Genomic DNA, 56,380 nt, shown 5'->3' with positions numbered 1-56,380 from the left:
CCGTCCTTTTTTCATTAATGAGTACAGCGAGGCTGGTACAGAATATAACAATACGATCGAGGAATGGGTTGAGTCCGCGCAGCACCGACACGGTAAACCGCATCTTGTCAGAGGCAGCGGAGCTGTTCATGACCAAGGGGTATGAGGCGACTTCCATGCGCGACATCGCGCTGAAGTGCGGCATCTCCAAGTCGCTGCTTTATCACCATTTCACCGACAAATACCAGATCTTCACGCGGGCGACCTCGACGACCAGCGCCGGTCTGAACGAAACCGTCACGCAAGCGATCGCCGACATTTCCTGCCCCAAGGAAAAGCTGCGCGTCTTCATGCTGGCGACGGCGGGCTACTTCGAGAACAACCGGCTTTCCTGGATTTCCGCCTCGCAGGAGTTCTGGAATTCGAACGAGCCCAAGATGTCGATGCAGGTAAAGCTGCGCCGCGACGCCTTCGAAAAAATGCTGCGCGCCATCCTCGACGAGGGCGTGCAGAAAGGCGTTTTCCAGATCGAGGATACGCGGCTCGCCGGGCGTCTGATCCTGTCATCGCTCAACTGGATGCATCGCTGGTATAAGCCTGGCGGCAAGCGTACGGCTCCGCAGATTGCGGAAGCCTATTTCGATATGATTGCCGGCGGCATTGTGCGGTCAGGCAACGACCGGGAAGACGACAAGTCCGGTCAGTTTGCGGTCAGTACCGACCGAATCGTGCGCTTTGCCGAACGATAATCGGCCAGCTTTACACCGCCTGTTGCGGTGCACAATAAATAACTCGTGGTCGTGCTGCAACTGCGTAGAGCCGAGTTTCCCTCATAATATCAAAGCGATGACGAATAGCTGAAGAACATTACTGCAGAAATTGCAGGAAAGTTTTTCATCGGAATCGTTTCTCGCGAACTTGTTGCACACCCTCCCTCTTTGGTACTCAGCTGCCTGACCGACCGGTCAGTCAGTCGGCGTGTTCAAAGGGGAGCCAAGATGTCCGAACAGTATGTTCGCCTGGAAGTGTCCAACTATGTAGCGCTGGTCACGATGGACCGCCGCCCGGTCAATGCCCTGAGCCGCGAGATGCGCCGCCAGATCATTGCCACCTTCGACGAAATTTCGCAGCGTGAAGATATCCGCTGCGCAGTGCTGACCGGCATCGACAAGGTTTTCTGCGCGGGCGCCGACCTCAAGGACCGCCCTGACGCCAGCAAGCCGGGCGATTTCCTCGAGCACAACCGTGTGACGCGAGAGACGACCAACTCCATCCGTGAGTGCGCCAAGCCCGTGATCGCCGCCATCAACGGCGTTGCGCTGGGTGCGGGCTTCGGTCTCGCTGCCGCCTGTGACATCCTCTACGCATCGGAAGACGCTTCGGTCGGCATGCCCGAGATCAATGTCGGTCTCGCTGGAGGCGCATCGATGCTGAAGACGCTGTTCGGCCGCTCCACACTCCGCCGCATGTTCTTCACCGGCCAGCGCCTTTCGGCCCACGATCTGCTGCGCCGTGCCGTCATCGAGGATGTTCTTCCCGCTGACCAGCTGCTGCCTGTCACGATGGAACTGGCCGCGGAAATCGCTTCCAAGGCGCCGCTCGCCATCAGCTATGCCAAGCGTGCTGCCAACATGGTCGACGTCATGCCCCAGCGCGAGGCCTACCGCCACGAGCAGGAATTCACCATGGCGCTCGCCAAAACCGAAGATGCTAAGGAAGCCCGCATGGCTTTCCTCGAAAAGCGCAAGCCTGTTTTCAAAGGCCGTTGATACATGACTGACATGACTGTTCTGCCCGGCGCGGGCATGGACGCCTTCTTCAAGGCGGACGGAATTGCAATCATCGGTGCCTCGGACGATTCATCGAAGATCGGTGGCCGTCCGGTCTATCTGCTGCAGAAGTATGGCTACAAGGGAGCGATCTACCCGATCAACCCGCGCGGCGGCGAGATCCAGGGTCTGACGGCCTACAAGTCCGTGCTGGACCTGCCGAAGGCGCCCGATCTCGCGCTGATCGTTGTTCCGGCTGAAGCTGCCGTTGCTGCGCTGAAGGAATGCGCCGAGAAAGGCGTGAAGGCCGCCGCTGTTCTCTCCGCTGGCTTCACCGAAGCCGGCCCGGAAGGAGCCGCGCTGCAGGACCAGATGGTCGAGATCGCGCGGGCAGGCAACATCCGAATGCTCGGGCCGAACTGCCTTGGTTCCTTCTCCGTTGCCGAGGCTGTGATCGGTTCCTTTTCGATCGTGCTCGAAGATAACATGCCGCTCGCAGGCAACGTCTCCATCATATCGCAGTCTGGTAACATCGGCTCCTATGTGGTGCAGAACGTCTCCCGCCGCGGCCTTGGCGTTGCGCGCTTCATGGCGACTGGCAACGAGGCTGACGTTGACGTTGCCGACGGCATCGCCGCTTACGCGGATGATGCCGAGACAGGCCTGATCCTGACGATCATGGAAACCTGCCGCAACGGCGAGCGCCTGACCTACGCGCTGGAAAAGGCCCGCAAGGCTGGCAAGCCCGTCGTCGTTCTCAAGATCGGCTCCACCGAGTCCGGCCAGAAGGCAGCTGCTTCCCACACCGGCGCGCTCGCTGGCTCTGACGCCGTGATTGACGCCGTGCTGCGCCGCTACGGTGCGCTGCGCGTCCATTCCGTCGAAGAGATGCTGGACGTTGGCCATGCCGCTTCAATGCTGCTGCCGAACCGCCTGCCCAAGGGCAAGCGCGTAACGGTTGTCGCGGCCTCCGGCGGCTTCGGCATCATGATGGCCGATGCCTCCACGCAGGCTGGCCTGACGCTGCCGGACCTTTCCGAAAACACCAAGCGCCGCATCCAGGAAGCCGTCCCGATCGCCGGCACCAACAACCCGGTCGATGCTTCTGCACAGATGTCGTCCCGCCCGGACATTCTGACCAAGATGCTTTCCGCGCTGATGGAAGAGGAGAACACCGACGCGGTGGAACTCTTCCTGTCGCTCTCGCTCTACAACAAGCGCCTGCGTGGCGTGTACATGGAAGGCCTGCGCGAAGTTCGCAAAGCCTATCCGGACCGTCTGCTGGTCGTGACCTCCGCCGGTCCCGCCGACGCGGTTGCCGAGATCAACGCCATGGGCATCCCAGTCTTCCCGTCGATCGACGCGGCAGCGAAGGGTCTGGCGGGTCTCGCGCGGCTTGGTGAGCTGCAGACGCTTGCCGAGCCAACCCGCTTCGACGGCAAGGTGGAAAAGCTCGATGCGAGCGCATTCCGCAACGAATACGCAAGCAAGAAGGCGCTTGCCGCCTCTGGCGTTTCGATCCTGCCGGAGCAGATCGTTACCTCCGCCGATGAGGCCGCCCGCTATGCCGCCGAGTTCGGCTTTCCGGTCGTGCTGAAGATCGTGTCTGAAGACATCCAGCACAAGACGGAAGCCGGCGGCGTGGTGCTCAACCTCACCAACGAGGCCGATGTCCGCGCAGCCTATGAGCGTATCCTCGTCAACGCCCGCGCCTACAAGGCCGATGCCCGCATCGACGGCGTTCTGGTCACCCCGATGGCGAAGGGCGGCACAGAGCTCATCATGGGCATTTCGCGTGACAGCGTCTTTGGTCCGGTCGTCATGGTCGGCATGGGCGGCATCTACGCCGAGGTGCTGAAGGATACGGCAATCCAGCAGGCTCCGGTCACGGAAGAGGAAGCTCTCCAGATGATCCGCGGCCTCAAGATGTTCCCCGTCATGGACGGCGCGCGCGGCCAGGCCAGGGCTGACGTGAAGGCGGCTGCAGCAACGCTTGCCGCGCTTTCGCGCTTCGCCTGCCGTCACGCTGACGACGTAGCTGAAATCGACATGAACCCGGTTCTTGTCCGGCCGGAAGGTGAAGGTGTCGTCGCTCTCGACGCGCTCATCATCCCGGTCGGCCAGGCCTCCGTTTCCCACTGAGGGACCTATCGAATGACCTACAATATCGAAGTCGCCCATCCGGACCCGGCGACGAGCAGAAGCGCCTACCGCGCTCATGCCCGCGAGTGGCTCCGGGCCAACCTGCCGTCGTCCATGCGCGCTGACAGCGTCGACTACAAGACGCCGTCGCTGAACGAATGCCGCGACTGGGAAGAGGCCATGTACCGTGCCGGTCTCGCCGGCATGACCTGGCCTAAGGAATATGGCGGCTACGGTCTGACGCTGCGCGAGCACCTTGCCGTCAACAAGGAAATCGGCGCGCTGATGATGCCGGAATCCGTTGGCTCGGTCGGCAAGGAGCTTGCCGGTCCGATCATCATGGCCGTCGGCACCGAGGAGCAGAAGCAGGAGTTCCTGCCAAAGATCCTCGCAATGAAGAACTACTGGTGCCAGGGTTTTTCCGAGCCTGAGGCTGGTTCCGATCTCGTACGTCTGCGCACCCGCGCCGTCGAGGAAAACGGCAACTGGCGCATCAACGGCCAGAAGATCTGGACCTCCGGCGCGATGAAGGCTGACTACTGTCTGTTGCTGACCCGCACGGGAACGGTTGCCGACAAGCACAAGGGCCTCCTGATGTTCGCCGTGCCGATGAACACGCACGGCATCCGCGTCGTTCCGATCAAGTCGATCGATGGCAAGGAGTCCTTCGCCGAAGTGTTCTTCGACGATGTCGTCGTTCCGGACAGCGCCCGTCTCGGGAAGCCGGACGAGGGGTGGTCAGCGGCGATCCGCGTTCTTTCCATCGAACGCGCAACCAACCGCATGTACCGTCCGTGGCGTTTCGAGGCCGAACTCAAGATGCTCGTCGCCGCCTTCAAGTCCGATCCGGAACTGGCGAAGCTCCTCGAGGATGGCTACTATCAGCGCCGCATCGGCCAGATCGCAACCGAGATCGACGGCCTCAAGGGGCTGATCGAACAGGCGGTTGACCAGATGGCTGGCGGGGCGCCGATCGGCGCGCGCGGCTCGCTCAACAAGCTTTTCTGGTCCGAGACGCACCAGGCCTTCGCCACCTTCGCTTACGAGATGGTTTCGCAGATCAAGCCCACGGCAAGCGCCGAAGCCCTGCGGGCCAAGAAGCACTTCACGACCGCCTATCTCTTCGCCCGCGCGGAGTCGATCTACGCCGGCGTATCGGAAGTCCAGCTCGACATCATTGCCCAGCGCATCCTCAACCTGCCGAAGGATCTTTGATCATGAGTGACGATAGCTTGCGTCCAGAGGATTTTGCTGAGGCCGCCGGTGCCGCGATCACCGATGCCGAAGGCAAGAGCTTTGCTGAAAAGACCGCTGTTCTGGCCGAGAACGGCCTGTTCGGTGTGATTGTTGCGGAAGAGCAGGGCGGCCTTGGCCTTGACCTCTCTTTCGGCATTCCAATCGTTGCCGTCGCTGGCAAGCTGCAGCTGCGCTACCCGCTGGTGGAGCAGATGCTGGTGGCGAGCGCACTCGCCGGTGAAGACATCGGCGCTGCAATCGTCGGCGGCGAAAAGACTGCCGCGATCGCCTGGCAGGGTTCGCTCGAAGAAGGCTACGCAACGCACGCGACCTTCGTCGCTGACGCGGATTATGTGCTGGTTGCCTCCGGCGAGGGTGCGGCCCTTCTCGACCGCGCTTCGGGTGAGGTGCAGGAAGACCCGTCGCTCGACCCGGACTATCCGCAGTACACGCTGAAGCTTGAGGGTGCAGCAACCGTCGCAACGCTCTCGGCGGAAGCTTTCGCAAAGCTGAAGTTCAAGGCGAAGGTACTCTACGGTGCGTTTGCCGCCGGAGCAGGTGAGGGCGCCATGGACCGTGCGGCATCGCACATGGCCGGGCGCGTCCAGTTCGGCCGTCCGCTGTCCGCCAAGCAGGCGGTGCGCCACACCATGGCCCGCATGAAGCTCTTGACCGAAACCTCCTATGCTGGTCTTCAGCGCGCGATTGCGCAGGATGAGTTCGGTGCGGCTCGCGATGTGGATACCGCCTTTGCAGGCGCGATCGGCAATTCCTGCTTCATCATCGAGAAGGCGATCCACCTTCACGGTGGCATGGGCTTCACCTGGGAACTGCCGCTTCATTGCTCGCTGCGCGACGTTCGCAAGATCGACGCTGCCTTCAACACCGGCGGCGTGGTCAAGTCTATCGGCAAGGCGTTCATCGCCGCTGCCTGAACATAAGGATTGCTGAACATGACCAAAGATCTCGAAGGCCGCGTAGCGCTGATCACCGGTGCCGGTAACGGCATCGGCAAGGAAACTGCCCGTCAGATGGCGGCGCGTGGTGCTATCGTTGGTGTCAACGACCTCAAGGAAGAGTTCGTTGATGCTGTCGTAGCGCAGATCAAGGAAGAGGGCGGCGAGGCGTTCCCGGTAACGGCGAACGTTTCGACCCGCGAAGGTATCCAGGGAGCGGTGAAGACCGCTTTCGAATATCGCGGCCGTCTCGACATCCTCGTCAACAATGCCGCCTGGGTGCGTTATCAGGCGGTGCCGGACATCGCGCCGGAGACGATGGACCGCATGCTGGACGTAGGCTTCAAGGGCGTCATCTGGGGCATTCAGGCTGCAGCTGAAGTGATGGACCCGGAGCGCGGTGGTGCGATCGTCAACGTGGCTTCCACGGCAGCGGTTCGCTCGACCAAGCTCGCAGTCGTCTATTCCGGCATCAAGTCGGGTATCCTCGGCATCACGCGTGCGGCTGCCGCAGAGCTTGGTGCACAGAACATCCGCGTCAATGCCGTCTGCCCGTCCGCCGTTCCGACGGAAGGCACGATGCGCAACCGCAATGCCGAGCGCGATCAGAAGCGCATCGACGCGACGCCGCTTGGCCGTCTCGGCCATGTGTCGGATATCGCGAAGGCGATCTGCTACCTGGCTTCTGATGGCGCAAGCTTCGTCACCGCCCAACATCTGCTGGTGGATGGCGGCGTCACTGTAACGAACATCTGAGTTCGGGACGGGCCCCATGCAGACGGTTCTCCTGACCGGAGCAGCATCAGGCATTGGCCGCGAGGCGGCGCTGCATTTTGCAGCGTCGGGCTGGCGCGTGCTTGCTGTTGATCGGGATCGCGAGGGACTGGACCGTCTGCTTGGAGAGTTGCAGGGAAGCAACCACCTAGCGCTGCAGCTTGATCTCACCTCAGCCGAAGAGATCGCATCGCTTGGCGAACTCGACTGCACGATCGACGCTGTCGTCAACAATGCCGGCATGTCGGACACGTCCGGCACGCCGCTGGTGGAAAAGACCGAGGCAGAGCTGCAGCGTCTCTACGCGTTGAATACGCAAGCGCCTGCGCTGATCTTCAGGGCGTTGCGTGAAAAGCTCGTTCCGGGAGCCCGCATCGTGAACGTATCCTCCGGTGCAGGCATCAAGGCGATCCCGCTCCGCGGAGCTTACAGCCCAAGCAAGGCTGCTGTGATCGCGCAGTCGCAGGCGCTGGCCAAGACCTGCCCGGAATTCACCGTAACCTGCCTTTGCCCGGGCTTCGTCCGCACAGATCTGGTGGAAAGCCTGATTGCAGCGGGAAGGCTCGATCCCGCACAGGCTGTGTCAAAGATCCCGCTTGGCCGCATGGCCTCGACCGCCGAGATGGCGCGGGCCGTCACCTTCCTTGCGGGGGAGGGCGCACGTCCTTTCACCGGCCAGACCTTTGTCTACGACGGCGGGTCCTCCATCTATGGCGGCTCTGCGCGCGTCGCGCCGACCGAGCGTCAGCTCGTGAGCCACGACGTCGCAACCCGGTACACGCTCGTAGATGGGCCGGAAGATTTCCTGTCGGATGTGCCAGCCGGCACCTATCCTGCCGTGATCGATTTCTCGCCGCTTAAAGCTGCGGAGGGGAAATTGGCTCAGGCGGTTCATACGGCGGCTGTTCGCTTCGCAGCAGAACATCAGGCAGACGCCGCGCTGACGCTTGTTCTGCCGCCGCGCTCCTCAGTCACGGAGTGGGAGCAGGCGGGTGACGAAGCCGCCGCAGAAATGCTGGTGCGCACTCTGGCCTGCGAGCTGGCTTCCTCGGCCCGTCGTGTCAATGCCGTGCGCCTGAACGGTCCGGCTTCCGCTGCTGGCGAGTTCATCTCCTTCATTGCCGGCGTTGAGGCTCAGTTCCTGACCGGCCAGATCCTGGAACTGGGGGCAGGGGCATGACCGAACAGCTCACTCCCGAACAGCGCGAGATCAAGGAATTCTTCATCGCGGAGCGCGGCTACTGGCGGCCGTGGACCGAGACGATCCTGCGCATCAACCCGCAGTTCCTTAAGCGCTATGCCTCCTATGCGGGTTATCCCGCTCGCACCGGTCCGCTGTCCAAGCGCATGATCGAGCTGATCTACATCGCGCTCGATGCATCCGCGACCCATCTGTTCGAGAATGGCGTTAACACGCACCTGCTGCTGGCGCATGAAGCGGGCGCAACGCCCGCCGACGTGCTGGATGTGCTGCATCTTGTGTCCGCGCAGGGCCTTGAAAGCGTCTATTCCGCCGTGGAAATTCTGGCGGAAGAGGCGGGTATCGCCCTTGCGCCCAAGGTTCCCGCCAATCTTCGGGCCCGTGCGGACCGCATCTTCCCGGCGGATTCGAGGTTTGTCGCCGTGCTGGCGCAGCTTGATCCCGGCTATCTCGAAGTTCTCGTCGATTTCCTCGAATACGGCGATCCCGTTGATGGCCTGTCGCCCTCCGAGCGGCTGCTCGTGGAGATTGCGCTCAATTCGTGCTTCACTGGCTACAACGCCAAGGCTTTACGCAGGCTGATCCGCGTCGCGCTCGACGCCGGGATCGCCCATGCCGAAATACTCCAGGCCATCCAGCTTGGAGCACATCTGTCCGTACACGGAACCGCACTCGGCGCAACTTTGCTCGACCAGTTCCTGTCGTCACAGACGCAGACAAGCAGCCAAACTGCGAAACATAAAGCCGGTTAAAAAGCCGGGAGGAAACGACAATGTCTGGTTACGTAAAAGAGAGACTGCCCAATCTACTGAGTGCGTTACTCTCGATCGCGCTGGGTCTATTTGCCCTCTACGAGTCGAGAATCTACGACGTTGGTGAACTGCGGGATATGGGCCCGGGATATTTCCCGATCGCCTGTGCCATTGCGCTGATCGGGCTCGGCGTTTTGCTGTTCATTGTTGCGCTACGCTCGGGCCCCAGCGAGTTCGGATCGGAGCGGCCTTCGCTTATCTCGCTTCTGCTGATTGGCGCATCGCTGCTGTCGTTTGCCTTGCTGATCGAAGACTATGGGCTGTTCCCGGCAATTGCCGTGGCAGTGTTCATCTCGACCTTTGCGTCTGAAAACCGCAACATCCTTCGTTCCATCCTGCTTGCGCTGCTGACGGCCGCCGGTTGTGTCGTCATTTTCGTCTATGTGCTCGCATTGCCAATCAAGGTGTTCGCACTATGAGTTCGCTCTTTGAAAACGTAATGCTGGGCTTCAGCATTGCCCTGTCGTTCCAGGGCATTCTGTACTGCGCGGCCGGTGTTCTTCTGGGAACCTTCGTCGGCGTTCTGCCGGGCCTGGGCTCCATGGCAACGCTCGCGATGCTGATGCCAATCACCTATCACGTGGATCCCACCTACGCGATCATCCTGCTCGCAGGCATCTACTATGGCGCAGCCTACGGCGGTTCGACGGCTTCGATCCTGCTCAACCTCCCGGGCACGGTGACGGCGGTGGTGACCACCTTCGACGGTTACCCGATGGCACAGCAGGGCAAGGCAGGTCTGGCGCTGTTCATCACCGCGATCGGCTCGTTCGTCGGCTCCATGATTGGTGCAGTAATTCTTGCTGTTTTCTCCGTACCACTGGCGAAGGTCGCCATGAGTTTCGGGCCGCAGGAATATACGATGCTGATGATCTTCGGCCTCGTTGCGGCTTCGATGCTTTCGACCGGCCAGCCGCTGAAGTCGCTCATCATGGTGTTCGCGGGCATCCTGCTCGGTCTCGTCGGGATCGACATCAACTCGGGCGCAGACCGCTTCACCTTCGGCATCCCGGGTCTCTTTGAAGGCCTGTCGCTGGTAGCGATCGCACTCGGCCTCTACGGCCTGCCGGAGATCATCACCACGGCGCGTGGCGGTCCGGAAGGCAAGGTGACGAACGACAGGATCCGCCTGCGCGACATGTTCCCGACCAAGGAAGAGTGGAAGGAATCGGCGATGCCGATCCTGCGCGGCACCGGCATCGGCGCGTTCTTCGGCGCGCTGCCCGGTACGGGCGGCACCATCGCCACCTTCGTCTCCTATTCGGTCGAGAAGCGTCTCAGCAAGACGCCGGAGAAGTTCGGCAACGGCGCGATCGCCGGCGTTGCCTCGCCGGAAAGCGCCAACAACGCCGCAGTTCAGACCGCCTTCATCCCCACCATGTCGCTCGGCATTCCGGGTGACGCGGTGATGGCGATGATGCTGGGCGTCATGATGGTCCACGGCGTTATCCCCGGACCGGCGGTGATAACCGAGCATCCGGACCTGTTCTGGGGCCTGGTCGCATCCTTCGTCGTCGGCAACATCCTGCTGGTGATCCTGAACGTGCCGCTCGTCGGCCTCTGGATCCGCCTGCTGCGCGTGCCCTACCACCTGCTTTACCCGGTGATGGTGGCCTTCGTCTGCGTCGGCATCTACTCGGTCTCCAACTCGGTTCTCGACATCTACGTCCTGATGCTCTTCGGCCTTGCCGGCGTCGTCATCCGTCTGCTCAAGCTCGACGGCGCATCACTGCTGCTCGGCTTCGTGCTCGGGCCGATGATCGAGGAAGAGTTCCGCCGTTCGATGGCGATCACCGGAGGCGATTTCTCGAGTTTCATCGACCGTCCGATCGCCGCGATCTTTGGCGCGGCGACGCTTGCCCTGTTTGTCTTCTTCGCCATCCGTTCGGCTATGCGGATGCTGACCCCGGGTATGCGGGTTCTTAAGCGCGGATGATGCGGGAGAAGGAGCGAAGCTGTAAAAACAGATCACTGCTCCAAATCCTGCAGGCTTTGTCGATAACGCGTTAAATTCAACCTCGCTATGGGTGGTCACCCACCGCGATAGCGAGGTTCTTTATTGCAATGAGGTAGGTCAAAACGGCTTGAAAAACATAATGATGAAAGTGAGCACCTTTCACACGAAGTAGTTGTTCTGTTGCTCGATATTCATTCAAATCTGATTGCAGAGGGTGGAGAATCAGACCGGAAGAACCCCCGCTGAGAAGTCTCCTCGATGGTACTTTTCCTGCACAGTTTGAATTGCGCGGTGAATGTTCGCTGGAGGCGGCCTCACCGGTGCGCACTAGGAGGTGGAGAATGAAAAAGATCGGCGTGGCTCTTGCGATGAGCCTTTCAATGATCTTGCCGAGTTTGGCCGACACGTATCCCAGCCGCCCGATCTCATGGATCGTGCCGTTTGCTGCAGGAGGTATCACGGATCTGACAGCCCGCAAGATCACTGAAGCTCTGAACGAGAAACTCGGACAGAGCGTTATCGTCGAGAACAAGCCTGGGGCAGGGGGGCTCGTCGGCACCAAGGAAGCATCGCTCGCACCGGCCGACGGCTATACGCTGGTCTATGCATCCTCCGGTCCGCTGGGAATCACCCCGGCGTTGAACCCTTCCAAGGTACCGTATGACCCGCTGGAAGCTTTCGACTATGTGGCCGGTATCGCGGCTGCGTCGCAGATTGTTGTGGCGTCGACCAACATGCCCTTCAACACGATCGAAGAGCTGGTTGCCTATGCCAAGGAAAACCCGGGCAAGATCAACTTCGGATCGCCGGGCAACGGCACGGCACAGCATCTGGCAGGCGAGCTGCTGCAGAAGGCAGCCGGCATCGAGATGACGCATGTGCCTTACAAGGCGGGGACGACCCAGATGGTCGATCTTGCGTCGGGCGTCATCGACGTTTCGTTCGAGTATGCCTCCATCGTTGCCCCCTATGTCGAGGAAGGCAAGATGAAGGTGATCGGAACGACGGGGACAGAACGTTCGCCGCGCTTCCCGGATGCAAAGACCGTTGTCGAGGCAGGCTATCCTGACGCCGTCAATATTGGTTGGGGGTTGTTTGGCGTTCCCGCGGGCACTCCGGATGAAGTGAAGCAGAAACTGGCGGCTGCGCTGGCGGAAGTCTGGGAAGATGAGCGAGTCATCAAGATGTATGAAGCAAATGCTCAGACCTTCATGAAGGATGTGACGCCTGAGAACGGCAAGGATTTCGTTGCCAAGGAAATCGAGAAGTTCAGGAGCCTGGGTGTCACCGTCCAGTAATGCTTTGATCTACGTGCTGCTCGAGGGGTGGAAGCCCCTCGAGCAGATTTTTTCTGAAAGGCATTCGCACCGAAGAATTTCGAGACGACAGGCTTTGCTTTAGATTGTAAAATCAGATCAGACCTGCCTCCTCATCCATCAAAAACGAAAACATGTGAACCGTGATGTTCAGCATTGATGCTGGAGTTTCTGCGGAGACGCTCTTGCGTCATTTGATTAAAATCAAAAAACACAAGTTAAATCAATGAACTGCTTTGTGGAAAACTTGTTTCCCAATGGCATTTTTCAGCTTGTTCTGTAGCTGCATTCCATTGCATATGAGGCATGCAGAAAAGGGGATACTGCGAGTCAGAGGTCCCGTAGAAAAGAATCTTCCCTGGTACTTTTCCTGCAGGTCGTTGTGTGTAGCGCACGAAGGTTTTCGCTCGATGCAGCCGGTTCTTTGACCATGGCGAGCGACCCGGCGCACTTTGGAGGTGCAGAATGAAAAAAATAGGCATGGCGATTGCGCTCAGCCTTTCGATGGTTCTTCCGGCGATGGCGGATACCTATCCGAGCCGCCCGATCACCTGGATCGTGCCATTTGCTGCAGGTGGCATTACGGACCTGACCTCGCGCAAGATCGCTGAGGTTCTGACGGAAAAGCTCGGTCAGAGCGTGATCGTTGAAAACAAGCCGGGTGCGGGCGGTTTCGTCGGCACCAAGGAAGCCTCGCTGGCGCCAGCTGACGGCTACACGGTTGTCTACGGTTCGTCCGGTCCGCTGAGCATCTCGCCGGCTCTTGATCCTTCCAAGGTGACCTACGATCCGGTCAAGGATTTCGATTGGGTCCACGGCATCACGGCTTCGCCGCAGATCATCGTTGCTTCGACCAACATGCCCTTCAACACAATCGAAGAGCTGGTCGACTATGCCAAGGAAAACCCGGGCAAGATCAACTTCGGTTCGCCCGGCAACGGCACCGCGCAGCACCTGGGTGGCGAGCTGCTCAAGAAGGCTGCCGGCATCGACATGGTTCACGTGCCCTACAAGGCCGGCGCAACGCAGATGGTTGACCTTGCTTCTGGCGTGATTGACCTGTCGTTCGAATACGCTTCGGTCGTCGCTCCCTACGTCGAAGAAGGCAAGATGAAGGTCATCGGCACGACCGGTACGGCCCGTTCGCCGAAGTTCCCGGATGCCAAGACCGTCGTCGAGGCCGGTTTCCCGGATGCCGTGAACGTTGGCTGGACCATAGTTGGTGTTCCTGCCGGAACGCCTGCCGAGATCAAGCAGAAGCTCAACGAGGTTCTGGGCGAGGCCATGGCTGACGAGCGTATCGTCAAGATGCTCGAGGCCAATGCCCAGGGCCGCCTGGAAAACGTCGATGCGACCAACGGCAACGAATACGTCGCCAAGGAAATCGAGAAGTACAGGGCTCTCGGCGTATCCGCCCAGTAAGTCTCAATGATCCAAGGGGGGCGAAAGCCCCCCGCTTTTCGCTTAAGGGGGTGCACATGTTGCATCGGGAGACCGTTGTCGGCGTCGGCTTGATGCTCGTCGCTGGGTTCTTTCTGTTCTATGGCTCGCAACTCTCCTTCGGGACGGGTGCGCGCATGGGACCGGGCTTCATGCCCGTCATCGCCGCCGCCATCCTTGGTGTGCTTGGCGCCGTCATTCTCATCCAGAACCTGATCGCGCGTCAGGGCGACAAGCTCCCGCATGTGAACTGGTGGGCGCTCGCCATGGTCGTCCTCGGCATTGCAGCCTTCGCGGCCTTGCTGAAGCCGCTCGGCCTGGTGCTCGCTTCGACCGTGCTGATCATCATTGCGGACCTTGCTTCCGATGGACGCAACTGGCTGCGCACGATCGCGAGCGGTCTGTTCCTCGGGTTCGTTTCTGCGCTGATTTTCGTGAAGGGCATAGGCTTGCAGATGCCGCTCTGGCCCTGGTTCATGGCGGGGTTCTGACATGGAATTGCTTGACCATATCGCACTCGGCCTGAGCGTCGCGCTGACCTTCGAAAACCTGGCCTATGCCTTCGTCGGCTGCCTGCTTGGCACGCTGATCGGCGTCCTGCCTGGCCTGGGACCGCTGGCAACCATCTCCATGTTGCTGCCGCTCACCTATTCGCTGCAGCCCGAAGCCGCCCTCATCATGCTGGCCGGCATCTATTACGGCGCCCAGTACGGCGGCTCGACCACGGCGATCATCGTCAACCTGCCAGGTGAATCCTCGGCCGTGGTGACGGCACTCGATGGATACCAGCTGGCCCGTCAGGGCAAGGCTGGTCTCGCGCTGGCCACAGCTGCACTCTCCTCCTTCTTTGCCGGCACGGTAGCGGCCATCTTCATCGCCTTCCTGGCGAAGCCGCTGGCACAGGTTGCCTTCCAGTTCGGCCCGGCTGAATATTTCGCCATGATGGTGGTCGGCCTGATCCTGGCGACGGTTCTGTCCAACGCCCGCATGATCGAGAGTATCGCCATGGTGGTGTTCGGCATTCTCCTGAGCTGCATCGGCACGGACATCACGTCGGGTGACGAGCGCTTCACCTTCGGCGCCACCAAACTCTTCGACGGTCTCGATTTCGTCGTCATGGCCATGGCCGTGTTCGGCTTCGCAGAGATCATCAAGAACCTGTCGGAAGAAGACCAGGGCAAAAACCTTGGCACAGCCCGCATCACGCGTCTGATGCCGCGCTGGGCAGAGATCAAGGCCATGTTCGGACCGGCCGCGCGCGGCACGGCGATCGGCTCGATTCTCGGCGTTCTGCCGGGCGGCGGCGCTGCCATCGGTTCTTTCGCCTCCTATGCTGTCGAGAAGAAGGTGGCAAAGGATCCGGAGTTGTTCGGACGAGGGCACCTCGCCGGCGTTGCCGGGCCGGAAGCCGCGAACAATGCCGCGTCGCAGACCTCATTCATTCCGCTGCTGACGCTCGGCATGCCGTCCAACGCCGTGATGGCATTGATGGTGGGCGCAATGATGATCCACGACATAACGCCCGGACCGCGGGTGATGGAGACCAATCCGTCGCTGTTCTGGGGGCTGATCGCCTCCATGTGGGTCGGCAACCTGATGCTGGTGATCCTGAACCTGCCGCTGGTGGGCATCTGGGTCCGGCTCCTGAGCGTGCCTTACAAGCTGCTCTACCCGGCCATCATGCTGCTCTGCTGCATCGGCGCCTTCTCGCTCAAGAACGATGTCTTCGAGATCTATCTCTGCGCGATCATGTGTCTTGCGGGCTACATCGTCGTGGCTCTCGGACTGCCGGCCGCACCGCTGCTCCTGGGCTTCATCCTCGGACCGATGCTGGAGGAAAACCTGCGCCGGGCGCTGCTGATTTCGCGCGGCGACTTCAGTGTCCTGTTCTCGTCGTGGATCTCGCTAGGCTTCTATGCGGTCGCGATCGTTTCCATCATCGCGATGACGGCGCCAAGCATCCGAACCAAGCGCGAAGTTCTGGAAGAGTAGTTTCAGGGCAGGGGACAGCTTCTCGCGGCGCGGGCTTCCCGCGCCGTTTTTCTTTGGGGCTGCAGGATGGCTTCAGCAGGATTTCTGCATATCTTGCAGCGCAGTTGCGTAGCAAATGAAGTGCACATTTGCAGCCGCTTTCGCCAGAATGCGCGTCTGCGTTGTAGAACGATGATTGGATGTTGAGATGAGCTGGTTGCAACTCGAGGGTCAGGTCTGCGTCGTCACCGGAGCGGCCGGTGGTCTTGGCCGTGCGATCGTTCGCGGTTTTCTGGAAGCTGGCGCAAAGGTCGGCATGCTGGACCGCAACCCTGCCGATGCCGAATCCTTTGCCGCTGAATTCGGCGTGTCGGAAGACCGGCTCTCGGTGCAGGCCTGCGACATCGGTGACGCGGATGCCGTCGAGGCGGCCTTCGCGAAGATCCATGAAAAGCTTGGCGCAGTCTCCGTGCTGGTAAACAACGCCGCCATGTCGACCCCGAAGCCGCTGCTCGAGCTCGACGCTGCCCATTGGGATGCGCAGATGCGGGTCAACCTCACCGGCGCGATCTTCTGCGCACAGGCCTTCCATCGCCACTCGGAAGAGGGGGCTTCGAACCGGTCCATCGTGAACATCGCCTCGATCGGCGGCACCAACGCGCAGGCCAACAGCGCTGCTTACTCCACCAGCAAGGCGGCCATGCGGATGCTGTCGCAGCAGATGGCGCTCGAATGGGGACCGCTTGGTGTTCGCGTCAACACCGTGAGCCCGGGCCTCTTCATCACACCCATCTCGGCCAAATTCTACGAGAAGCCGGAAGACAAGGCCCGCCGCGAGCAGGTTGTCCCGCTGAAGCGCATCGGCGATCCGGAGGAACTCGCCAACACTGTGCTCTTTCTCGCAAGTCCTCGTGCGTCCTACGTCCACGGCGCGGAACTCATCGTCGACGGTGGCTTCACCAAGACGCTGATGTCACACATCCCGCGTCCTTACGCAAAGGGATGACCAGCCCAAGAGCGGTTCCAGGAAAAGTGGAAACCGGTTTTCCGTCTGGAACCGCAAGAAAACAAACAGTTAGAGCAATTCAGAGTTTCTGTGAAAGTCTGAACTGGTTTAAATCAAGATCAGCTTGTGTTGCTCTGGCATTCCACCAACGCCTACGGTAGCCCAAGTTCCCTTTGTTGCTCTGGGCCTATTCTTGCCTCCCTGGCTGAATGGTATCGAACAAAATCCGGGTCGTGCTTCGTTCTGTCACGAACGTATTTGACAACCTTATTGAAATCTTCGCGCCTTTTAGCATCAAGACTTCCTATCTCGTCAGCCGAAAAGCTTATATATTTTGAATCGTTGAAGATATTCACATCCGCTAGACATTGAACCTCTATGTAGTTGAAGTTGTCTGCACCGCAGCGATCCCTAGCTTCTTGTGCGGAAACCTTCTGCGCTTCTGTCAGTGGATGGTCAGTAGCCTGCTCGATAATCGCGTCCAATCGGCAGTAGCGGGGGGTCTGTGCGTCGTCTTTGTCAGGGTCGGGCCCCGACCGAAAATCCTTTTCGGTCAGCTGGCAGAAAAGCCGAACCATGTTCTCGAAAGTAGACAAATCAAAATAACTTGCAATATCTGGACGCCTGTCGAGGAAATCTTCTGCGAGCATTTCGACCTCGGTAGCTCGATCGTTATGGAGCGCTAAAGAATCATAAGGTGTGATGGAGCATAGTTCCTTGACGTGATCTTTCAGTACCGCGTAGCTCGATCCATAGTTGAAACTGGCGCCACCTTCATTAAGTTCAAGCCAGTCCAGAGAGAAATATTTTGGATGAATAATATCTCCACCCTTCGCTTCATTGTTGATCATTGGTTCAAGATCGGATGAGCGAAAGTAATCACCCTCCACAATCAGGCGAATTTCTCTCTCGTCTGCATCTGAACTGAGCGCCGACAGGATGTCGAAATCCCTGTTAACGTCAGCTTCGTAAGTGTCTTTGTCATGGATTGTGAGCATTTGCCCCTGGGACGAGATGAAGGCCTGAAAGTTTAATAGGTCCAGGTCGAAATTCCAGGTTAAACGGCTGTTGCGCAGGAACTCTGCGGCATCGTTTATGAGCTGGTCTGCTTTCTGCATGCGTTCCGCATCGCTGATGTACCCCTCTTGCCCAAAATCAACGCGCTTACCGAAATAACGGTTTGCTATCGCTTCGACTGCGAATTGATGATCGAGGTCATAGACCTCCTCCATATGCTTCTTTATGGCCGCCAGGTGGACGCTTTCTGCAATCCGAGCAGACTTTGCTGAAGATGGCCCGGCGGCGCTTTCGTCGGCACCTTCCAAGGAACCGGGATCTTCGTGCAACCTTTTCCCCGAGGGAATAGCAACCGACGCGGGCTTATCATGCTCGGTAAGACGCTGCAGACCAACATAAGATGGCAATGATGAACAAATTGGATTAAGCATTATGTACTGTTATATAATCGTAACATAGAACAAAAATCTAGGAATGGGTGATAAATATCAACTATAGACTAACAAATTGTTCACCGAGTAAGCGGTCCATATAAAAAAGGCCGGGATCGTCTCCGGCCTTAAGTGTTTGTCAGGTTGGATTCTGCTGTGATCGGGAGGAAAACAGATCCACTCTTTTTGTGCAGGAGCGCCGCAGGGCGCTCTCGCTACATCAGAGCGCGAAGTTGCGCGCCTTGATGATCCCGCCCCACTGCTGCTCGTCCTTGGCAAGCTGGTCGGCGAACACCTGCGGTGCGCCACCAATCTTGTACTGGCCGAGGCGGTCAAGGAACTCGTCCGTCTTGGGATCGGCGAGAACCTGGTCGATTGCAGCATTGATTTCGGTGACCAGCTCGTCCGGCATGCCGGTCGGCGCGAGAATGCCGGTCCAGAAGCTCGCGGTGAGGGCAGGGTGGCCGAGTTCCTTGAAGGTCGGAACGTCAGGCAGCTGCGTCGTGCGCTCGTCACGGGCGACGGCAAGCATGCGCATTTCACCGGCGCGGATCTGGCCGAGAACGCCCAGCGGCGACGAAACCGAGAAGTCAACCTGGCCGGCGATGATGTCGCGCACTTCTTCAGCGGTGGTCTTGTAGGCCACCTCGGCAACATCGAAGCCGAGTTCCTGGTTGACGAGCGCGCCGAAGAGCTGGCTGAGGCTGCCCGGGCCGAAGGTGCCGAAGCGCTGTGCCTTGCCGCTGGCCTTGGCATTGTCAACGAAGGTCTTGAGGTCCTGCGCCGGGTTCTTGGCGGAAACCGTGATGGCCAGCGGGCCGTCTGCAACCAGCGAGACCGGCTTGAACTGTTCGCGAGTGAAGGGCAGGCGGCTGCGCAGCAGCAGGTTGAGCGAGAAGGGGCCTGTGCCTGCAACGAAGAGGGAGGTCTCAGGCTGACGCGACGAAGCGACGAACTGTGCCGCTACGATGCCGTTGCCGCCCGGACGGTTCTCCACCAGGAACGTCCGTCCCATGGCCTTGGTCAGGCCATCGGCAAGGAAGCGGCTGATGCCGTCCACCGGGCCGCCGGCGCCATAAGGCACGTAAAGGCTGATTGGTGCATCCGAAGCACGAACCGAGAAGCTCGTCAAAAATGGTGCAGCTGCGGCTGCGCCAAGAAATGCGCGGCGGGTAATACTCATCGGCTGTTACTCTCCCTAAAACTTGCTGGCGCGCTTCATCGCATACTTTGGGTAGCAAGTTTAATAGCTCGGCATGGGGGACAGATCTGCAAGCTGCGCAAGAATTTGGGCTATTTTATAGCCGCATTATTGTGCACTGCATTCTGAAATTCTTTTGCGCATGCGAAGGCTGAATGGTCAAGTGGAAAGTTCGTCGCGGCGATCTGTACTGGGACCAACCGTCGTTATAAGTGGGTGCTGCCAAGAGCGATTTTCTCGCTGAATGTCTGGAGTCGTTATGAAGTTGTTTTATGCACCCGGCGCCTGTTCGCTGGGTATCCATCTTTTGCTCGAAGAAATCGGCAAGCCTTATGAACTCGCACGCGTCGATCTCGCATCGGGCGCTCAGTACGAGGCCGAGTACCTGCGCGTCAACCCGAAGTCGAAGGTACCGGCGCTGCTGCGCGACGATGGTTCGGTCCTGACCGAGTATCCGGCAATTGCGACGTGGCTCGCAAAGTCAAATCCCGAGAAGAACCTCATTCCGGCAGACCTCGATGGCGAGGTTCGGATGATGGAACTGGTGGAATACATCGTCGGCACGCTGCACGCACAGGGCTTTGGCCGCATCTTCCGGCCGGCCAAGTTCTGCGAGAACGAAGCAGAACACGCGGCCATCCGTGAAGCTGGCAAGGCGATCATCAACAAGGGCCTGGCTCAGATCGCAGAAGGTCTGGGAGACCGTCCGTTCCTGATCGGCGACGGTCTCACCATCGCCGACAGCGCGCTGTTCTATTTCTTGTTCTGGATCATCGACCGGGCGGGTATGGAAGTTCCGGCAAACCTCAAGGCTTACTACGAAGCGCTCAAGGCTCGGCCGACGGCCCGCAAGGTTTTCGCCGACGAAGGCATCAACGTCGCATAAGGCTCACAAGCACAGCGATGCTTCACCAGGAAGGAAGGCGCGCTCCGCCTTCCTTTTTTTGTCCCTTGCCGGCCCCTCTTCAATTCATAAGTTCCATAATGTGGAATATGCGATCGGTGGAATAGCGCCCTTATGGTGCCTGATCGCACTTGATTAGCCAATCCCCCCGAGATAGCATCAAATCTCCTGGGGAGGAATTGGCTGTAATGTTCCATGATATGGAATTAGTGCGAGGAGTTGTCCGAACTGAGGTGGCGCTCGATCGCGCGTTCAATCAGCTCCAGGCGCATTCTGCGCGCATCGCCTTCAAGACGCGAGCGAACGGTCGCGACCGATATTCCCAACCGCGGAGCTGTGCCGACGCGCGGCAGCAGGACGCCCAATCCATAGACCTCCGGCGTCACCGGGCTTGGCGAGAAGCAGAAACCGTCCCGGCGCGTATCCTCGATCATGCGGCGCAGCCGGTCGGGAAAGTCATCGCCATAGCGCCGGTAGCGCATGATGTTGTCGCGGATGATGAATTCGATATCGTCGTCCGGCAGATCGGCCATGGCAGCCACACTGCCCGCTCCGATGCCGAGCGGCAGGCGCTGCCCTGCCTGGAGCGTTCCCATTCGGATCGCATAGGAGGCTTCCTTGCGGCAGGCGCAGTAGCAGTCGTGGCCGCTTTGGGCGAGCAGGTAGATCGTGTCGCCGCAGCCCGCGTGAACCTCGTCGACGAAGGGCATGTAGGGCTCGAAGACGTTGCCGTAATGCGGCGTGCGCTCGGAAAGTTCAGAGAGAAACGTGCCGACGAAATAGCGCCGGGTTTCCGCGTCCTGCGCCAGCATGCCGAGCTCCACAAGCCGCTTCAGAATACGCCGCACCGTGGGTGCCGGAAGATTGCAGTCGGCCGCAATGTCGGACAGCCGCGCACCCGCATCGCCGCCATAGGACACCGAGCGAAGGATGCCGACGGTCCGGTCGAGAATCTGCGTTCCCTGCGTTTCTTGCGGGGCTGACATCAAATGAATTCCTTCGCTGACGTGCTGAAAATATCGAAATTCGAGGAGAGTGACCCCGTGCAAATGGACGTGTCGGACACGATTGTTCCGTATTACTGGCAGAGCGTCAATTGGCAACAGCTCATGGACGACTACCCGCCTGAGCCGCTCTACCGCCAGAAGAACGGGCGTCTTGGCGACGAGGAAATACGGGCCTTGCAGAACAGCCGCTTCCTGGCCCGCGTGGCCGAGGGCTGGAACGTGCCCTTCTATGTCAACCGCTGGCGCGCCGTGGGTCTGGAGCCGGGTGACATTCGCTCGCTCGACGACATCACGAAGATCCCGTCCTTTACCAGCGACGATCTGAAAGACGCGATTGCGGAACATCCGCCGTTCGGCAGTCATCAGCCTATGACGAAGGAAGATTTTGCCCGCACGCCGTGGAAAATCCACACCTCCGGCGGCACCACCGGCTTTCCCCGCATGACCTTGTTCGATCCGCGGGCGCTCGAAGTTCAGGGCATCCAGGCCGCACGAGCCATGTGGGCGCAGGGATCGCGGCCGGGCGATACCGTGCAGATCACCTATACGATGGGCCTCACCAACGCGGCCTATTGCGCGACCTACGCCTGCCACCACTGGCTTGGCGCCATTCCGCTCAATACCGGTTCAGGCCTCATCACGCCGTCTGAAAAGCAGCTGGAATACGCACTCAAGGTGGGCACGCGCGCCTGGTTCGGCCGTGGCGAATATTTCGCGCGGCTGGCCGATGTGGCGCAGGAGATCGGTTTCGACCTGCGCTCGCTGAAGACCGGACGCCTGCACGCCTTCCTCGGCACGGACACCAACAATGTGCTGCGCAAGGCCCTGGAAGACGCCTGGGGCTGCCCCGTCTACGACAACTACGGCACCCATGAAGTGGGCCACATCGCGTACGAATGCGAGGCGCAGGATGGCCGCCACGTGGCGGAAGACACAGCCTATGTGGAAGTGCAGGACGTGGAAACCGGAAAGCCGCTCGGCTTTGGCGAGACCGGCAATATGGTTATCACCAGCCTCTACCGCACCGCGCCGCTGATGATCCGCTACGACCTGCGCGACCTGATGAAGATCTATCCGCGCCAGCAGTGCAGCTGCGGGCTCTGCTCCACCAAGCTCTCGAGCTTCCTCGGCCGCAGCGACGAGATGGTGAAGCTGCGCGGTACCAACGTCTACCCCATGGCCTGCCAGCCGGCGGTGCGCGAGGACCCTCGCCTCACCGGCGAATTCATCTGCGTGGCCTTTACCGAGGGCGAAGGTCTGTCGGCCCGCACCGAAATGGCCGTGCGGGTGGAGCGCCGCTCGCCGGAGATCGACAAGGCGGCAATCGTGGCGGATCTGCAGGCCCGGCTTCACAAGGACCTTTCGGTCAAGGTGAAGGTGGAGGTTTTTGAAAAGGAAGAACTTGCACCGCTGATACAGATCGGTTCGACTGGCAAGACGCGTCGGCTGCTTGACCTGCGAACCATGAAATGACAGCGGAAATAGCAACTTAGACAGACAGTCTCATCACAGGAGGAAACCATGAGATTGAAGTTCACGATGACCAGCGCTCTGGCTACGGCGGCAAGTTTGATGCTGTCGCATGCTGCGCTGGCTCAGGCGGCGCAGACGTTCGATGAGGTTGTGGCAAAGGCCAAGGAGGAAGGCGCCCTCTTCATCGCGATTTCGTCGCCCGGCGTGCCGGAAGGCCATCAGGCGCTGATCAAGGCGTTCAACGAGCGTTTCGGTCTCAACCTGCGCATCGAGTGGACGCCGACCAATCCGGTGCAGACCGGTACGCGGCTCATCGCGGAAGCCGGCGCTGCCGGCAGCGTCGACATCGTCGGCAACGGCGGCCCGCAGGAAGTGATGGTGCTGAAGGACCGCGATATCGTAAAGCCCTACCCTTGGGCCGAGGTATTTGGCAAGGAACTCAACGGCTTTGACGAAATTGCTAATCGTCCGATGGAAGACCTGCGCGGCTATGTGCTGCCGATCGTTGACGTGGCTTATGGCATCTCCTGGAACCCGAACCTGATCGCGGACGAAGAGGTACCGTCGAGCTGGGCGGAGCTGTTTGACCCGAAGTGGAAGGGCAAGTTCTCTGTCAATTCGCTGGCGCTGAACCCGCTCGACTACTACACCTTCGCGGTCGGCAAGGATGCAACGCTGGAGATGGCCGAAAAGACGCTCGACAACGAGCCGGTGCTTGAGCGCGGAACCGCTGCAGCCACCCGCGCCGTGGCGATCGGCCAGGTGCCGGTTGGTCTCTCCGCCTTCCACATTGCCCAGCGCACGGAAGGCGTGAAGTTCAAGCTGTTCGACGACTACGTCGCGCTCAACCACACATTCATCTACGTGCCCGAGACCGCGCCGAACCCGAATGCCGCCCGCCTGTTTGCCGCATGGCTGGTGAGCGAAGGCATGAGCGTGGTGGAAGAGTTCGAGAAGCTGCCGCGTGCCGCAGACGTTGGTTCGCCGCTGGCAAAGATGGTGGAGGACGCCAAGGCCAAGGGCGCCAAGATTCTGGAGGAAGACAGCCTCGCCAACAGCTCGGCTGCCGCTGAAACCCGCGCTGAAATCTCGGACATGCTGACGAACCGCTAAACCCGGCGGGCGAGAATAACAACAAACTGGCCGACCGTAGTTGTCGGCCAGTCATCGCATTTCGATACCTGGAGGAACCGCCCGTATGCTGACCGTTGAGGGGCTGCGAAAAGTCTACGCGGAAAAAGGTGGCAAGGGGCTTGCCGTTGCACTGAACAATGTCTCCTTCTCGGTGAAGGAGGGCGAGTTCTTCACGCTGCTGGGGCCGAGCGGTTGTGGGAAGACGACCACGCTGCAGTCGGTCGCGGGCCTCGAGACGCCGGACGCGGGGCGCATCGCCATGGGTGGCGAGGACGTCTTTTCGTCTGAACGCAGGATCGTCGTTCCGCCCAATCTGCGCAACCTCGGCATGGTCTTCCAGTCCTACGCCATATGGCCGCATATGACGGTGTTTGAGAACGTCGCCTATCCGCTCCGTCACGGCCGCAGGAAACTGACTGAAACGGAAATCCGCAAGGCGGTGATGCAGAGCCTCGCCATGGTGAAGCTCGATCATCTGGCTGAACGCCCCTCGCCCATGCTGAGCGGTGGGCAGCAGCAGCGTGTGGCGCTTGCCCGCGCGCTGGTCCATGCCCCTCGCCTGCTTCTGCTCGACGAACCACTCAGCAACCTCGACGCCAAGCTGCGCGATGCCATGCGTGAGGAAATCCGCAACCTCGTCAAGGCGCTGAACATCACCACCATTTTCGTGACGCATGACCAGGTGGAAGCCATGGGCATGTCGGACCGGGTGATGCTGATGCGGGCCGGCGAAGCGGTGCAACTCGGCACACCTGAAGACATCTACAAGCGGCCGAACAGCGTGTTCACGGCCACCTTCATGGGCCGCAGCACCGTCGTGGATGGCGTTGTGCAGGGATCCGCGCGGGCCGGCGATGAGGTTGTCATCGGAACGGAACTCGGCCTCTTCCGTGGCATCGCCGGCAATGCAATCGCCGATGGCGGCAAGGCGGCGCTGATCCTGCGCCCCAACGCCATAGTTGCCGGAGAACTGGACGGCAACTCCTTTCCGGCGACGGTTGAAAGCGTCACCTTTCTCGGCGACAGCCAGGAGGTTCGGCTGCGCTCCGGCGATTTTCCTGTCCTGCAGGTCACGAGCCCCTACCAGCGCGTGGAGGTTGGCAGTTCATTCAACGCCTGGATCGATCCGGCCCATTGCATCATCGTTCCAGCCGAAGAGCCTGCGCCATGACGGCTGCCGTAAAGGGAGGCATTCCGCTTCAAAGGCCGGTCACGGTGCTGGTCTTCGCCATCGTGCTCGCGCTGGTGGTGCTGCCGCTCCTGGTGCTCCTCAGGACCTCGCTCCTGCCGGCAGGCCAGCTGCCGCTTGAAAGCACAGACGTCACCTTCGCCAATTTCGTCACGCTCTTCACGAGCAAGAATTCTCTGACGATCCTCTCGAATACGATCATCTATGCGGGAAGCAGCACGGTGCTTGCGCTGGTCGTGGCCACCGTCCTCGCTTACCTGACCGAGCGCACCGACATGCCGGGGCGCTTCCTGTTGCGTACGGTGATGTTCACCTGGATGACCATCCCTGCGCTGATCGTGGGTTTCGGCTGGATCCTGCTTGCGAACCCGGGCTCTGGTGTGCTGAACCTCTGGGCGCGGCAGCTCTTCGGCATCGAGGGCGCCCTCTTCCAGATCTACACATTCCCTGCCCTCGTCATCACCACGACGATTGCGCTGGTGCCGACCTCCTTCATCATGATCTCCGGCGTGCTGCGCAACATGGATCCGCAGCTGGAACTCGCGGGCTCCGTTCATGGCGCGCGCCGCTCGACGGTGCTGCGCTCGATCACCATGCCGTTGCTGCTGCCCGGACTCCTGTCCAGCGCCATCTACATGCTGATGGCGGTGATCCAGACCTTTGACCTGCCGCTTGTCATCGGCATGACGGCGAAGGTGCCGGTGGTCTCGACCCGCATCTATCTCCTGACCGCGCCGGATGTCGGCGTCCCTCGCTATGGCGCTGCAGGCGCCTTCGGTGTCGTTCTGCTGGCGCTCGCCTCGATTCTGGTGTGGGCCTATCTCCGGCTGACGCGTGTGCAGGAAAGGTTCCGCGTCGTCTCCGGCAAGGCATTCCGCCCGAAGCGGGTACAGCTTGGCGCCTGGAAATACCCGGTCGCCGCTGCCGTCTGGGGCTATTGCCTGATCATGGCTCTGCCGCTGCTCATGATGATCTGGGCGAGCCTCTTCCCCACCTACCGCCCACCGAGCCTCGAGACGCTGTCGGAGGCAAGCCTCGACGTCTACCGCACGATCCTCGAGAACAACGCCATCCTGCGCGCACTCTGGAACACGGCGCTGATGGTGGTGGCAACGGCGACGCTCACGGTCCTGCTCTGCTTCTTCACCGGCTGGCTCTCGGTCTATCGCAATGACGGCGTGGGCCGCGTCATCGACGCCCTCTCCTTCATCCCGATGACCGTGCCGCCGATCGTCATGGTGCTCGGCATCCTGCTCATCTATCTGAAGACGCCGCTCTACGGCACGGTGTGGATCATGGTCGTGGCGCATGTCACGATCTTCCTCGCCTTCGGCACGCGCACCATGGCGACGACGCTGATGCAGCTGAACCGGGAGCTTGCGAATGCGGCAATGATCAGCGGCGCGAGCTGGCTCACCTCGCTCCGCACGATCGTGCTGCCGCTGATAGCGCCCCAGGCCATCAACCTCTGGCTCTGGTCCTTTGCCCATGCCGCGCGCGACCTGACGGTACCGCTGATGCTGATGACGCTTGCCAACACGGTGGTGGCCTCGACGCTGCTCAATCTCTGGCAGTTCCCGAACCTGCCCGGCACGGCGGCTCTCGCGGTGATGTTCTCCGGCGTGCTTCTGCTGCTGATCGTCCCGGCGCAGATCTACATCTCGCGCAGGTACGATCAGGATTAGTCTTGACGGGGGGAAGCATAGGTAAGTTACACTTCCCTCCCCTACCTGGTTGGAGCGGCCATGTGCAAATCACTCAGAATGGTTTTGGCGGCGATGCTTATCGCCTGCGCCAGCGCATCAGTAACTTCCGCGCAGACGGTGACGGAAGTGGACCAACGGCTCGATGAGCTGTTTGGCGCGCATAAGCAGTATCGCGCTTTTCTTGAGCAACTGCAGAAGGCGATAGCGGCTGACGACAGGCAGGCCGTCGCCGCCATGGTCGACTACCCGTTCGAGACGAGGATCGGCGGCAAGAAAGTGAGGATCCGGGACAAGAAGCGCTTTGTCGCCGACTACGGCAAGATCATCACGCGCAAGATCAAGGACGCTGTCGCGAAGCAGCGCTACGAAGATCTCTTTGCCAACTGGCAGGGCGTGATGATCGGCGACGGCGAGATCTGGTTCTCAGGCATTGGCGGCAATGACACCGTGAAGATCATCGCCGTCAACAATTAGCGCTTCTTCTACTGCCCGTGCTTTGCCATTTCGCGAAGCGCAAACTTCTGGATCTTGCCCGTCGACGTCTTCGGGATTTCCGCGAAGATCACCGCCTTTGGCACCTTAAAGCGCGCAAGCGTGTTGCGGCAGTGCTCGATGAGCTCGGCTTCCGTGGCACTCTTGCCGGGCTTTAGTTCCACATAGGCGATCGGCGTTTCGCCCCATTTCTCGTCGGCGCGGCCGACCACGGCACAGGCCGCCACAGCCGGATGTTTGTAGAGCGCGTCCTCGACTTCGATCGATGAGATGTTTTCGCCGCCGGAGATGATGATGTCCTTGGCGCGATCCTTGAGCTGAATGTAGCCGTCCGGATGCATGACGCCGAGATCGCCCGAATGGAACCAGCCGCCGGCGAAGGCCTGTTCGGTGGCTTCCGGGTTCTTCAGATAACCCTTCATGACGATGTTGCCGCGGAACATGACTTCGCCGATCGTCTCGCCATCAGCAGGCGCCGGCTCCATCGTGGTGGAATCCATAACCTGCAGACCTTCCAGCGCGGCGTAGCGAACACCCTGCCGGGCCTTCTTGGTCACGCGTTCGGACGCGGGAAGATCGTCCCAGGCCTCGTTCCACTCGTTGACCACGGCCGGGCCGTACGTCTCCGTAAGACCATAGAGATGCGTCACGGCAAATCCAGCTTCGGCCATGCCCCGCAGCACGGCTTCAGGCGGCGGAGCAGCAGCCGTGTTGAACGTCACCGTCTGCGGGAATTCCCGCTTTTCGGAAGCAGACGCGTTGATCAAGAGCGACATGACAATGGGCGCGCCGCAAAGGTGCGTCACCCCATGGTCGGCGATCGCGTCATACATGGCCTTGGCGCGGACCCAGCGCAGACAGACGTGCGTTCCTCCGGTCACGGCGAGCGTCCACGGGAAACACCAGCCGTTGCAGTGGAACATCGGCAGCGTCCAGAGATAGACTGGATAGCGGCCCATGTTGGCGTGGATGGTATTGGCATAAGCCATGAGGGCTGCGCCACGGTGGTGATAGACAACGCCCTTGGGATTGCCCGTCGTGCCTGACGTATAGTTGAGCGAGATCGCATCCCATTCGTCGTCCGGCATCGACCAGGCGAAGTCCGGATCACCCGTCGCCAGAAACGCTTCGTATTCCATCGAGCCAATGGGGTCGCCCTTGGGATAGACCGCGTCCGATCCATAGTCCGGATCGTCGTAATCGATCACCAGCGGCTTCACCTTGGCGAGTTCCAGCGCCTCCTTCATCACGCCGGAGAATTCGCGGTCGACGATCAGCACTTTCGTCTCGGCGTGGTCCAGCTGGAAGGCGATGATCGCCGCGTCGAGCCGCGTGTTGAGAGAATGCAGCACGGCCTTGACCATCGGCACGCCGTAGTGCGCCTCCAGCATGGCGGGCGTGTTGGAGAGCATCACGGACACCGTGTCGCCCTTCCCCACGCCATTTTGCGCCAGAGCTGAGGCCAGCTGGCGCGACCGCCGCCAGAAGTCGCGGTAGGTCCGCTGCGTCTCTCCATGGATGACGGCGATCCGATCAGGGAAGACCTTGGCGGCCCGCTCCAGGTAAGTGAGCGGCGTCAGGGGCTGATAGTTTGCCGGCGTTTTTTCGAGGCCGATCTCGAACTTGTTTGCCACCCGGATCTCCTGACCTATGCCCGTGTATACAGCTTTATCCGCTCAACCTGCCGCCGGAACTTCATGTATACACGTCAACTTACTGTTTAAACTCAGCGACTTAGCTTGGTTCAGGCAATGCGTACGACCACGCGGCCCTGAATGCGACCCGCCAAAATTTCGGCTGCCAGTTCCGGCACGCGTTCCAGCGGCTCCACTTGCGTGATACGAGAGAGCGCATCCGGATCGAGGCTTTCGGCCAGCGTCGCCCAGGCGCGATCACGCTTGGCGTGTGGAGCCATGACGGAGTCGACGCCGATAAGCGTGACTGCCCGCAGGATGTGCGGCATCACCGTTCCGGGCAGATCGAAGCCGCCGGCAAGACCGCAGGCCGCGACCGCGCCGCCATAGACGGTCTGCCCCAGCACATTGACGAGCGTCGTGGAACCGACCGTATCGACAGCGCCAGCCCAGCGTTCCTTCTGCAGCGGACCACCCTTCTCCGTCAGTGTGTTACGGTCGATGAAGCCTTTTGCGCCGAGCGATGACAGATAGTCATGCGTCTCCGGCCGACCGGTCGAGGCAACGACGTTGTAGCCACGGTTCGCCAGCAGCGCGACGGCAACCGAGCCGACGCCGCCCGCAGCTCCCGTCACCAGAACCTCGCCGGCATCCGGCTTGATCATGCCCCAGTCTTCGAGTGCATTGACGCAGAGTGCGGACGTGTAGCCGGCCGTGCCGATTGCCATGGCCTGCTCGAGCGAGAATGCATCCGGCAGCCGTGTCAGCCATTGCGGCTTCACCCGCTGGAAGCGCGAATAGCCGCCCCACTCGGTCTCAGACATGCCCCAGCCGTTGACGACGACCTTGTCCCCTGCCCTCCAGTCCGGCGAGCGGGATTCCACCACGGTTCCGGCAAGATCGGCGCCCGCCACCATCGGCAGCTTGCGCGCGATACGGCTCTTGCCTGTCACGGCCAGCCCGTCCTTGTAGTTGAGGCTCGAATAGGCGACCTCGACCAGAACGTCATGGTCCGGCAGGTCGGCAAGCGAGATCGTCTTGAAGCCCGCCCGCGGCTTGCCATCCGCATCCTCGATCATCAGTGCTGTAAAGGTTTCTGTCACCGCGCTCCCCTTGCATCTCCTCATGGTCCGGGCTGATATTTTTCCCGGGCACATTCGGTTTTATTGGGCAGCATCAGGACGCCTTTGGCAAGAAATTTCCCGCCAAAAAAGGAACAGGCCGGAACGTTTGTGGACGCTCCGGCCTGGAATTTAAGTCGCAATGTGGATCGCCTATTCGGCGGCCTCCGCATAGGAAGAAGGCAGGTAGTTGAGGACCGGCCCGAGCCAGCGCTCGATCTCGGCGATCTCCATGCCCTTGCGGCGGGCATAGTCTTCCACCTGATCGCGCTCCACCTTGGCGACGCCGAAATAGTAGCTTTCGGGATGCGAGAGATAGAGGCCGGAGACGGAAGAGCCCGGCCACATGGCCATGCTCTCGGTCAGCTCAACGCCAGCGTTCGCCTCGGCATCGAGCAGGCGGAACAGCGTCACCTTCTCGGTGTGATCCGGTTGCGCCGGATAGCCTGGAGCCGGGCGGATGCCCTTGTAACCTTCCGAGATCAGATCCTCGTTCGAAAGGTTCTCATCGGACGCATAGCCCCAGAGCTCCTTGCGGACATATTCGTGCATCCGCTCCGCGAAGGCTTCGGCGAAGCGGTCGGCCAGCGCTTTCACCAGGATCGAGCTGTAGTCGTCGTTGGCGCGCTCGAAACGTTCCGCGATCGCCACCTCTTCGATACCCGCCGTCACGACAAAGCCGCCGACGTAGTCGCGCTTGCCACTCTCGCGGGGCGCCACGAAGTCGGAAAGCGCCACATTCGGCTTGCCGTCACGCTTCGTCAGCTGCTGGCGTAGCGTGTAGAAGGTGCCAAGTTCTTCCGAGCGGTTCTCGTCGGTATAGACCTTGATGTCGTCCTGGACGGCATTGGCCGGCCAGAAGCCGACAACCGCCTTCGGCGCGAACCACTTCTCATCGATGATCTTCTTCAGCATCGCCTGAGCGTCTTCCCAAAGCTGGCGCGCTGCCGGTCCCTGCTTCTCGTCCTCGAGGATCTTCGGGTAACGCCCCTTCAGCTCCCACGTCTGGAAGAATGGCGTCCAGTCGATGTAGCGGGCAAGCTCCTCAAGATCCCAGCTCTTGAAGGTCTTCACGCCGAGGAAAGACGGAACCGGCGGCTCGTAGGCAGCCCAGTCGATCCGGTGCGGATTGGCGCGAGCCTTGGCAAGCGGTAGCCGCAGCTTGTCGGCCTCGGCCCGGTGGTGGGCGTCGGTCACCTTCTGATACTCCGCCTGCAGCGAGCGGACGAACTCGTCTTTGCCCTCAGAAAGAAGTGCGGAGACGACACCCACCGCGCGGCTTGCGTCATTGACGTGCACCGCCTGCCCCCGGTCGTAGGCCGGATGGATCTTCACCGCCGTGTGGACACGGCTGGTGGTAGCGCCACCGATCAGGAGCGGAATGTCAAAACCCTCGCGCTCCATTTCCGAAGCAACGTGAACCATCTCGTCGAGCGAAGGCGTGATCAGGCCCGAAAGGCCGATGATGTCCACCTTCTCATCGATAGCGGTCTGCAGGATCTTGGTTGCCGGCACCATCACGCCGAGATCGATGATCTCATAGTTGTTGCAGGCCAGCACGACGCCGACGATGTTCTTGCCGATGTCATGCACGTCGCCCTTGACGGTTGCGAGCAGGATCTTGCCGGCAGTCTGGCGTTCGCCGTTATCAACGCCATTTGCCTGATTGGCGAGCTTCTCGGCTTCCATGTGCGGCAACAGACCCGCGACAGCCTGCTTCATCACGCGAGCCGACTTCACCACCTGCGGCAGGAACATTTTGCCGGAGCCGAACAGATCGCCAACGACGTTCATGCCGGCCATCAACGGCCCCTCGATGACGTGCAGCGGACGCTCAGCCTTCAGCCGCGCCTCTTCCGTATCGGCATCGATATACTCGGTGATGCCGTTGACGAGTGCATGCTCGATACGCTTCTCGACTGGCCATTCGCGCCACGAGAGATCCTTCTCCTTGGCATCCTTGCCGCCAGAGCCCCTGTAGCGCTCGGCGATTTCCAGCATCCGCTCAGTCGCGGTGCCGCCGGCCTTCGGCTTACGGTTGAGGACCACGTCCTCGCAGGCCTCGCGCAGTTCAGGATCGATGGACTCGTAGACGGCGAGCTGACCGGCATTGACGATGCCCATGTCCATGCCGTTCTGGATCGCATGGTACAGGAACACGGCATGCATGGCCTCGCGAACCGGCTCGTTTCCACGGAACGAGAAGCTGAGGTTGGAGACACCGCCGGACACATGCACATGCGGCAGCGTGCGCGTGATCTCGCCAGCAGCCTCGATGAAGTCGACGCCGTAGTTGTCGTGCTCCTCGATGCCGGTCGCCACCGCAAAGATGTTCGGATCGAAGATGATGTCTTCCGGCGGGAAGCCCACCTTCTCCGTCAAGAGCTTGTAGGCGCGGGTGCAGATCGAAACCTTGCGTTCCTTGGTGTCCGCCTGTCCCTGCTCGTCAAAGGCCATGACAACGACGGCTGCGCCATACATGCGGCAGAGCCTTGCATAATGCAGGAAGGATTCCTCGCCTTCCTTCAGCGAAATCGAATTGACGATCGGCTTGCCCTGCACGCACTTCAGACCAGCCTCGATTACCTCCCACTTGGAGGAGTCGATCATGATCGGCACGCGCGCAATATCCGGCTCGGCGGCGATCAGGTTGAGGTACTCGACCATCGCCCGTTTGGAATCGATCAGGCCCTCGTCCATGTTGATGTCGATGATCTGGGCGCCGTTCTCCACCTGGTCGCGGGCAACCACCAACGCGCTGGCATAGTCGCCGGACGTGATGAGCTTGCGGAACTTGGCCGAACCCGTGACGTTCGTGCGCTCGCCGACGTTGACGAACGGAATGTCCTCGGTAAGCGTGAACGGCTCGAGGCCCGACAGCATCATCAGCGGGCGATGCTCGGCTGGCTTGCGAGGGGCAAGTCCGCGGATCGCGTCCGCAATGGTGCGGATATGGTCCGGCGTAGAGCCGCAGCAGCCGCCAACGACGTTGACGAGCCCTTCACGGGCAAATTCGCCAAGCTGGGCAGCCATCAGTTCCGGCGTCTCATCATACTGGCCAAAGGCGTTCGGAAGACCGGCATTCGGATAGGCGCAGATGAACGTATCGGCAACGCTTGAAAGCTCCGCGATGTGCGGGCGCATCGCAGCAGCACCGAGGGCGCAGTTGAGGCCAACTGTGAACGGCTTTGCGTGGCGGATCGAGTGCCAGAAGGCAGTCGGCGTCTGGCCGGAAAGCGTACGGCCGGAAAGGTCCGTGATCGTGCCGGAAATCATGATCGGCAGCCGGATGCCCTTCTCCGCATAGATTTCTTCGCAGGCGAAGATCGCGGCCTTGGCGTTCAGCGTATCGAAGATCGTCTCGATCAGGATGATGTCGGCGCCGCCGTCGATCAGGCCGCGCAGCTGTTCGGCGTAGGCGAGACGCAGCTCGTCGAAGGAAGTCGCTCGGAAGCCGGGATTGTTTACATCCGGCGAAATCGAAGCGGTACGGTTCGTCGGCCCAAGGGCGCCAGCCACGAAGCGGCGCTTGCCGTCCTCGCGCTCCGCACGGATGGCGGCGCGGCGCACCAGACGAGCACCTTCACGGTTCAGGTCGTAGACGGCATCTTCCATGCCGTAGTCAGCCTGCGCAATGCGGGTCGAGGAGAACGTGTTCGTCTCCAGAATGTCTGCGCCGGCAATGGCGTACTGGTAGTGGATTTCCTCGATCGCGGAAGGTTGCGAGAGGATCAGGAGATCATTGTTGCCCTTCTGGTGGCATTCGCAGCCGATGAACCTCTGGCCGCGGAAATGGTCCTCGTCAAAGCCAAGACCCTGAATCTGGGTGCCCATGGCGCCGTCAAGGATGAGGATGCGTTCACGCGCCGCTGCGGTGAGCGCCGCCAGTACTTCCGATCCGTCAGGCTTGGCGACTGGACCCAGCAGGTCATCCAGCGATGAAGAATGTTGCGACATGTCTCTTCCTTATGTGGCGGCCACTCCGGCTTTTCACATAAAGACATCTTTATGTCAACATGTCGCGCAGGATTTGCGTAGCATTCAGGATCGTTTCGCAGAGGTCGCAAGAAGGTTTCGGGCGGGAGCTGCTTCCGTGGCTCTGCGGGCAAATCCGTCACGTGGCAGGGTCGCGCGGCCAATGCTCAAATGCCGGAAGCCGTGCTCTATCACTGTTTCGGGATCAAGGATATTACGGCAATCGAAGAGCACACGCTTTCTCATCCGCTCAGCCATGAGCTTGAGGTCCAATGTGCGGAACATGTTCCATTCCGTAAGGATCGCCGTGAGATGCGCTCCCTCAGCTGCTTCATAGGGATCGTTGTACCATTCCACGTCCGGCAGAAGCTTCGCTCCATTGGCTGCTGCCCACGGATCGAACGCCCGGACTGTCACACCCTTTTCCTGCAGGTAGGGGATGATGTAGAGCGCCGGCGACTCCCGCACGTCATCGGTATCCGCTTTGAACGCAACGCCCAGCACAGTGACGGTGGGTCTGCGGGCAGTCTGCAGCTCGTCCAGAATGCGTTCGGCGATCCGGCGGCGGCGCTTGGCATTGCGATCGATCACCGCCTCGATCAGCGGCTGCGGCGCATAGTGAGCGCGGCCCGTGGCGACAAAGGCCTCCGTATCCTTCGGAAAGCATGAGCCTCCATAGCCGGGTCCGGGCGCCAGGAAGCTCGGGCCAATCCGCTTGTCGAGGCCGATCCCGCGCGCAACCGCCTGAATATCACCTTCGATGCTTTCGCAGAGATCTGCAACGTCGTTGATGAAGCCGATCTTGAGCGCGAGGAACGCGTTGGCGGCATATTTGATGAGTTCGGCGTTTTCCGTGCCTGTCTCCACCAGCGGCACGTCCCTCCTCAGGAGCGGCTTGTAGAGTTCGATCAGACGATCGGCTGCATCCCGGTCATCCGCACCGATAACGATACGGTCCGGATGGAGGAAATCGTGTATTGCGCTTCCTTCCCGCAGGAACTCGGGATTGGACGTGACCCAGAAATCGAGCGCTCCGCGTTCCTCCGCAATGATTTCCCGGACCTCGCGAGCGGTGCCTACAACCACAGTCGACTTCAGCGTGACAACGGTTTTCGGCGACATGTGAGGAGCGATGCGACGCGCAGCTTCACGCACGAAGGACAGGTCCGCCTCCCCGGCCGCACCCTTGGGCGTTCCCACCGCGATCATGATGATTTCGCGATTGGCCACCGCTTCCGGCAGATTGTCCGTAAAAGCAAGACGTCCCGCAGCAACGTTGCGGGACATCATCTCGGCCAGGCCATTCTCCATGAATGGCGTGCTGCCCGCATTAAGATGGGCGATGCGGTCCCGATCGATGTCTGCACAGATGACCTCGTGTCCCATCTCCGCGAGGCACACCCCCGTCGTCAGTCCGACGTAGCCCGCTCCAATCATACTTACGCGCATTATCGCATCCTTCTCGCTCCAGACACCCGCCTAACAGGAGATCTGCAGCTATGTTCCTTGGTTGATTAGCCGGCAGGCAAGATGCTGATGCTTTTTGGCTTAGCCGGAGAAGGAACAAAGCTGCGCTCCGGAGGTTCGGGAACCAACGGACTCTTGGAGGGAAATACCGTGAAGCGAATCCTGGTGACTGGAGGCGGTGGTTTCATTGGCAGGCATCTTGCCGAGGCGCTGATCCACCGTGGTTATGAAGTGCGCATTCTCGATGCTCTTGTGGAGCAGGTGCACGGCACGACGACAATCCAGGTCCCCAAGGGTGTGGAACTCGTCAAGGGCGATGTCCGCGACGCCGAAAAGGTTGCCGAGAGCTTGCAGGGCGTAGATGCGGTCATTCACCTCGCGGCAGAAGTTGGCGTCGGCCAGTCCATGTATGAGATCGCCCGCTACGTCGGCGCAAACGACCTCGGCACCGCGGTCCTGCTAGAAGCCCTCATCAAGAACCCGGTGCAGCGGATTGTCGTCGCCTCCTCCATGAGCGTCTATGGCGAAGGTCTTTATGAGACGCCGTCCGGCGAACGCCTTTCCAACGTGCGCCGCAACCAGGCCCGTATCCGTGAAGGGAAATGGGACCCGGTTTCGGCGGCTGGGGAAGCCCTCACCCCTATCCCCACCGACGAACAGAAGATCGTCGACCTCGCCTCGATCTATGCGCTGACCAAATACGCGCAGGAGCGCGAGGTGATGATCTTCGGCGAAGCGTATAATGTCGAAACTGTCGCGCTGCGGCTCTTCAACGTCTTCGGCCCCGGACAGGCGCTCTCCAACCCCTATACGGGAGTGCTGGCGAACTTCGCCTCCCGTCTTGCCAATGGCCAGCGTCCGCTGGTCTTCGAGGATGGCGAACAGAAGCGCGATTTTGTTCATGTCCGCGATGTTGCACGCGCCTTCTGCCTCGCGCTGGAAAAACCTGAAGCGGCTGGCGAGCTTTTCAATATTGGCAGCGGCAAGGCCTATTCGATCTCACAGGTTGCCTCGCTTCTCGCAGAAGCCATGGAGCAGCCGGACCGCAAGCCCGAGGTTTTGGGCAAGGCGCGCGCTGGCGACATCCGCAACTGCTTTGCCGATATCTCGAAGGCCCGCGAGCTTCTGGGCTACGAGCCGACCAGTCTGCTCGAGGATTCCCTCGGCGAAATGGTCGAATGGGTGCGCGGCAGCGTTGCCATCGACCGGGGCAACGAGATGCGCAAGGAGCTCGAGTCCATGGGGTTGGTGTCATGACGGACGATGCCAAAGCCACCCAAACGCTGGTCATCGGCGGCAGCGGGTTCATAGGATCGAACCTCGCCAACTCGTTGCTTGAGGATGGCGAGCAGGTCACGATTTTCGACAATCTGAGTCGCCCCGGCGTCTCCCGCAATCTCGAATGGTTACAGAAGCTGCATGGCAATCGGCTGAGCGTCAGCGTCGCGGACATCCGTGACGAAGATGCACTGGCAGAGGCCGTCGAGACTGCTGGCGGCATATTTCATATGGCCGCGCAAACGGCGGTAACGACCAGTCTCATCGATCCGGTGGACGATTTCGAAGTGAATGCACGTGGAACGCTCAACGTGCTGGAAGCCGTACGGCGCACTGGCCGCAGGATCCCGGTGGTTTTTGCCTCGACCAACAAGGTCTACGGCTCGCTTGAAGACGTGGCGATCCGCACTGTCGACGGCCTCGACCTGCCCGAGGATGAAGCGCTGCGCACCCATGGCATTAGCGAAGACCGGCCGCTCGATTTCAGCACACCCTATGGCTGCTCCAAGGGGGTCGCCGACCAGTACGTGCTCGATTACGCAAAATCCTTCGGCATCCCGACTGCCGTGCTGCGGATGAGCTGCATCTATGGCCCCCGCCAGTTCGGCACGGAAGATCAGGGGTGGGTGGCCCACTTTCTCATTCGGGCAATGGCCGACGAGCCGATCACCATTTTCGGCGACGGCAATCAGGTGCGCGACATCCTGCATGTGTCGGATGCCGTTGCCGCCTATCGCGGACTGATGGCCAACATGGATCGCTTCCACGGCCAGGTCTTCAATCTCGGCGGCGGTCCGGAAAATGCCGTGAGCCTGAACCTCGTGCTCACCGAGATTGAAAGCATCCTGCAAGGCGAGGTGAACATCCACCATGCCGAGCCGCGCGTCGGCGATCAGCGTTATTTCGTAGCCGATACGCGGCGGCTCCAAAGAGCCATGGACTGGCATGCCCATGTCGGATGGCGCGAAGGCCTGTTTGATCTGGCGAACTGGCTGCGCACTGAACGGACGGCCGAACCGCACGCGCAGAGGTTCGTTGCATGACGGGCAATGGCCGTCACCGGATCCTCATGACGCTCGATGCGGTAGGGGGCGTCTGGCAATACGCCATGGGCCTCGCCCGCGAGCTGAAGCGTGGCGGCCATACAATCGTTTTCGCGGGGCTTGGCCCTGCGCCCTCTCCTGCGCAGCATACTGAAGCTTCCGCAATCGGCACAGTCACCTGGCTTTCGTCGCCGCCCGATTGGCTGGCCCGCAGTGCCAAGGAACTTGAGGGGCTGCCGGCAGAGCTTTCGAGGCTTGTGGAGGAACACGCCATTGATCTCGTCCACCTCAATGCACCGTCGCAGGCGGTTGGCCTCAATGTTCCCTGCCCTGTGGCTGCGGTTTCCCATTCCTGCGTGGTGACCTGGTTTCAGGCGGTTCGCGGCGAAGCCCCTTCAACCGGCGATTGGGCCTGGCACAAAGACGTAAATGCCGACGGTCTGAAACGGGCCGGTATCGCGATAGCGCCCAGCGCAAGTCATGCGGAAGCGCTCAAGCGCAGCTATGGCGAAATTCCTCATCTTCACGTCGTGCACAATGCTGTTGAGGCCGCTCCCGTCGAAACCCGACGTGAGCGCATGGTGTCAGCTGCCGGACGCTGGTGGGACGAAGGCAAGAACGGCCGCATCCTCGATGCGGCGGCAGGCAGGATCGATATCCCGATCTTTGCCGCCGGTCCGACGCGCGGCGAGAACGGCAGCGGCATCTTCTTCACCCACGTGATGAGCGTTGGCCCCCTCTCCAATGCGGAAACGCGCGAGTTGATGGCGCAAACAAGCATCTTCGTCTCGCCTTCCATCTATGAGCCATTCGGGCTTGCGGCCCTTGAGGCAGCCCACGCGGCAACCCCGCTGATCCTGGCGGACATCCCGACCTATCGCGAAGTCTGGGGCGATGCCGCCGTCTTCTTCGACCCCCACGATGCCGAAGACCTTGCTGAGGCGATCGAGCAGCTGATGGGAAACCCGCAGAAGCGCGAAGCGTTAGGCCAGGCAGCGCGCGAACAGGCAAGCCGCTACACGCTCGCCCGGCAGGCCGCAGAAATGCAGGCGCTCTACGCAGGGGCCGTCGCACGTTATCGGAACGGGAGCTGACATGCGGTTTCTCTTCTACACGCACTCTCTTGTCTCCGACTGGAACCATGGCAACGCGCATTTCCTGCGCGGCGTGATGCGTGAGCTGATCGCGCGCGGCCACGAGGCCGTGGCGCTGGAAACTGAGAACGGCTGGAGCCGGACGAACATGGTGGCGGAAGACCCTGAGGCGGTCGCCCGTTTCCAGGCCGATTTCCCCTTCCTCACCTCACGCAGCTACGGCGCGGATTTTGATCACGAGGCGGAGCTCAGCCAGGCCGATGTCGTGATCGTCCATGAATGGACCGATCCGGCACTGGTTGAATTCATCGGGAAGGTCAAAAGGCGCGGCGGCAGATTTACGCTGATCTTCCACGACACCCATCACCGGGCGGTTTCGGAGGAAGCAGCCATTTCCTCGCTAAAGCTTGAGGACTATGACCTCGTCCTCGCCTTCGGCGAGGCGCTGCGCGAACGCTATCTGCGGCAGGGCTGGGGCCGCAACGTCCATACCTGGCACGAGGCGGCCGACATCGCGCTCTTCAAGCCCCTCCCCGGGATCGAACGTGACACGGACCTGATCTGGATCGGCAATTGGGGCGACGGTGAGCGCTCGGCAGAGTTGATGGAGTTCCTGATCGAGCCCGTGAAACGCTTGGGCATCTCCGCCAATCTCCATGGGGTGCGCTATCCGGATCACGCGCTGAAGGCACTGTGTGAAGCCGGCATCGCCTATCGTGGCTGGCTGCCCAATGCGCGGGTGCCGGAAGCGTTTGCCCGCCATCGCGTGACGGTTCACGTGCCGCGCCGACCTTACGTCGAAAGCCTGCCGGGCATTCCGACGATCCGCATGTTTGAGGCGCTCGCCTGCGGCATTCCGCTTATTTCCGCCCCATGGGACGATGCGGAGGGCCTGTTCCGTCCGCGTCAGGATTTTCTCTTCGCCATGAACGGCGGCGAGATGCAGATGCTGCTGCGTGAAGTGCTGAACGATCCGGACCTTGCCTCCACGCTTGCCGCCAACGGGCTTGAGACAATCCGCAGGCACCACACCTGCGCGCACCGGGTGGAGCAGCTTCTGACAATCCTCGCACGCACACGGTTAGAGCCCCAAACAGGACAGAGGGAGAGCGTCCAATGAAAATGGCCTTCTACGGATCAAGCCTGCTTTCGTCCTACTGGAACGGCGCGGCGACCTACTATCGGGGGCTCCTGAAGGCGCTGGCCGGGCGCGGCTACGAGATCACCTTCTACGAGCCGGACGTCTACGACCGCCAGCAAAACCGCGACATTGATCTGCCGGACTGGTGTCAGGTGGTTGTCTATGAAGCCACGCCCATGTCGCTGATGGAAGTGACGCGGCGCGCCGCCGAAGCGGATATCGTCGTCAAGGCGAGCGGTGTCGGCTACGAAGACGAAGCGCTGCTGCTCGAAGTGCTGCGCAATGCCCGCCCCGATGCGTTGACCATCTTCTGGGACGTGGATGCACCTGCCACCCTGAGCCAGCTTCGCGCGGAGCCCGACCATCCTCTGCACCGGGCGCTGCGCAAGCTCGACATGGTCCTGACCTATGGCGGTGGCGATCCGGTCGTCTACGCCTACCGCGCCATGGGGGCCAAGGACTGCATCCCCATCTATAACGCGCTCGATCCGGAAACCCATTTCCCGGTCGAGCCGAACGAGCGCTTTCGCGCAGACCTCGGCTTCCTCGGCAACCGCCTGCCGGACCGGGAAGCGCGGGTGGAAGAGTTCTTCCTCAAGGCCGCAAGCCTTTCGCCGAACCAGAACTTCCTCTTCGGCGGCTCGGGCTGGGGCGACAAGCCGATGCCACCAAACGTCAACTGGATCGGCCATGTGGGCACCCGCGACCACAACAGCTTCAACTGCACACCAAAGGCCGTGCTCAACATCAGCCGCGAAAGCATGGCGAGCAACGGCTTTTCGCCGGCCACCCGCGTGTTCGAGGCGGCGGGCGCGGGCGCCTGCCTCATCACCGACGAATGGATTGGCATCGACCTGTTCCTGAAGCCCAACGAAGAGGTGCTGGTCGCCCGTGATGGCAAGGATGTGGCCGACATTCTTCAGACGCTGACGCAGGAACGGGCGCGCGCTATCGGCGAGGCTGCACTGCGTCGGGTGCTTGCCGAGCACACCTATGAGCAGCGGGCGAAACTTGCGGACGAGATCTTCCGCTCGTTCAACAAGCGTTCCGTGGAGGCGGCCGAGTAATGAACATCGTCTTTGTCGGCCTTTCGCTTTCTTCCTCCTGGGGCAACGGCCATGCCACCACCTTTCGCGCGCTGATGCGCGGGCTGGACAAACTCGGCCATCGGCTTGCTTTTCTGGAGCGTGACGTTCCCTGGTACGCCAACAACCGCGATCTGGCTGAGCCGGATTTCTGCACGCTTCACTACTACGAGTCTGTCCCGGACCTCGTCGACCGCTTCGGCGATCTGCTCGCAGCTGCCGACGCGGTGATCGTCGGCTCCTTCGTTCCGCAGGGCGTTGCCGTGATCGACGCCATTGTGCCGCTCTGCACGGGAAGTTTCTGCTTCTACGACATTGATACGCCAGTCACGCTCGCCAAACTCCGGGCGCTCGACTTCGAATATCTGGCCGACCACCAGATCCCCCTCTTCGATATCTACTTTTCCTTCACCGGCGGGCCGACGCTGGAGCGGCTCGAGACAGAGTTCTGCGCGAGGCGTGCGGAGGCGCTCTACTGCTCGGTGGATGAAAGCCGCTACGCGCCGCAGGCGGAAGAGAAGATCTGGGATCTGGGCTATCTCGGCACCTATAGCGTGGACCGTCAGCCGACTCTTGAACGTCTGCTGATCGAGGTCGCGCGCAGAATGCCGGACCGGCGCTTCGTCGTCGCGGGCCCGCAATATCCAACCGACATGGAGCTCCCCGCCAATGTCGACCGGATCGAGCACCTGCCGCCCACCGAGCATGCATCCTTCTACAGCCGCCAGCGCTTCACGCTGAATGTCACGCGCGCCGACATGATCGCGGCGGGCTGGTCGCCAAGCGTCCGCCTGTTTGAGGCTGCCGCCTGCGGATGCCCTGTTATCAGCGACCGCTGGCCGGGTCTGGAAGACCTTTTCCCCTTCGGCAGAGCCATTGAGGTGGCGGATACGACGGAAGATGTCTGCGCGATCCTCGCGCGTGACGATGCCGAGGCGATTGCCGAACAAGCGCGTAAAATCGTGCTCGCCTCGCACACCGGCGAAGCCCGGGCGCGAGAACTGGTCGCCGCGCTCCAGTCCCTGCACGTGACAAAGACCCACCAAAGAGATGCTATCGCAATGGGAGCAAGCAATGCCTGAACGAAAAGAGACAGTCCTTGTCACGGGCGGCGCCGGGTTTCTCGGTTCCCACCTTTGCGAAGCCCTTCTGGCAAACGGTCATAGCGTCATCTGCGTCGACAGCTTCCTGACCGGCAGCCGCGAGAATGTGAGGAACTTCGCAGATCATCCCGATTTCCAAATAATCCAGCACGATATCTGCGAACCCTTGCAGCTCGATCGGAAGTTCGACCGGATCTTCAATCTCGCCTGCGCGGCCTCGCCTCCGCACTATCAGGCCGATCCGATCCACACGATGCAGACCTGCGTCACCGGAACGCTGAACCTGCTGATGCTGGCCGAAGAGCAAGGCGCGCGCTTCGTCCAGGCCTCGACCAGCGAGGTCTATGGCGATCCGGACGTCCACCCACAGAGGGAGGATTATGTCGGCCACGTGAACCCCACCGGCCCACGCGCCTGTTACGACGAAGGCAAGCGGGCGGCAGAGGCCCTGTGCTTCGACTTCCTGCGCGCTGAACGGGCGGATGTGCGGGTGGCCCGCATCTTCAACACCTATGGCCCGCGCATGCATCCGAACGACGGTCGCGTCGTCTCAAATCTCGTGGTTCAGGCCCTGAACCATGATCCTCTGACCATCTATGGCGATGGGTCCCAGACCCGCTCCTTCTGCTACGTGGCGGACCTGGTCGATGGCCTGATGCGGCTGATGGATGTGGATGCGACGCCCGACGGACCGGTCAATCTCGGCAATCCGGGCGAATTCACCATGGGCGAACTGGCGCACCTGGTTCTCGAAATGACGCAATCCCCATCGCCGCTGCGCTACATGCCGCTGCCGGTGGATGACCCGAAGCGCCGCAGGCCCAACATCGAGCGAGCCAACGCCCTGCTCCGCTGGCAGCCGAAGACGCAGTTGCGGGAAGGTCTGGCGCGGACGATCGACTATTTCCGGACCACGCTTCAGGCGCAACAGCCCTCCGCTAGACCAGAGGTTGCGTAGCGGTAATTGTTCAACAAAGAAAGATACTTATCAGCTATTGTTCTAGTACTGTCTGAGCCTGGAGTGGCAGTTGACCAGAGCCCTAGCTGGAACGCCAGGTAGCACGGAACGAGACCGTCGAGCAGCCGACGGTCGACAAAGGCACCCGCGCTTTCGACCCGCCCGACGAGCTCGTTGGTCTCCTTTTCATTGAAGCCGAACTCAATCATCGCACCGGCCATGTCCCAAGTGATATCCTGGCAGCCGATGAGATCATGCGCCTCGCAATGGTCGACGGCGTCGAGTTTGACGAACGCGCCATCTACCTCCAGCCACTCCCATAGATGGAGCCTGTTGTCCGTTCGGATCCGGCGGACCTTTTCCTCCAGCTCCGGCAGGTGCGCCAGGCGCTCGTGAAGGGTTGCCGCTGCTTCCTCCCCCAGGGCCTCGCGCGTATTATGCACCGCCATTTTTCTCAGCGCTCCGAGGGAGGCTCCCGGCCCAGCAGGTCCGAGATGCGTCGCGCGGAACGCCAGATAGGAAGCAACGCGTTCCAGAAATACGCCCCGGTTCTCTGCCGTCAGCCGGACCGGCCTTCCTTCCAACCATCGCTGAACGAGAAATCCGTTGCAGAGGCCAGCCACCGGCGCACCGAAGCCGGCTTGGGCGAGTGAAACAGCATCGCGATGCTTGCGTTCTCCCACGGCTCCGAGCCCGGCGAACTTCGCAACCCATTTGCCTGTTACGCTCTGAACGAGAAACCTTCGCCGGGCAAAGCGGTAGTCCATTGCCTCCCCCGCAAGCTCGTAAAATTCTCCGGATCCGACGCATGGTTCCAACCAGGAGTGCAGCCCGTTTGGCGATGTAATCACGTCATGGTCTGACGCCGGAAAGCTCTCGATCCCTCCCCAGATCGCTCGCACTTCATCCGAAGCTTCAACTCCAGGAAAGCCATCATGACTAGGAAAAAATGTTATTCTGCCCTTACTTACACCAAGTTGTTGAAGGTATGCAGCAACGCTTGCAAATGAGCTTCCCGATTGGCCGGGTCCTTCGTCAACGATGGCGAATCGCATTTCCGGGTCCTTGAGCGCAGATGCAAATAATCTGGGATCGGCCCTGATCTCACGGCGAAACGGATGCCCGACCGGGCGCAGACTGATCGCCGGTCCGGCTCCAAGCGCTGCGGCCACGAGTGCGGCGAGACCCACCCCAATGCTCCGGATGCCGATGACGCAGGTGCTGCTGTCGAGTCCCGAATGCCGTGCAGCTTCGAGATAGCTTTCCGGATAGAGCGCGTAGTGAGCATAGCCCTCAGCGAGCCGCAGCCGGATTGCCCCTTTATGACTGATCACCTGCAGCTGTTTCATGATTGGTCGGAGATCGGCCGCTTCCACCACCCGGCCCCGCCAGGAATGATCAACGAGCCGGGCCGCCTGCAGCAACAGCGCCGCGCCAAGCTGCTGATCCTCGCTCCGGGCATCGTAGCCGCGTGCGTCGAACGAGGCGTCCGCGAGCCCCTGCACCAGCTCTGCGAGACGGATGAAGGCTGTCACCAGTGCACTGTGCCGCTCTCCCGGCGCGAGGCTTTCAAGCTCACTCAACGCCCGCAGAACCGATGCCTTGACGTCGCGGACGTGCTCCGTGCGTTCCAGTTCACCATAGACGATCATTGGGCTCCTCCCGCGAGAAACACCCCAACTTTCCACCGTCGACTTTGCTCCCTGGAACTACAAACAACCTAAGGAGGAACATTCCTGCTTTGTAGGTGTTGGACCTCAGACCCGGTTTTCAGAGGGGACGAGGTATGTTGATGACGCGCAAGAAAATTCGCATCGGGATCGTCGGCGTCGGCAATTGCGCTTCATCATTGGTTCAAGGCATCCACTACTACCGGGGCATCAAGGACAACGAACCCGTTCCCGGCCTGATGCATGTGCAGCTCGGTGGCTACCGTCCGGAAGATATTGAAGTCGCATCAGCCTTCGACGTGGCGGACAGCAAGGTGGGCTCTGATGTCGCCGATGCCATCTTCGCCGGCCCCAACAACACCATGCGCTTCTGTGCCGTTCCGCCCACGGGCGTAAGCGTGCAGCGCGGGCCGACGCTTGATGGCATCGGCAAGTACCTGCGCGGACCGATCCAGGAATCGAGCGCAGAGCCGGTCGACGTGGCGGCGGCCCTGCGTGACAGCGGCACCGAAGTACTCGTCTCCTACCTGCCCGTAGGCTCCGAGGAAGCGACCGCCTGGTATGCCGAGCAGGCGCTCGCCGCCGATTGCGCCTTCGTCAATTGCATCCCCTCCTTCATTGCGTCGAAACCTGAATGGCAGCGCCGGTTCGAGGAAAAGGGCCTGCCGATCATCGGCGATGACATCAAGAGCCAGGTCGGCGCGACCATCGTCCACCGGATGCTGACAAACCTTTTCCGCGAGCGCGGCGTGCATCTGGACCGCACCTATCAGCTGAATTTCGGCGGCAACACCGATTTCCTCAACATGCTGGAGCGTGAGCGGCTGGAGTCGAAGAAGATTTCCAAGACCCAGTCGGTCACCAGCCAGCTCGATGTACCACTGGAGCCGGACAATGTTCATGTCGGTCCGAGCGACCACGTGCCGTGGCTCACCGACCGCAAGTGGGCTTACATCCGCCTTGAGGGAACCACCTTCGGCGGCGTTCCCCTCAACGTCGAGCTGAAGCTGGAAGTCTGGGACTCGCCCAATTCCGCAGGCGTCGTGATCGATGCCATCCGCTGCGCCAAGCTGGCGCTCGACCGCGGCATCGCCGGTCCGCTTGAGGGCCCCTCCAGTTACTTCATGAAGTCACCGCCTAAACAGTTCACGGACGACGAAGCCCGCCGGCGCACGCTTGAATTTATCGCCGGGGCGCAAGAAGAACCGCTCAAGGCCGCCGAATGACAACAACGTTCTTCTTCCTGCGCCATGCCGCGCACGACAATGTGGGCCAGTACCTCGCCGGCCGCAGTCCCGGCGTGAGGCTTGGCCCGGCAGGCCGTGCCCAGGCTTTCCGCGTCGGCGAGCGGATGCAGCGCGAACGCTTCGATGTGATTGCCGCAAGCCCCCGCGAGCGCACGCAGGAGACCGCGCAGGCGGTTTCCGTTGCCTGCGGCGTTGGCCCGGTCGTCACACGCGACGAGCTCGACGAAATCGACTTCGGCTGCTGGTCCGGCAAGACCTTCGCCGAGCTTAATGAGGACGACGATTGGCGGATCTGGAACCAGGAGCGCGGCACTGCCCGCACGCCGGCCGGCGAATGCGTCGAGCAGGTCCGCGAGCGGGTCTGCGCCTGCATGGGAGATCTCGCCCAGAAACATCCCGACGCGGGCGTCGTGATGGTTAGCCACGCCGATGTCATCAAGGCTGCAGTCTGCCATGTGCTTGGTCTTCCCGGCGAGGCCGGCTTTCGCTTCGACATCGAACCGGGCTCCATCACCGTCATCGTCATGGGCGGCTGGGGCTCGAAGCTTCTTCGTCTGAACGAAGGCGCAAGCTAACGATGAGCCAGGAGGAGACCCTGCCCTTGACCATGTCCAGCGCCGACATCAAGCAGCGGATCGAGCAACTCGGACCCTGGTTTCACAACATCGAACTTCGCGGCATCCCCACGGCCCCCGACCACTTCCTCGGCAATTACCCCCGCACCAAATGGCGCAAGTTCGAACATGCGATCCCGGCAGACCTCACCGGCAAGTCCGTTCTCGACATCGGCTGCAACGCTGGCTTCTACTCGATCGAGATGAAGCGTCGGGGCGCTTCCCGCGTGCTCGGCCTCGATTTCGACGATGCCTACCTGGAACAGGCCCGGTTCGCCGCCGAACTGGCGGAGACTGATATCGAGTTCCGCAAACTCTCGGTCTATGACGTCGGCGCGTTGGGCGAGCGCTTCGACGTCGTGATCTTCATGGGTGTGCTCTATCATCTGCGCCACCCGTTGCTGGCGCTGGACCTCATCCGCGAGCACGTCGCGGGAGACCTGCTGATCTTCCAGTCGATGCAGCGCGGCAGCCAGGAGGTCTTTCCGGTGAAGGAAGACTACGACTTCTGGCAGGAGAAGATTTTCGCCGACCCCTCCTTCCCGAGGCTCCACTTCATCGAGCACCGCTACGCAAACGACCCAACGAACTGGTGGATCCCCAATCGCGCGGCCACGGAAGCGATGCTTCGCAGCGCCGGCTTCTCCATCGAGGCTCATCCGGAGGACGAGGTCTACATCTGCAGGCTTGCCGAACCCGCCTGGGGCGGCGGTGCGGTCTACCCCATCGGAGGAAAAAGAACATGATCGACGCCGCGATGATCTGGAACGAACCGAACAACAAGTCCCACTGGGACCCGGAGATCGATCCGGACTGGAGCCGGTTCGCGGAAATGGCGATCCTCGCGGCCGATGCCATTGCTGACGCAAATCCCAATCTGACGAAAGTTCTTGGCGGCATTGCGCCCATTGATCCAGCCTTCATCCAGCGGATGAAGGATTTCGGTGTGCTGGATCACGTCGATGCGGTAGCGGTCCACGGCTTCCCGCTCGACTGGAATCTCTGGCAGATCCACGAATGGCCGCAGAAGCTCGCCGAAATCCGGGCTGTCACCAACCTGCCCCTCTGGGTGAGCGAAGTGGGCATCTCCACCTTCGGCGCGGAGGAAGTGCAGGTCTGGGGTTTGAACCGCACGGCCGAACTGCTTCGGGGTCGGGCGGACCGCATCCAGTGGTACAGCCTCTTCGACCTTCCCTCTTCCTGGGAGGCAACGACGCGGCACCGCGAGGCGGAAGGGTCTTCCTATTACCGGCACTTCTATATGGGCCTGCTGCGCGAAGATGGAACGCCAAAGCCGGCGCTGGAACACTTCGCCCGCCTCACGCCGGAGTTCGGTATCGTGCAATGGTTCCACTACGAGGATCACCGTCTCTATGACGCCGTGAAGTGGATGAAGCGGCTCGGCGTCACCCATGTGCGCACCGGGCTCTCCTGGGCCGACAGTTTTCGCCCGAACGCGCTCGACTGGTTCGACCGCCAGATGGAGGCGCTGGCCGATTTCTCAGTGACGGCAACCTTCTGCTTCACGCCGGAACATCGGGGCTTCAACCAGCATCACACGAGTGCGCCCCTCGTCCCGGACGAATTCGCGAGTTTCTGCGCCAGCATGATCCGCCGCTATGCGCCAGCCGACGCGAGCCTGCTCAGCGCCGCAGAATAAATATCTCTCAGCATCGGAGGACATTCCCATGAGCGAAGCCAAGACCACCACCAATCACGACGAGATCCGCAAATGGGTGGAGGAGCGCAAGGGACGCCCATCCCGCGTGAAGACCTCCGGCAAGGGCGGGCTTCTGCGCATCGACTTCCAGGAAGCGGAGGAAGAATTCGAGGAGATCTCCTGGGACGACTTCTTCAAGATATTCGACGAGAACAAGTTGGCCTTCCTGCATCAGGACAAGACGAAAGACGGAAAGACAAGCCGCTTCAACAAGTTCGTAGAACGTCCTTGAGTGATAGGTGAACAGTTTGTCAGAATTGCAAGAGCTTGGGCATCGCCCCGACGTTCGTCGCCCTCGGATCGGCTTCTTGGGAGTAGGCTGGATCGGCCTGAACCGAATGGAAGCCATGCTCGCGGGCAGCGCAATCGACGCCTGCGCCATTGTCGAGCCAAACCCGGAGATGCAGAAGGCCGCGCTTAAGCGTACGCCGCAGGCTGAAATCGTCGGATCGCTCGAAAAGCTTCTGGCTCTGTCGCCGGATGGCATTGTCATCGCCACACCCAGCGCACTCCACGCCGAGCAGTCGATCGCCGCACTCGAGGCGGGTGTTGCTGTCTTCTGCCAGAAGCCGCTCGGCCGCAATGCGGGCGAGGTCAAGGCTGTGCTGGAAGCTGCGCGGCGCAACGACAGGCTGTTGGGCGTCGATCTCTCCTACCGCTTCACCGCAGGCATGGAGCAGATCCGCGACCTCGTGCGGGAGAACGTGATCGGTAAGATCTATGCCGCCGAACTGGTCTTTCACAATGCCTATGGACCGGACAAGGCCTGGTTCTATGACCCGGCTCAATCGGGCGGCGGTTGCGTCATCGATCTCGGCGTGCACCTCGTGGATCTGCTTTTGTGGACACTGGATTTCCCAATAGCCACTAATATTTATAGCCAATTGTTCGCGCAAGGTGAGAAGCTTCTCAACTGTTTGTCGAAGGTCGAGGACTATGCCGTCGCAACCATTGAGCTTGAGAACGGCCTGGCGGCGCGCCTCGCCTGTTCGTGGCGGCTCCATGCCGGGTGCGATGCCGTCATTTCAGTGACCTTCCAGGGAACGGAGGGCTCGCTCGCCTTCTCGAACGTGAACGGCTCGTTCTACGATTTCACCGCCGAGCTTCGGCGGGGCACGCAAAGCGAAGTCCTCACCATCCCGCCTGATGCCTGGGGCGGTCGCGCAGCGGTCGACTGGGCCAATCGCCTTGCCGTCAGCAATCGGTTTGATCCACAGGCTGACGAGCTTCTCAAGGTCGCAGAAGTGCTCGATCGCATTTACGCGGGCAGCTGACGGAACAACCGGACGAGGCTCTTGTTGGGTTTACAACGACCCTAACAACAGGAGCATTTCATGAAACCCATAAGACTGTTAGCGGCGAGCGCCCTGTTTGGCTCCATTGCCACCTTTGCCTGGGCGCAATCGCAGGTGATGAGCGGACAGGACTTTGCGGCAGCTGCGGCCAGCTCCGACATGTTCGAGATCCAGTCTAGTCAGCTCGCGCTCGAAAAGGCGCAGAATGACTCGGTGAAAGAATTCGCCCAGATGATGATCGATGATCATACGAAGGCTTCCGAGGAGCTGAAGGCGGCGGCGGAAAAGGACGGCGTCACCGTACCGACCGAGATGGACGAGAAGCACAAGGCCCAGCTTGAGCAGCTGAACAGCGCGCCCACGGAAAGCTTCGATGCCGCTTACGTTACGGCGCAGCAAGCCGCTCATGAGGAAGGCGTGACGCTGATGACGAGCTTTGCCGAAAGCGGTCAGGAAGCAGCGCTGAAGGCACATGCCGCCAAGACGGCGCCTATCATCCAGACACATCTGGAGCATGTGCAGAAGTTGCAGGCCCCGCAATAGTCGGAACGTCAGGCTGAACAGCAATGCGGCGCTCTCGGGCGCCGCGTTATCTTTATGGCTTAGGCTCTTGTCCAGCCGAGACAGCCGGCCAGCACAGGCGTGGAGCTGACCAACAGCGCTCCGTTGCGGTGGAGCGTGACCATGCCTCGCCATGACACTTCATCGACAACCCAGATCATGCCGGTCGCATCCGTCTGCTTGACGCTTGCGCCAGCCGCCATGACTGCCTGCATCATCTCTGGCTGGTCCTTGCCGGGACGGAAAACAACGATGGTCTGATCCGAACCCTGAAGGAGCGGACCGGCAGAGGTCGCCAGCGCGGCAAGAACGGTGAGGGTGAGGATGACGCGACCGGATCCACGCGAGGGACGTCCACCCTTCGGCAGCATCAGGCCGATGACGATCGGTGCGATACCGAAGACGACCAGCCACAGAAGATCCCAGACGATCGGCATCTCGCTTTCCATCTTGATCCGGTGAATGCCGAGCACCCAATGTGAGATGAACGCATCAAGCACGTGCCAGGCGCCGAAACCGAGCAGCACCGGCCGCAATACCGAGCCTGAATTCTCTTGCAAGCTGCGATAGCCGAGCAGCACCATTCCGCCCAAGACGGCGATCACATACATCAGCAGGTGGAACAGACCGTCAGCCAGCACCTGAAACGGCAGGTTGGAGGCAACGGAGTCCGCCAGGCCGGAAAGCAGATGATGCCATTGCAGGATCTGGTGCAGCAGAATGCCGTCGAAGAACCCTCCGAGCGCAAAGCCGATAAGCAGCCACCCAATGCTGGTCTTCCCGCCCCGCGTTGACGCAACGCCTTCCCCTAGAACAGCCATTCCGGATCCCTGAATTATGAGCGCAAGACGAAGAGAATGACGACGATCAACGCTGCAACGATGCCGAGCAGGAACCACCAGATGCCGGTGGTGCGACGGCTCGGATGCGGCTGTTTCCCGTCGAAACTGCGCATCGCATCCGCATGGGAGGATTGATGCGCATCCCTGTTCGACGCCGGCGTTGCCATTGCAGGATCGTCGTAAGCGCTCGAGGCTTCAGGCGTTCCCGCAGCCTCGGCATCGGTTTCCAGCGGGGCAGCGGCCGGGTCGAAACCCGGCACCTTGTCGCCGGTCAGGCCCTTCTGGATGTCGCCTCGATCCTGTGCGGCCTGGCGTCTGCCGGGCGATATGTCTCTGATTGCGGTCATCTGATTGCACCTGTTGTTTCGCTGCGTTGCCGCTCAAGCGCCTTGCCTCGGGCCATGATCGCTCCGCCGGGGAAGCCGCTGCGATCGCTGTAGTCGCGGTGTCTGCCCTTGCGGCGCGAATGGGTCATCGTCTGTGCGTTTGCCGAACCGAGGTCGAGGAGCGTAATGCCCACCACCACCGCCAACGCCAGCGCGACGTTTTCCCTCTTCGGATTGCTGTAACGGCAGGCGGCCATAAGGGTTGCAATGTCGAGCGCATCGCCGAACACACGGCTCCAGAGACCTAATTCCTTTTCCGTGGAAAGCGAGGTCATTCCGGCGGCGATCTCACGTGCGCCGTAGGCGCGAATGAGGTTTTCGTGACCTTCCATGCCGAGGAAGCGGGTGATCGTACGCGGTGCGGCAAGCTCGAAGGCGCCGAGTGCCAGGCTGAACCAGCCGAGGCCCCTCGCCATCTGATCGGCTGCCGGCTTTACGCTTGGTCCGGGCGTGATGACGACGGGATCGCCGGGCGAACGGGCAATATCGGACATTCTCGAAAAAAGTTTCATAGGGAGGCCTTCTTACGGTTTGAGCACGACCTTGATGCAGCTGTCCTGCTTGTCGCGGAATATCCGGTAGAGGTCCGGACCGTCGGCGAGGTCTGCCGTGTGGGTCACGACGAAGGACGGATCGATCAGCTTGTCCTCGATCATCCGCAGCAGTTCGTCGGTCCAGCGATTGACGTGCGTCTGACCCGTGCGGATCGTCAGGCCCTTGTTCATCACCAAGCCGAATGGGAACTGGTTCACGATGCCGCCGTAGACGCCCGGGATCGAAAGGATGCCCCCCGGCTGGCAGACGTAAATCATCTCGCGCAGAACATGCGGGCGGTCGCTGCTCAGCATGTTCATCTGCATCACACGATCGACGATCGTATCCGGATGCTTGAAGCTGACATGGGACTCCGTTCCTACGGCATCGATACACTTTTCCGGCCCCTGCCCGTTGGTCAGGTCGTTCAGGCGCTCGATCACGCTCTCTTCGGCGAAGTTGATCGGGATCGCGCCGCCTGCCTCAGCCATGGAGAGCCGCTCCGGCAGACGGTCGATGGCGATCACCTGCTTGGCGCCGAGCAGGATTGCGCTGCGGATCGCCATCTGGCCCACCGGGCCGCAGCCCCAGACGGCAACCGTATCGGTCGGCTGGATGTCGCATTGGACGGCTGCCTGCCACCCGGTCGGGAAAATGTCGCCGAGGAAGAGCAGCGTTTCGTCGGGAATGCCGTCGGGCACCTTGATATGCGTCTTGTCGGCGAAGGGAACGCGCAGGTATTCGGCCTGTCCGCCCGGGTACCCGCCGGTCAGGTGTGAGTAGCCGAACAAGCCCGCCGTTGAATGTCCATAGACCTTATCGGCGAATTCCTTTTTGCGATTGCTACGCTGGCAGACGGAGTAATTGCCCCGCTGGCACTGGATGCATTCTCCGCAAAAGATGGTGAAGGGAACGACGATGCGGTCGCCCTTCTTCAGGCTGCCGGCTGCGCCCGACCCCACCTCCACCACCTCGCCCATCATCTCATGGCCCACAATGTCGCCGGGCATCATGGCCGGTATGAAGTTGTGGTAGAGGTGCAGGTCAGAACCGCAGATCGCGCAGCTCGTCACCCTGATGATGGCATCTCTGGGATCTTCAATTTCCGGATCAGTGACTTCGTCACATCGAATGTCTTCTTTCCCGTGCCAGACGAGTGCGCGCATTCAATATCTCCAACAGAGTATTTCAGCAGGACTTCATCTGCCTGAAACTGTAATGCTGCGCCGTTGTTCCACTGGGCCACGCTCTGTCGGCTAAGGAACCTTCTTCTTCCTTGTAGAAGGAACATCATTGGTTCGAACGGGTTAGGTTCTGTCAGCGACCATGAGGGGATGCGCATGAACCACACTTTTCCCGACGAGACTCCCAATTCGACCACTGGTTCCCGCCTCATGCGAGCGGCTGTCGTTACCGGCCCCGGCGAAATCGCCATCAAGCAAGTGCCGATCCCCGAGCCGGGCGAAGGACAGGTGCGCGTGCGGGTTCTGGGCTGCGGCGTCTGCGCTTCGAACCTCGGACCCTGGGCGGGTCCCGAATGGATGCAGTTCCCCACCAAGCCGGGCGATCTCGGTCACGAAGGCTGGGGCGTTGTCGATGCCGTCGGGCCGGGCGTGACGAATGTGGAGGAAGGCGATCCGGTCGCTACACTCTTCTACAACAGCTATGCCGAATATGACGTCGGGCCGGCCGAGTCCGTATTGAAGCTTCCGGCCTCGCTCGCGGATACCCCGTTCCCGGGCGAGCCGCTCGCCTGCGCCATGAACATTTTTCGGCGTAGCGGCATCGAGGCTGGCCAGCATGTGGCGATCATCGGTGCCGGATTCCTCGGCGCGCTGCTCACCCGGCTCGCGAGCCTGGCAGGTGCGCATGTCATCGCGATTTCCCGTCGGCCATATTCACTGGAGATCGCACATGCGATGGGTGCCGAACACACCGTCCAGCTCAATAACAACTATGAGGTCTTTCAGAAAGTCTCAGACATCACGGGCGGGCGCATGTGCGAACGCGTGATCGAGGCGACGGGCAAGCAGGGACCGCTCGACCTTGCGGGCGACCTCACTGCAGAATATAGCCGGCTAATCATTGCGGGTTACCATCAGGACGGCCCCCGCACGGTCAACATGCAGCAATGGAACTGGCGCGGGCTTGACGTCATCAACGCCCACGAGCGCGACCCGGCCATCTACATGCGCGGCCTGCGCGAAGCGATCGAGGCGGTGGAAAAGGGACGGCTCGACATCACCGCGTTGCTGACCAACACCTACCCGCTCGAGGATCTGGCAGCGGCATTGAACCAGACCCGCGACCGGCCCGATGGATTTGTGAAGGCGATGGTGATGGCCTCTCGCTGAGTTGACTGGAGTCAACATCTTCAAAGGAACCACCCGCGTTCCCCGAGGGTTGAACCAGAAACCATGAAAGGAGCTGGAGATGGACCGGCCGGACGACGACAATCCTTCAACCCCTGACAAGCCATCTGAGCCTCAAGTTGAGCGCGACAAGTTTCCGCCCTTCAACGATCCCGCGTTCTCGCCTGAGCCGGATGAGCCTCTGGTCGACACGGACGCAGCTCAACCCGCCCCGCCGCCAAAGGATACGCAATATCAGGGGCATCCTGATTTTTCCCAGGACGCGGCGAAGAATGATCCGCCACCCTCCAGGCGGCAGGATCCCGGGGTGGAGGAATAAAACTGCACTTCGGAATGTCGGATTGTTAGCGTACCCTCCGTCCTTGAAGCACAAACTGCAGCACAAGGATGGATCAGATGCCAAGTACCGTACGCCTGCACCGTGTTCTTACCACGAGCCCCGAGAAGGTCTACCGCGCGTTCACCGAAGCTGATGCTCTGGCCAAGTGGCTGCCACCCAATGGCTTCACCTGCACGGTTCACCACCACGAGCCCCATGCAGGCGGCACCTTCCGGATGTCATTCCGGAATTTCACCACCACAAACAGCCACTCCTTTGGCGGAGAATTCCTGGAGCTCGTCCCAGGAGAACTCGTCCGCTACACAGACCGCTTTGACGACCCGAACCTGCCGGGCGTTATGACCGTCACCGTTGCGTTGAAGAAGGTGTCCGTCGGCACGGAAGTAAACATAACGCAGGAAGGCATTCCGGACATCATACCGGCCGAAGCCTGCTACCTCGGCTGGCAGGAGTCGCTTCGCAATCTCGCGAAGCTGGTCGAGCCTGAAATCAACGAATAACTGGACCAGCTGGTCCCGCTAGTGCGGGATCAGCTGTTCTTGAAATCGGGCTTCCGCTTTTCCACGAAGGCGGCCATGCCTTCCTTCTGGTCCCGGGTGGCGAACATTGCGTGAAAAACGCGGCGCTCGAACCGGATACCCTCCGACAGCGAAACCTCATCGGCCCGGTGAATGGCTTCCTTGGTCATCATCGCGATCGGTAGTGACATGGAGGCTATGGTTTCAGCCGTCTTCATGGCCTCCTCCAGCAGGCTTCCCGCCGGAACAACGCGGGCAACGAGCCCGCTGCGCTCGGCCTCTTCAGCATCCATCATGCGCCCCGTCAGGCACATTTCCATGGCCTTCGCCCTTCCAATGAGACGCGTCAGGCGCTGGGAACCGCCGATGCCAGGCATGACGCCGAGCTTGATCTCCGGCTGGCCGAATTTCGCGGTGTCAGCCGCAATGATGAAGTCGCACATCATGGCAAGCTCACAGCCGCCTCCAAGCGCGAAGCCGGCAACGGCCGCAATCATCGGTTTGCGTCGTGCCGCAACCCGGTCCCAACCTGCAAAGAAGTCGTCGATATAAGTGCCGGGATAGGTGAGGCTCGCCATCTCCTTGATGTCGGCGCCGGCTGCAAAGGCCCTTTCCGAGCCTGTGATGACGATGCAGCCGATCGAGGGATCACGGTCAAACCCGTCCAGCGCCTCGTTCATTTCCGCCAGAAGCTCGGAATTCAGCGCATTGAGCGCCTGAGGACGGTTGACCGTGATCAGGCCCACCTTACCGCGCGTTTCAACCAGAAGCGTTGAAAATGCCATCAGTTTGCCCCCTTACCTTCACCGCGAAGGAAGTTGATGATACCGGAAAAATCCTCGCTAGCATGCCCCGCATTGGCAAAGAGCGAATAGAGCTGGGCAGCCTCCGCACCAAGCGGCGTGGTCGCCCCGCTGGCATTGGCCGCGTCCTGCGCAAGCTTCAGGTCCTTCAGCATAAGGGCGGCGGCAAACCCCGGCTTGTAGCCGTTGTTGGCGGGGGATGTCGGAACCGGACCCGGCACCGGGCAATAGGTCGTCAGTGACCAGCATTGGCCCGATGCGGTCGAGGCCACATCGAACAGCGCCTGATGTGAAAGGCCCAGCTTTTCGGCGAGCACGAAGGCTTCGGCCACGCCGATCATCGAGATGCCGAGGATCATGTTGTTGCAGATCTTGGCCGCCTGCCCTGCGCCATTGTCACCGCAATGGACAATCCGCTTTCCCATCAGGTTGAGGATTGGTTCGGCGCGGGCAAAAGCTTCGCCAC

Annotated in this window: 52 protein-coding genes (1 of these 52 running past the window's edge); 38 read left to right on the top strand and 14 right to left on the bottom strand. The window is 60.9% G+C overall.

Features of this window, described 5'->3' with window-relative positions:
- The first annotated feature begins 17 nt into the window (after positions 1–17).
- The 15 genes from IEX27_RS15850 to IEX27_RS15780 all read left to right on the top strand — a co-directional run bounded on the left by IEX27_RS15850 (position 18) and on the right by IEX27_RS15780 (position 16,559).
- Positions 18–728, top strand: a complete 711-nt coding sequence (locus IEX27_RS15850; protein WP_280516495.1) for a TetR/AcrR family transcriptional regulator — start codon at positions 18–20, stop codon at positions 726–728.
- A gap of 249 nt (positions 729–977) precedes the next feature.
- Positions 978–1,748 (top strand): enoyl-CoA hydratase/isomerase family protein, encoded by a 771-nt coding sequence (locus IEX27_RS15845; RefSeq protein WP_188722057.1) that lies wholly within the window; start codon positions 978–980, stop codon positions 1,746–1,748.
- Between the two features lie 3 nt (positions 1,749–1,751).
- Entirely contained in the window at positions 1,752–3,890 is a 2,139-nt protein-coding gene (locus IEX27_RS15840) for an acetate--CoA ligase family protein (protein WP_188722056.1), read from the top strand.
- 12 nt (positions 3,891–3,902) lie between these two features.
- Positions 3,903–5,105 carry an acyl-CoA dehydrogenase family protein gene (locus IEX27_RS15835; RefSeq protein WP_188722055.1) on the top strand — a complete coding sequence of 401 codons (1,203 nt, stop codon included), beginning with the start codon at positions 3,903–3,905 and terminating at the stop codon, positions 5,103–5,105.
- A gap of 2 nt (positions 5,106–5,107) precedes the next feature.
- Entirely contained in the window at positions 5,108–6,061 is a 954-nt protein-coding gene (locus IEX27_RS15830) for an acyl-CoA dehydrogenase family protein (protein ID WP_188722054.1), read from the top strand.
- Positions 6,062–6,079: 18 nt separating this feature from the next.
- Entirely contained in the window at positions 6,080–6,838 is a 759-nt protein-coding gene (locus IEX27_RS15825; protein ID WP_188722053.1) for an SDR family NAD(P)-dependent oxidoreductase, read from the top strand.
- Between the two features lie 16 nt (positions 6,839–6,854).
- Complete coding sequence (locus IEX27_RS15820) at positions 6,855–8,036, top strand: SDR family NAD(P)-dependent oxidoreductase (protein WP_188722052.1); 1,182 nt, start codon at positions 6,855–6,857, stop codon at positions 8,034–8,036.
- Complete coding sequence (locus IEX27_RS15815; RefSeq protein WP_188722051.1) at positions 8,033–8,809, top strand: carboxymuconolactone decarboxylase family protein; 777 nt, start codon at positions 8,033–8,035, stop codon at positions 8,807–8,809. The genes IEX27_RS15820 and IEX27_RS15815 overlap by 4 nt, the downstream gene beginning before the upstream one ends.
- Positions 8,810–8,829: 20 nt before the next feature.
- Positions 8,830–9,288 (top strand): tripartite tricarboxylate transporter TctB family protein, encoded by a 459-nt coding sequence (locus IEX27_RS15810; protein ID WP_188722050.1) that lies wholly within the window; start codon positions 8,830–8,832, stop codon positions 9,286–9,288.
- Positions 9,285–10,805: a tripartite tricarboxylate transporter permease gene (locus IEX27_RS15805; protein ID WP_188722049.1), complete on the top strand. Its 1,521-nt coding sequence runs from the start codon at positions 9,285–9,287 to the stop codon at positions 10,803–10,805. Before IEX27_RS15810 ends, IEX27_RS15805 begins: the two co-directional genes overlap by 4 nt.
- Positions 10,806–11,167: 362 nt before the next feature.
- Positions 11,168–12,124: a Bug family tripartite tricarboxylate transporter substrate binding protein gene (locus tag IEX27_RS15800; RefSeq protein WP_188722048.1), complete on the top strand. Its 957-nt coding sequence runs from the start codon at positions 11,168–11,170 to the stop codon at positions 12,122–12,124.
- A 483-nt stretch (positions 12,125–12,607) separates the two neighbouring features.
- Entirely contained in the window at positions 12,608–13,564 is a 957-nt protein-coding gene (locus IEX27_RS15795) for a Bug family tripartite tricarboxylate transporter substrate binding protein (protein WP_188722047.1), read from the top strand.
- Between the two features lie 56 nt (positions 13,565–13,620).
- Entirely contained in the window at positions 13,621–14,073 is a 453-nt protein-coding gene (locus IEX27_RS15790) for a tripartite tricarboxylate transporter TctB family protein (protein WP_188722046.1), read from the top strand.
- A 1-nt stretch (position 14,074) separates the two neighbouring features.
- Complete coding sequence (locus tag IEX27_RS15785; protein ID WP_188722045.1) at positions 14,075–15,574, top strand: tripartite tricarboxylate transporter permease; 1,500 nt, start codon at positions 14,075–14,077, stop codon at positions 15,572–15,574.
- Between the two features lie 187 nt (positions 15,575–15,761).
- Positions 15,762–16,559 carry an SDR family NAD(P)-dependent oxidoreductase gene (locus tag IEX27_RS15780; protein ID WP_188722044.1) on the top strand — a complete coding sequence of 266 codons (798 nt, stop codon included), beginning with the start codon at positions 15,762–15,764 and terminating at the stop codon, positions 16,557–16,559.
- A 152-nt stretch (positions 16,560–16,711) separates the two neighbouring features.
- On the opposite strand, the gene IEX27_RS15775 is transcribed toward IEX27_RS15780, so the two are convergent.
- Both IEX27_RS15775 and IEX27_RS15770 read right to left on the bottom strand, forming a co-directional pair.
- Entirely contained in the window at positions 16,712–18,007 is a 1,296-nt protein-coding gene (locus tag IEX27_RS15775) for a hypothetical protein (RefSeq protein ID WP_188722043.1), read from the bottom strand.
- A gap of 220 nt (positions 18,008–18,227) precedes the next feature.
- Positions 18,228–19,190: a Bug family tripartite tricarboxylate transporter substrate binding protein gene (locus IEX27_RS15770; RefSeq protein WP_188722042.1), complete on the bottom strand. Its 963-nt coding sequence runs from the start codon at positions 19,188–19,190 to the stop codon at positions 18,228–18,230.
- 277 nt (positions 19,191–19,467) lie between these two features.
- On the opposite strand from IEX27_RS15770, the gene IEX27_RS15765 reads away from it, so the two are divergent.
- The gene (locus IEX27_RS15765; protein WP_188722041.1) at positions 19,468–20,094 is read left to right on the top strand and encodes a glutathione S-transferase family protein; all 627 of its coding nucleotides are present in this window, start codon (positions 19,468–19,470) and stop codon (positions 20,092–20,094) included.
- Positions 20,095–20,318: 224 nt separating this feature from the next.
- Here IEX27_RS15765 and IEX27_RS15760 read toward each other — a convergent pair whose 3' ends face one another.
- Positions 20,319–21,098 carry an IclR family transcriptional regulator gene (locus IEX27_RS15760; RefSeq protein ID WP_188722040.1) on the bottom strand — a complete coding sequence of 260 codons (780 nt, stop codon included), beginning with the start codon at positions 21,096–21,098 and terminating at the stop codon, positions 20,319–20,321.
- A gap of 3 nt (positions 21,099–21,101) precedes the next feature.
- Here IEX27_RS15760 and IEX27_RS15755 point away from each other — a divergent pair, with 3 nt between their 5' ends.
- The 5 genes from IEX27_RS15755 to IEX27_RS15735 all read left to right on the top strand — a co-directional run bounded on the left by IEX27_RS15755 (position 21,102) and on the right by IEX27_RS15735 (position 27,095).
- The gene (locus IEX27_RS15755; protein ID WP_188722039.1) at positions 21,102–22,592 is read left to right on the top strand and encodes a phenylacetate--CoA ligase family protein; all 1,491 of its coding nucleotides are present in this window, start codon (positions 21,102–21,104) and stop codon (positions 22,590–22,592) included.
- 48 nt (positions 22,593–22,640) lie between these two features.
- Positions 22,641–23,705 carry an ABC transporter substrate-binding protein gene (locus IEX27_RS15750; RefSeq protein ID WP_188722038.1) on the top strand — a complete coding sequence of 355 codons (1,065 nt, stop codon included), beginning with the start codon at positions 22,641–22,643 and terminating at the stop codon, positions 23,703–23,705.
- Positions 23,706–23,790: 85 nt separating this feature from the next.
- Positions 23,791–24,897: an ABC transporter ATP-binding protein gene (locus tag IEX27_RS15745; protein WP_188722037.1), complete on the top strand. Its 1,107-nt coding sequence runs from the start codon at positions 23,791–23,793 to the stop codon at positions 24,895–24,897.
- Complete coding sequence (locus tag IEX27_RS15740) at positions 24,894–26,600, top strand: ABC transporter permease (RefSeq protein WP_188722036.1); 1,707 nt, start codon at positions 24,894–24,896, stop codon at positions 26,598–26,600. Before IEX27_RS15745 ends, IEX27_RS15740 begins: the two co-directional genes overlap by 4 nt.
- Positions 26,601–26,660: 60 nt before the next feature.
- Complete coding sequence (locus IEX27_RS15735) at positions 26,661–27,095, top strand: hypothetical protein (RefSeq protein ID WP_188722035.1); 435 nt, start codon at positions 26,661–26,663, stop codon at positions 27,093–27,095.
- An 8-nt stretch (positions 27,096–27,103) separates the two neighbouring features.
- On the opposite strand, the gene IEX27_RS15730 is transcribed toward IEX27_RS15735, so the two are convergent.
- From IEX27_RS15730 to IEX27_RS15715, 4 genes are all read right to left on the bottom strand, one after another.
- Positions 27,104–28,747 carry an acyl-CoA synthetase gene (locus IEX27_RS15730; RefSeq protein ID WP_188722034.1) on the bottom strand — a complete coding sequence of 548 codons (1,644 nt, stop codon included), beginning with the start codon at positions 28,745–28,747 and terminating at the stop codon, positions 27,104–27,106.
- Between the two features lie 110 nt (positions 28,748–28,857).
- Complete coding sequence (gene acuI, locus IEX27_RS15725) at positions 28,858–29,850, bottom strand: acrylyl-CoA reductase (NADPH) (protein WP_188722033.1); 993 nt, start codon at positions 29,848–29,850, stop codon at positions 28,858–28,860.
- A 171-nt stretch (positions 29,851–30,021) separates the two neighbouring features.
- Positions 30,022–33,825, bottom strand: coding sequence for a methionine synthase (metH, locus tag IEX27_RS15720; protein ID WP_188722032.1), 3,804 nt, complete (start codon positions 33,823–33,825; stop codon positions 30,022–30,024).
- A gap of 84 nt (positions 33,826–33,909) precedes the next feature.
- Positions 33,910–35,292 (bottom strand): UDP-glucose dehydrogenase family protein, encoded by a 1,383-nt coding sequence (locus IEX27_RS15715; RefSeq protein ID WP_188722031.1) that lies wholly within the window; start codon positions 35,290–35,292, stop codon positions 33,910–33,912.
- Positions 35,293–35,460: 168 nt separating this feature from the next.
- Between IEX27_RS15715 and IEX27_RS15710 the strand changes: the two genes are divergently transcribed.
- The 7 genes from IEX27_RS15710 to IEX27_RS15680 are packed head-to-tail and all read left to right on the top strand — an operon-like array spanning position 35,461 to position 43,012.
- A complete protein-coding gene (locus IEX27_RS15710) occupies positions 35,461–36,567 on the top strand; it encodes an NAD-dependent epimerase/dehydratase family protein (protein ID WP_188722030.1) in 1,107 nt (368 codons plus the stop codon).
- The gene (locus tag IEX27_RS15705) at positions 36,564–37,631 is read left to right on the top strand and encodes an NAD-dependent epimerase/dehydratase family protein (protein WP_210315547.1); all 1,068 of its coding nucleotides are present in this window, start codon (positions 36,564–36,566) and stop codon (positions 37,629–37,631) included. Before IEX27_RS15710 ends, IEX27_RS15705 begins: the two co-directional genes overlap by 4 nt.
- Positions 37,628–38,725, top strand: a complete 1,098-nt coding sequence (locus IEX27_RS15700) for a glycosyltransferase family 4 protein (protein ID WP_188722028.1) — start codon at positions 37,628–37,630, stop codon at positions 38,723–38,725. Before IEX27_RS15705 ends, IEX27_RS15700 begins: the two co-directional genes overlap by 4 nt.
- Before the next feature lies 1 nt (position 38,726).
- A complete protein-coding gene (locus IEX27_RS15695; RefSeq protein ID WP_188722027.1) occupies positions 38,727–39,845 on the top strand; it encodes a CgeB family protein in 1,119 nt (372 codons plus the stop codon).
- Entirely contained in the window at positions 39,842–40,933 is a 1,092-nt protein-coding gene (locus IEX27_RS15690; protein ID WP_188722026.1) for a CgeB family protein, read from the top strand. Before IEX27_RS15695 ends, IEX27_RS15690 begins: the two co-directional genes overlap by 4 nt.
- Positions 40,933–42,033 (top strand): CgeB family protein, encoded by a 1,101-nt coding sequence (locus IEX27_RS15685; protein WP_188722025.1) that lies wholly within the window; start codon positions 40,933–40,935, stop codon positions 42,031–42,033. Before IEX27_RS15690 ends, IEX27_RS15685 begins: the two co-directional genes overlap by 1 nt.
- On the top strand, positions 42,026–43,012 hold the full coding sequence (locus IEX27_RS15680; RefSeq protein ID WP_188722024.1) for a UDP-glucuronic acid decarboxylase family protein: 987 nt from the start codon (positions 42,026–42,028) through the stop codon (positions 43,010–43,012). The genes IEX27_RS15685 and IEX27_RS15680 overlap by 8 nt, the downstream gene beginning before the upstream one ends.
- On the opposite strand, the gene IEX27_RS15675 is transcribed toward IEX27_RS15680, so the two are convergent.
- A complete protein-coding gene (locus tag IEX27_RS15675) occupies positions 42,973–44,664 on the bottom strand; it encodes a hypothetical protein (protein WP_188722023.1) in 1,692 nt (563 codons plus the stop codon). The genes IEX27_RS15680 and IEX27_RS15675 overlap by 40 nt on opposite strands.
- A 140-nt stretch (positions 44,665–44,804) precedes the next feature.
- On the opposite strand from IEX27_RS15675, the gene IEX27_RS15670 reads away from it, so the two are divergent.
- The 7 genes from IEX27_RS15670 to IEX27_RS15640 are packed head-to-tail and all read left to right on the top strand — an operon-like array spanning position 44,805 to position 50,101.
- Positions 44,805–45,908 carry an inositol-3-phosphate synthase gene (locus IEX27_RS15670; protein ID WP_188722022.1) on the top strand — a complete coding sequence of 368 codons (1,104 nt, stop codon included), beginning with the start codon at positions 44,805–44,807 and terminating at the stop codon, positions 45,906–45,908.
- Positions 45,905–46,504: a histidine phosphatase family protein gene (locus tag IEX27_RS15665; protein ID WP_188722021.1), complete on the top strand. Its 600-nt coding sequence runs from the start codon at positions 45,905–45,907 to the stop codon at positions 46,502–46,504. The genes IEX27_RS15670 and IEX27_RS15665 overlap by 4 nt, the downstream gene beginning before the upstream one ends.
- A 32-nt stretch (positions 46,505–46,536) precedes the next feature.
- On the top strand, positions 46,537–47,289 hold the full coding sequence (locus IEX27_RS15660) for a TIGR04290 family methyltransferase (protein WP_244630404.1): 753 nt from the start codon (positions 46,537–46,539) through the stop codon (positions 47,287–47,289).
- Positions 47,286–48,203 carry a glycoside hydrolase 5 family protein gene (locus IEX27_RS15655; protein WP_188722019.1) on the top strand — a complete coding sequence of 306 codons (918 nt, stop codon included), beginning with the start codon at positions 47,286–47,288 and terminating at the stop codon, positions 48,201–48,203. The genes IEX27_RS15660 and IEX27_RS15655 overlap by 4 nt, the downstream gene beginning before the upstream one ends.
- Before the next feature lie 28 nt (positions 48,204–48,231).
- Entirely contained in the window at positions 48,232–48,495 is a 264-nt protein-coding gene (locus tag IEX27_RS15650) for a hypothetical protein (RefSeq protein WP_188722018.1), read from the top strand.
- A 16-nt stretch (positions 48,496–48,511) separates the two neighbouring features.
- Positions 48,512–49,537, top strand: a complete 1,026-nt coding sequence (locus tag IEX27_RS15645; RefSeq protein WP_188722017.1) for a Gfo/Idh/MocA family protein — start codon at positions 48,512–48,514, stop codon at positions 49,535–49,537.
- A 60-nt stretch (positions 49,538–49,597) separates the two neighbouring features.
- Entirely contained in the window at positions 49,598–50,101 is a 504-nt protein-coding gene (locus IEX27_RS15640) for a DUF4142 domain-containing protein (protein ID WP_188722016.1), read from the top strand.
- 59 nt (positions 50,102–50,160) lie between these two features.
- Here IEX27_RS15640 and IEX27_RS15635 read toward each other — a convergent pair whose 3' ends face one another.
- The 4 genes from IEX27_RS15635 to IEX27_RS15620 are packed head-to-tail and all read right to left on the bottom strand — an operon-like array spanning position 50,161 to position 53,047.
- On the bottom strand, positions 50,161–50,940 hold the full coding sequence (locus IEX27_RS15635; protein WP_188722015.1) for a DUF2243 domain-containing protein: 780 nt from the start codon (positions 50,938–50,940) through the stop codon (positions 50,161–50,163).
- Between the two features lie 14 nt (positions 50,941–50,954).
- Positions 50,955–51,308, bottom strand: a complete 354-nt coding sequence (locus IEX27_RS15630) for a hypothetical protein (protein WP_188722014.1) — start codon at positions 51,306–51,308, stop codon at positions 50,955–50,957.
- Positions 51,305–51,859, bottom strand: coding sequence for a hypothetical protein (locus IEX27_RS15625; RefSeq protein ID WP_188722013.1), 555 nt, complete (start codon positions 51,857–51,859; stop codon positions 51,305–51,307). The genes IEX27_RS15630 and IEX27_RS15625 overlap by 4 nt, the downstream gene beginning before the upstream one ends.
- Positions 51,860–51,871: 12 nt before the next feature.
- The gene (locus IEX27_RS15620) at positions 51,872–53,047 is read right to left on the bottom strand and encodes a zinc-dependent alcohol dehydrogenase (RefSeq protein ID WP_188722012.1); all 1,176 of its coding nucleotides are present in this window, start codon (positions 53,045–53,047) and stop codon (positions 51,872–51,874) included.
- 174 nt (positions 53,048–53,221) lie between these two features.
- Between IEX27_RS15620 and IEX27_RS15615 the strand changes: the two genes are divergently transcribed.
- The 3 genes from IEX27_RS15615 to IEX27_RS15605 all read left to right on the top strand — a co-directional run bounded on the left by IEX27_RS15615 (position 53,222) and on the right by IEX27_RS15605 (position 55,093).
- Entirely contained in the window at positions 53,222–54,235 is a 1,014-nt protein-coding gene (locus IEX27_RS15615; protein WP_244630398.1) for an MDR/zinc-dependent alcohol dehydrogenase-like family protein, read from the top strand.
- A 79-nt stretch (positions 54,236–54,314) separates the two neighbouring features.
- Positions 54,315–54,572, top strand: coding sequence for a hypothetical protein (locus IEX27_RS15610; protein WP_188722011.1), 258 nt, complete (start codon positions 54,315–54,317; stop codon positions 54,570–54,572).
- A gap of 77 nt (positions 54,573–54,649) precedes the next feature.
- Positions 54,650–55,093, top strand: a complete 444-nt coding sequence (locus IEX27_RS15605) for an SRPBCC family protein (protein ID WP_188722010.1) — start codon at positions 54,650–54,652, stop codon at positions 55,091–55,093.
- Positions 55,094–55,122: 29 nt separating this feature from the next.
- Here IEX27_RS15605 and IEX27_RS15600 read toward each other — a convergent pair whose 3' ends face one another.
- Both IEX27_RS15600 and mmsB read right to left on the bottom strand, forming a co-directional pair.
- Positions 55,123–55,896 (bottom strand): enoyl-CoA hydratase, encoded by a 774-nt coding sequence (locus IEX27_RS15600; protein WP_188722009.1) that lies wholly within the window; start codon positions 55,894–55,896, stop codon positions 55,123–55,125.
- Positions 55,896–56,380: the 3' portion of a 3-hydroxyisobutyrate dehydrogenase gene (gene mmsB, locus IEX27_RS15595; protein ID WP_188722008.1), read on the bottom strand. 418 nt of this gene lie beyond the right edge of the window; only the last 485 of its 903 coding nucleotides appear in the window; its start codon lies beyond the right edge, outside the window; the stop codon is at positions 55,896–55,898. The genes IEX27_RS15600 and mmsB overlap by 1 nt, the downstream gene beginning before the upstream one ends.

The organism is Nitratireductor aestuarii (assembly GCF_014641695.1).
GTDB classification, from domain to species: domain Bacteria; phylum Pseudomonadota; class Alphaproteobacteria; order Rhizobiales; family Rhizobiaceae; genus Chelativorans; species Chelativorans aestuarii.
This window is presented reverse-complemented; position numbering and strand designations above follow the sequence as displayed.

Excerpts from the sequence above, each read along its gene's own strand:
- IEX27_RS15845 (WP_188722057.1), top strand. The coding sequence starts at position 978 with ATGTCCGAACAGTATGTTCGCCTGGAAGTGTCCAACTATGTAGCGCTG.
- IEX27_RS15600 (WP_188722009.1), bottom strand. The coding sequence starts at position 55,896 with ATGGCATTTTCAACGCTTCTGGTTGAAACGCGCGGTAAGGTGGGCCTG.
- IEX27_RS15750 (WP_188722038.1), top strand. The coding sequence starts at position 22,641 with ATGAGATTGAAGTTCACGATGACCAGCGCTCTGGCTACGGCGGCAAGT.
- IEX27_RS15825 (WP_188722053.1), top strand. The coding sequence starts at position 6,080 with ATGACCAAAGATCTCGAAGGCCGCGTAGCGCTGATCACCGGTGCCGGT.
- IEX27_RS15805 (WP_188722049.1), top strand. The coding sequence starts at position 9,285 with ATGAGTTCGCTCTTTGAAAACGTAATGCTGGGCTTCAGCATTGCCCTG.
- IEX27_RS15760 (WP_188722040.1), bottom strand. The coding sequence starts at position 21,098 with ATGTCAGCCCCGCAAGAAACGCAGGGAACGCAGATTCTCGACCGGACC.
- IEX27_RS15675 (WP_188722023.1), bottom strand. The coding sequence starts at position 44,664 with ATGATCGTCTATGGTGAACTGGAACGCACGGAGCACGTCCGCGACGTC.
- IEX27_RS15815 (WP_188722051.1), top strand. The coding sequence starts at position 8,033 with ATGACCGAACAGCTCACTCCCGAACAGCGCGAGATCAAGGAATTCTTC.
- IEX27_RS15635 (WP_188722015.1), bottom strand. The coding sequence starts at position 50,940 with ATGGCTGTTCTAGGGGAAGGCGTTGCGTCAACGCGGGGCGGGAAGACC.
- IEX27_RS15665 (WP_188722021.1), top strand. The coding sequence starts at position 45,905 with ATGACAACAACGTTCTTCTTCCTGCGCCATGCCGCGCACGACAATGTG.
- IEX27_RS15700 (WP_188722028.1), top strand. The coding sequence starts at position 37,628 with ATGACGGGCAATGGCCGTCACCGGATCCTCATGACGCTCGATGCGGTA.
- metH (WP_188722032.1), bottom strand. The coding sequence starts at position 33,825 with ATGTCGCAACATTCTTCATCGCTGGATGACCTGCTGGGTCCAGTCGCC.
- IEX27_RS15770 (WP_188722042.1), bottom strand. The coding sequence starts at position 19,190 with ATGAGTATTACCCGCCGCGCATTTCTTGGCGCAGCCGCAGCTGCACCA.
- IEX27_RS15685 (WP_188722025.1), top strand. The coding sequence starts at position 40,933 with ATGAACATCGTCTTTGTCGGCCTTTCGCTTTCTTCCTCCTGGGGCAAC.
- IEX27_RS15705 (WP_210315547.1), top strand. The coding sequence starts at position 36,564 with ATGACGGACGATGCCAAAGCCACCCAAACGCTGGTCATCGGCGGCAGC.
- IEX27_RS15660 (WP_244630404.1), top strand. The coding sequence starts at position 46,537 with ATGTCCAGCGCCGACATCAAGCAGCGGATCGAGCAACTCGGACCCTGG.
- IEX27_RS15610 (WP_188722011.1), top strand. The coding sequence starts at position 54,315 with ATGGACCGGCCGGACGACGACAATCCTTCAACCCCTGACAAGCCATCT.
- IEX27_RS15620 (WP_188722012.1), bottom strand. The coding sequence starts at position 53,047 with ATGCGCGCACTCGTCTGGCACGGGAAAGAAGACATTCGATGTGACGAA.
- IEX27_RS15840 (WP_188722056.1), top strand. The coding sequence starts at position 1,752 with ATGACTGACATGACTGTTCTGCCCGGCGCGGGCATGGACGCCTTCTTC.
- IEX27_RS15680 (WP_188722024.1), top strand. The coding sequence starts at position 42,026 with ATGCCTGAACGAAAAGAGACAGTCCTTGTCACGGGCGGCGCCGGGTTT.
- IEX27_RS15775 (WP_188722043.1), bottom strand. The coding sequence starts at position 18,007 with ATGCTTAATCCAATTTGTTCATCATTGCCATCTTATGTTGGTCTGCAG.
- IEX27_RS15765 (WP_188722041.1), top strand. The coding sequence starts at position 19,468 with ATGAAGTTGTTTTATGCACCCGGCGCCTGTTCGCTGGGTATCCATCTT.
- IEX27_RS15755 (WP_188722039.1), top strand. The coding sequence starts at position 21,102 with ATGAATTCCTTCGCTGACGTGCTGAAAATATCGAAATTCGAGGAGAGT.
- IEX27_RS15640 (WP_188722016.1), top strand. The coding sequence starts at position 49,598 with ATGAAACCCATAAGACTGTTAGCGGCGAGCGCCCTGTTTGGCTCCATT.
- IEX27_RS15655 (WP_188722019.1), top strand. The coding sequence starts at position 47,286 with ATGATCGACGCCGCGATGATCTGGAACGAACCGAACAACAAGTCCCAC.
- IEX27_RS15690 (WP_188722026.1), top strand. The coding sequence starts at position 39,842 with ATGAAAATGGCCTTCTACGGATCAAGCCTGCTTTCGTCCTACTGGAAC.
- IEX27_RS15615 (WP_244630398.1), top strand. The coding sequence starts at position 53,222 with ATGAACCACACTTTTCCCGACGAGACTCCCAATTCGACCACTGGTTCC.
- IEX27_RS15820 (WP_188722052.1), top strand. The coding sequence starts at position 6,855 with ATGCAGACGGTTCTCCTGACCGGAGCAGCATCAGGCATTGGCCGCGAG.
- IEX27_RS15630 (WP_188722014.1), bottom strand. The coding sequence starts at position 51,308 with ATGACCGCAATCAGAGACATATCGCCCGGCAGACGCCAGGCCGCACAG.
- IEX27_RS15715 (WP_188722031.1), bottom strand. The coding sequence starts at position 35,292 with ATGCGCGTAAGTATGATTGGAGCGGGCTACGTCGGACTGACGACGGGG.
- IEX27_RS15790 (WP_188722046.1), top strand. The coding sequence starts at position 13,621 with ATGTTGCATCGGGAGACCGTTGTCGGCGTCGGCTTGATGCTCGTCGCT.
- IEX27_RS15625 (WP_188722013.1), bottom strand. The coding sequence starts at position 51,859 with ATGAAACTTTTTTCGAGAATGTCCGATATTGCCCGTTCGCCCGGCGAT.
- IEX27_RS15810 (WP_188722050.1), top strand. The coding sequence starts at position 8,830 with ATGTCTGGTTACGTAAAAGAGAGACTGCCCAATCTACTGAGTGCGTTA.
- IEX27_RS15850 (WP_280516495.1), top strand. The coding sequence starts at position 18 with ATGAGTACAGCGAGGCTGGTACAGAATATAACAATACGATCGAGGAAT.
- IEX27_RS15830 (WP_188722054.1), top strand. The coding sequence starts at position 5,108 with ATGAGTGACGATAGCTTGCGTCCAGAGGATTTTGCTGAGGCCGCCGGT.
- IEX27_RS15735 (WP_188722035.1), top strand. The coding sequence starts at position 26,661 with ATGTGCAAATCACTCAGAATGGTTTTGGCGGCGATGCTTATCGCCTGC.
- IEX27_RS15605 (WP_188722010.1), top strand. The coding sequence starts at position 54,650 with ATGCCAAGTACCGTACGCCTGCACCGTGTTCTTACCACGAGCCCCGAG.
- IEX27_RS15800 (WP_188722048.1), top strand. The coding sequence starts at position 11,168 with ATGAAAAAGATCGGCGTGGCTCTTGCGATGAGCCTTTCAATGATCTTG.
- IEX27_RS15650 (WP_188722018.1), top strand. The coding sequence starts at position 48,232 with ATGAGCGAAGCCAAGACCACCACCAATCACGACGAGATCCGCAAATGG.
- IEX27_RS15795 (WP_188722047.1), top strand. The coding sequence starts at position 12,608 with ATGAAAAAAATAGGCATGGCGATTGCGCTCAGCCTTTCGATGGTTCTT.
- IEX27_RS15740 (WP_188722036.1), top strand. The coding sequence starts at position 24,894 with ATGACGGCTGCCGTAAAGGGAGGCATTCCGCTTCAAAGGCCGGTCACG.
- IEX27_RS15780 (WP_188722044.1), top strand. The coding sequence starts at position 15,762 with ATGAGCTGGTTGCAACTCGAGGGTCAGGTCTGCGTCGTCACCGGAGCG.
- IEX27_RS15835 (WP_188722055.1), top strand. The coding sequence starts at position 3,903 with ATGACCTACAATATCGAAGTCGCCCATCCGGACCCGGCGACGAGCAGA.
- IEX27_RS15785 (WP_188722045.1), top strand. The coding sequence starts at position 14,075 with ATGGAATTGCTTGACCATATCGCACTCGGCCTGAGCGTCGCGCTGACC.
- IEX27_RS15670 (WP_188722022.1), top strand. The coding sequence starts at position 44,805 with ATGACGCGCAAGAAAATTCGCATCGGGATCGTCGGCGTCGGCAATTGC.
- IEX27_RS15745 (WP_188722037.1), top strand. The coding sequence starts at position 23,791 with ATGCTGACCGTTGAGGGGCTGCGAAAAGTCTACGCGGAAAAAGGTGGC.
- IEX27_RS15695 (WP_188722027.1), top strand. The coding sequence starts at position 38,727 with ATGCGGTTTCTCTTCTACACGCACTCTCTTGTCTCCGACTGGAACCAT.